Annotated in this window: 44 protein-coding genes; 10 read left to right on the top strand and 34 right to left on the bottom strand. The window is 43.5% G+C overall.

The features are described 5' to 3' along the window. The first annotated feature begins 63 nt into the window (after window positions 1-63). The gene (locus AY633_RS16300; protein WP_186008793.1) at window positions 64-1,254 is read left to right on the top strand and encodes a hypothetical protein; all 1,191 of its coding nucleotides are present in this window, start codon (window positions 64-66) and stop codon (window positions 1,252-1,254) included. A gap of 774 nt (window positions 1,255-2,028) precedes the next feature. Here AY633_RS16300 and AY633_RS16295 read toward each other — a convergent pair. Both AY633_RS16295 and AY633_RS16855 read right to left on the bottom strand, forming a co-directional pair. Continuing rightward, complete coding sequence (locus tag AY633_RS16295; protein ID WP_068489259.1) at window positions 2,029-2,331, bottom strand: hypothetical protein; 303 nt, start codon at window positions 2,329-2,331, stop codon at window positions 2,029-2,031. 273 nt (window positions 2,332-2,604) lie between these two features. Then, the gene (locus AY633_RS16855) at window positions 2,605-2,781 is read right to left on the bottom strand and encodes a hypothetical protein (RefSeq protein WP_260804611.1); all 177 of its coding nucleotides are present in this window, start codon (window positions 2,779-2,781) and stop codon (window positions 2,605-2,607) included. 453 nt (window positions 2,782-3,234) lie between these two features. Here AY633_RS16855 and aac(6') point away from each other — a divergent pair, with 453 nt between their 5' ends. The 5 genes from aac(6') (at window position 3,235) to AY633_RS16720 (ending at window position 6,359) form a co-directional block, all read left to right on the top strand. Further along, window positions 3,235-3,669, top strand: coding sequence for an aminoglycoside 6'-N-acetyltransferase (gene aac(6') / locus AY633_RS16285; protein WP_068489257.1), 435 nt, complete (start codon window positions 3,235-3,237; stop codon window positions 3,667-3,669). 12 nt (window positions 3,670-3,681) lie between these two features. Continuing rightward, the gene (locus AY633_RS16280) at window positions 3,682-4,338 is read left to right on the top strand and encodes a Type 1 glutamine amidotransferase-like domain-containing protein (RefSeq protein ID WP_068489255.1); all 657 of its coding nucleotides are present in this window, start codon (window positions 3,682-3,684) and stop codon (window positions 4,336-4,338) included. A gap of 436 nt (window positions 4,339-4,774) precedes the next feature. Beyond that, a complete protein-coding gene (locus tag AY633_RS16275; protein ID WP_068489253.1) occupies window positions 4,775-5,428 on the top strand; it encodes an alpha/beta family hydrolase in 654 nt (217 codons plus the stop codon). 59 nt (window positions 5,429-5,487) lie between these two features. Beyond that, window positions 5,488-6,015, top strand: a complete 528-nt coding sequence (locus AY633_RS16270; protein WP_068489251.1) for a GNAT family N-acetyltransferase — start codon at window positions 5,488-5,490, stop codon at window positions 6,013-6,015. A gap of 173 nt (window positions 6,016-6,188) precedes the next feature. Further along, complete coding sequence (locus AY633_RS16720) at window positions 6,189-6,359, top strand: hypothetical protein (protein ID WP_186008792.1); 171 nt, start codon at window positions 6,189-6,191, stop codon at window positions 6,357-6,359. A 127-nt stretch (window positions 6,360-6,486) separates the two neighbouring features. Here the strand turns inward: AY633_RS16720 and AY633_RS16265 are convergent, their stop codons facing one another. From AY633_RS16265 to AY633_RS16225, 9 genes are all read right to left on the bottom strand, one after another. Further along, window positions 6,487-7,023 (bottom strand): site-2 protease family protein, encoded by a 537-nt coding sequence (locus tag AY633_RS16265; RefSeq protein ID WP_068489249.1) that lies wholly within the window; start codon window positions 7,021-7,023, stop codon window positions 6,487-6,489. Between the two features lie 478 nt (window positions 7,024-7,501). Continuing rightward, window positions 7,502-8,272, bottom strand: coding sequence for an SDR family NAD(P)-dependent oxidoreductase (locus AY633_RS16260; protein ID WP_222101839.1), 771 nt, complete (start codon window positions 8,270-8,272; stop codon window positions 7,502-7,504). Window positions 8,273-8,948: 676 nt separating this feature from the next. After that, on the bottom strand, window positions 8,949-9,524 hold the full coding sequence (locus tag AY633_RS16250) for a GNAT family N-acetyltransferase (RefSeq protein ID WP_068489243.1): 576 nt from the start codon (window positions 9,522-9,524) through the stop codon (window positions 8,949-8,951). Window positions 9,525-9,526: 2 nt separating this feature from the next. Then, a complete protein-coding gene (locus AY633_RS16715; protein ID WP_186008791.1) occupies window positions 9,527-9,736 on the bottom strand; it encodes a hypothetical protein in 210 nt (69 codons plus the stop codon). Between the two features lie 6 nt (window positions 9,737-9,742). After that, window positions 9,743-10,183, bottom strand: coding sequence for a GNAT family N-acetyltransferase (locus AY633_RS16245; RefSeq protein ID WP_068489241.1), 441 nt, complete (start codon window positions 10,181-10,183; stop codon window positions 9,743-9,745). Between the two features lie 110 nt (window positions 10,184-10,293). Continuing rightward, window positions 10,294-10,653: a hypothetical protein gene (locus AY633_RS16240; RefSeq protein ID WP_068489239.1), complete on the bottom strand. Its 360-nt coding sequence runs from the start codon at window positions 10,651-10,653 to the stop codon at window positions 10,294-10,296. Window positions 10,654-10,738: 85 nt separating this feature from the next. Continuing rightward, window positions 10,739-11,539, bottom strand: coding sequence for a phosphotransferase (locus tag AY633_RS16235; protein WP_068489237.1), 801 nt, complete (start codon window positions 11,537-11,539; stop codon window positions 10,739-10,741). 85 nt (window positions 11,540-11,624) lie between these two features. Next, on the bottom strand, window positions 11,625-12,137 hold the full coding sequence (locus tag AY633_RS16230) for an NUDIX hydrolase (RefSeq protein ID WP_068489235.1): 513 nt from the start codon (window positions 12,135-12,137) through the stop codon (window positions 11,625-11,627). An 82-nt stretch (window positions 12,138-12,219) separates the two neighbouring features. Next, the gene (locus AY633_RS16225; protein ID WP_068489233.1) at window positions 12,220-13,473 is read right to left on the bottom strand and encodes an MDR family MFS transporter; all 1,254 of its coding nucleotides are present in this window, start codon (window positions 13,471-13,473) and stop codon (window positions 12,220-12,222) included. 97 nt (window positions 13,474-13,570) lie between these two features. On the opposite strand from AY633_RS16225, the gene AY633_RS16220 reads away from it, so the two are divergent. Beyond that, window positions 13,571-15,226 carry an ABC transporter substrate-binding protein gene (locus AY633_RS16220; protein ID WP_068489231.1) on the top strand — a complete coding sequence of 552 codons (1,656 nt, stop codon included), beginning with the start codon at window positions 13,571-13,573 and terminating at the stop codon, window positions 15,224-15,226. Window positions 15,227-15,436: 210 nt separating this feature from the next. On the opposite strand, the gene AY633_RS16215 is transcribed toward AY633_RS16220, so the two are convergent. From AY633_RS16215 to AY633_RS16145, 16 genes are all read right to left on the bottom strand, one after another. Beyond that, window positions 15,437-16,093, bottom strand: a complete 657-nt coding sequence (locus AY633_RS16215) for a hypothetical protein (protein ID WP_068489229.1) — start codon at window positions 16,091-16,093, stop codon at window positions 15,437-15,439. A gap of 195 nt (window positions 16,094-16,288) precedes the next feature. Then, on the bottom strand, window positions 16,289-16,426 hold the full coding sequence (locus AY633_RS16710; protein ID WP_186008790.1) for a hypothetical protein: 138 nt from the start codon (window positions 16,424-16,426) through the stop codon (window positions 16,289-16,291). 227 nt (window positions 16,427-16,653) lie between these two features. Next, window positions 16,654-17,670 (bottom strand): DUF389 domain-containing protein, encoded by a 1,017-nt coding sequence (locus tag AY633_RS16210; protein WP_082799268.1) that lies wholly within the window; start codon window positions 17,668-17,670, stop codon window positions 16,654-16,656. Between the two features lie 57 nt (window positions 17,671-17,727). Further along, window positions 17,728-18,216, bottom strand: coding sequence for an NUDIX domain-containing protein (locus AY633_RS16205; RefSeq protein ID WP_068489225.1), 489 nt, complete (start codon window positions 18,214-18,216; stop codon window positions 17,728-17,730). 240 nt (window positions 18,217-18,456) lie between these two features. Then, window positions 18,457-19,281, bottom strand: a complete 825-nt coding sequence (locus AY633_RS16200; protein ID WP_068489223.1) for an MBL fold metallo-hydrolase — start codon at window positions 19,279-19,281, stop codon at window positions 18,457-18,459. Between the two features lie 164 nt (window positions 19,282-19,445). Further along, window positions 19,446-20,381 (bottom strand): sugar-binding transcriptional regulator, encoded by a 936-nt coding sequence (locus AY633_RS16195; protein ID WP_068489221.1) that lies wholly within the window; start codon window positions 20,379-20,381, stop codon window positions 19,446-19,448. Window positions 20,382-20,562: 181 nt separating this feature from the next. Further along, window positions 20,563-21,951, bottom strand: a complete 1,389-nt coding sequence (lpdA, locus tag AY633_RS16190; RefSeq protein WP_068489219.1) for a dihydrolipoyl dehydrogenase — start codon at window positions 21,949-21,951, stop codon at window positions 20,563-20,565. A 7-nt stretch (window positions 21,952-21,958) separates the two neighbouring features. Next, entirely contained in the window at window positions 21,959-23,320 is a 1,362-nt protein-coding gene (locus tag AY633_RS16185; RefSeq protein ID WP_068489217.1) for a dihydrolipoamide acetyltransferase family protein, read from the bottom strand. Between the two features lie 18 nt (window positions 23,321-23,338). Beyond that, window positions 23,339-24,322, bottom strand: coding sequence for an alpha-ketoacid dehydrogenase subunit beta (locus AY633_RS16180; protein ID WP_068489215.1), 984 nt, complete (start codon window positions 24,320-24,322; stop codon window positions 23,339-23,341). Window positions 24,323-24,346: 24 nt separating this feature from the next. Continuing rightward, window positions 24,347-25,330, bottom strand: coding sequence for a thiamine pyrophosphate-dependent dehydrogenase E1 component subunit alpha (locus tag AY633_RS16175; protein ID WP_068489213.1), 984 nt, complete (start codon window positions 25,328-25,330; stop codon window positions 24,347-24,349). 137 nt (window positions 25,331-25,467) lie between these two features. Beyond that, entirely contained in the window at window positions 25,468-25,806 is a 339-nt protein-coding gene (locus AY633_RS16170) for a bh protein (RefSeq protein ID WP_068489211.1), read from the bottom strand. Between the two features lie 112 nt (window positions 25,807-25,918). Beyond that, the gene (locus AY633_RS16165) at window positions 25,919-27,220 is read right to left on the bottom strand and encodes an NAD(P)H-dependent oxidoreductase (protein ID WP_068489209.1); all 1,302 of its coding nucleotides are present in this window, start codon (window positions 27,218-27,220) and stop codon (window positions 25,919-25,921) included. 18 nt (window positions 27,221-27,238) lie between these two features. After that, window positions 27,239-27,604: a PTS glucitol/sorbitol transporter subunit IIA gene (locus AY633_RS16160; protein WP_260804592.1), complete on the bottom strand. Its 366-nt coding sequence runs from the start codon at window positions 27,602-27,604 to the stop codon at window positions 27,239-27,241. Between the two features lie 22 nt (window positions 27,605-27,626). Beyond that, window positions 27,627-28,679 carry a PTS glucitol/sorbitol transporter subunit IIB gene (srlE, locus tag AY633_RS16155; RefSeq protein WP_068489206.1) on the bottom strand — a complete coding sequence of 351 codons (1,053 nt, stop codon included), beginning with the start codon at window positions 28,677-28,679 and terminating at the stop codon, window positions 27,627-27,629. Window positions 28,680-28,715: 36 nt separating this feature from the next. After that, the gene (gene srlA, locus AY633_RS16150; protein WP_068489204.1) at window positions 28,716-29,243 is read right to left on the bottom strand and encodes a PTS glucitol/sorbitol transporter subunit IIC; all 528 of its coding nucleotides are present in this window, start codon (window positions 29,241-29,243) and stop codon (window positions 28,716-28,718) included. Window positions 29,244-29,255: 12 nt separating this feature from the next. Further along, complete coding sequence (locus tag AY633_RS16145) at window positions 29,256-29,651, bottom strand: transcriptional regulator GutM (protein WP_260804591.1); 396 nt, start codon at window positions 29,649-29,651, stop codon at window positions 29,256-29,258. Window positions 29,652-29,985: 334 nt separating this feature from the next. Here AY633_RS16145 and AY633_RS16140 point away from each other — a divergent pair, with 334 nt between their 5' ends. Genes AY633_RS16140 through AY633_RS16130 form a run of 3 tightly spaced genes read left to right on the top strand, consistent with a single transcriptional unit; the run spans window position 29,986 to window position 33,605 of the window. Beyond that, window positions 29,986-32,049, top strand: a complete 2,064-nt coding sequence (locus AY633_RS16140) for a BglG family transcription antiterminator (protein WP_068489201.1) — start codon at window positions 29,986-29,988, stop codon at window positions 32,047-32,049. Next, window positions 32,046-32,312 (top strand): PTS sugar transporter subunit IIB, encoded by a 267-nt coding sequence (locus AY633_RS16135; RefSeq protein WP_068462129.1) that lies wholly within the window; start codon window positions 32,046-32,048, stop codon window positions 32,310-32,312. The genes AY633_RS16140 and AY633_RS16135 overlap by 4 nt, the downstream gene beginning before the upstream one ends. 24 nt (window positions 32,313-32,336) lie before the next feature. Continuing rightward, window positions 32,337-33,605: a PTS ascorbate transporter subunit IIC gene (locus AY633_RS16130; RefSeq protein ID WP_068489200.1), complete on the top strand. Its 1,269-nt coding sequence runs from the start codon at window positions 32,337-32,339 to the stop codon at window positions 33,603-33,605. Between the two features lie 77 nt (window positions 33,606-33,682). On the opposite strand, the gene AY633_RS16125 is transcribed toward AY633_RS16130, so the two are convergent. From AY633_RS16125 to AY633_RS16095, 7 genes are all read right to left on the bottom strand, one after another. Continuing rightward, window positions 33,683-35,308 (bottom strand): M4 family metallopeptidase, encoded by a 1,626-nt coding sequence (locus AY633_RS16125; RefSeq protein ID WP_068489198.1) that lies wholly within the window; start codon window positions 35,306-35,308, stop codon window positions 33,683-33,685. A 314-nt stretch (window positions 35,309-35,622) separates the two neighbouring features. Further along, window positions 35,623-36,795 carry a M1 family aminopeptidase gene (locus AY633_RS16120; RefSeq protein WP_186008789.1) on the bottom strand — a complete coding sequence of 391 codons (1,173 nt, stop codon included), beginning with the start codon at window positions 36,793-36,795 and terminating at the stop codon, window positions 35,623-35,625. Between the two features lie 268 nt (window positions 36,796-37,063). Continuing rightward, entirely contained in the window at window positions 37,064-37,717 is a 654-nt protein-coding gene (locus AY633_RS16115) for an NAD(P)H-binding protein (protein WP_068489194.1), read from the bottom strand. Between the two features lie 96 nt (window positions 37,718-37,813). Next, complete coding sequence (locus AY633_RS16110) at window positions 37,814-38,278, bottom strand: DUF2691 family protein (RefSeq protein ID WP_068489192.1); 465 nt, start codon at window positions 38,276-38,278, stop codon at window positions 37,814-37,816. Window positions 38,279-38,371: 93 nt separating this feature from the next. Next, entirely contained in the window at window positions 38,372-39,079 is a 708-nt protein-coding gene (locus AY633_RS16105) for a DNA alkylation repair protein (RefSeq protein WP_068489190.1), read from the bottom strand. A gap of 90 nt (window positions 39,080-39,169) precedes the next feature. Then, the gene (rnz, locus tag AY633_RS16100) at window positions 39,170-40,123 is read right to left on the bottom strand and encodes a ribonuclease Z (RefSeq protein ID WP_068489188.1); all 954 of its coding nucleotides are present in this window, start codon (window positions 40,121-40,123) and stop codon (window positions 39,170-39,172) included. After that, window positions 40,123-41,370, bottom strand: coding sequence for a DNA polymerase IV (locus tag AY633_RS16095; RefSeq protein ID WP_260804590.1), 1,248 nt, complete (start codon window positions 41,368-41,370; stop codon window positions 40,123-40,125). Before AY633_RS16095 ends, rnz begins: the two co-directional genes overlap by 1 nt. Window positions 41,371-42,299: the final 929 nt, after the last annotated feature.

Here is a 42,299-nt window from a genome sequence, read left to right as displayed (position 1 = left end):
CGTTAGGCTACCTCAGTCCGGTTGCTTACCGGCTGTCTTCCCTTAAAAAAGTTGTTTGATTTTGTGTTGACTTACCATAGAGAAGAGGTAAATAAAAACAAGCAGTTCATTTATCTATGCGAAAACATTGATAATTCGAATCAAATGAATGCTATATACTCAGCAATGGATTGGATATGTGTAGGCGTAGAAGGTACAAGTAATATGGATATTAAGTTGAAGGGGTTTGGGTATAATCATAAAAACTCCATAGCTTTATTACAGTACATTATTGTAATTGATCAAATCGTTGATTCTGTTAAGTTATTACATAAAGTTTTAGAAGCTATCAACGTAGGCTCTACTCAAATTAGTTATCCATATAAAAAAAGCGATGAGATTTTTTCAAAGCCTGTAAGCGATGATGTTTTTTTCAAACATATAAGAGCTGTATTTGGAATGCATTCAATTGATTTGAATGCGGGTATAGATGGTGAAAGGCAAAAAGGAGGTAAATTCTATGCAAGTTGGCCAGCCTTTGGTATGCCAGATGAAGATGACTTTGTAGTACAGATTTATAATAATTCCCCTGGATATGAGCCTAGTGAAGTATTAGGAATTAGTTTAGAGAATTTAAATATTTTTGTTCGTGAGAGATACGACACCTTGGTAACATTAACCCAAAAAGTGTCAGAAGTAACATATACATTAGAAGCTTCGTATAAGGGAGTTTCTATAACATTAAAAAATGATGATTTAGTAGAAGATGTACAAGTACTACTACAGGAAAATAATAAAAGGTTTGGCGTTCTCAATGGTGGCTATGAGTTTTTACTTCTATACTTTAAAGAAATGTTTAGGGTAGCCGCTAATGCTAAAAAATATGATTTTGGTGGTAATATTCTAGAGGCTTATAATGAGCATTTAAAAAAAATCTTCAATGAAATTAAAAATAATTTAGAAAATATGAATCGAGAGATTACTAGAATAGGAATTCGAGCTAGAGGCTACGAATTTGAAAAAATAACACAATACCTAGATGGAAGTGATAACTATATTATAGGAGAGGAATATTTCGAAGGATTGGTAAAACACTCAATACTACCGGGTGAGTTAATAATGGAAAAAGACTTATCAATTAAGAGGTACGTTTTGGATGCATTTTTGTTTAGTAAGATGGAAAATAAAAATGAAATTTTGTTTGTTGATTTATTGAATGATCCTAGCGTTTATCGATCAAATGGGATATCAGATTTCACAGGCTATTTTATTTAATATAAACGGATACCTGTTAGTTTTTGTGGTGTTTATTTGGTCAAATTATTTTGATCTTCAATTAACGGTTGTGATTTATGAGTAACGTTTTAGAAAAGAGTGGCTCTGGCTACTCTTTTTTTGCTTTTGCTTTTGTTTTAAGAACGAAATGAAGGAGATTTTAATAGCGAAAATTTCTGCGGAGTAAGTAAGAACAAGCAAGTTATTTGTTTGGAAATGAGAATAGTGTCGACAATCCTCTAATACGATTATCCACATACCATTAAACCTATAATGAATAACCACTTTATTGCCCGGTCATTCATAGATGATCCAACTTTTGACTAACGTGTCTTTCGTGCGTCTTCCCCCTTCTCCTACATAAATTGTATTTGATAGGAGAAAGGAGAGACCCTTTAATTAGAAAAGAGCGCCCGCATGGACACTCTTTAAAATCTATTGAATCAAATTCTTTTGTGCTGTTCTCTTTTTCGAAAGCCTGACAGGACTGCGTAACTCTGCGTTGCGGTGGCCGAAGAAATCCTGCTAAAAATATTTCATCAGTCCACCTTTTCAAGTAATCCGGAAAAATTTGCAGTGTTAAATGATAATCTTTCAAGCTTTTAGAGCTCATGCTTTCCGGCTGAACTTGCCGATTTGCCATTACAATAACAATCAAAGACTTAATTTTATGAAACAAGGGAAGAATCCTTTACTTTCTTCACGAAGCATAATGATCTAAATATGGCGTAATTAAAATAAAGAGTCGCTATTTTATAAACAGCTGAAATTTGTTCAATCAGTTGGATAATGCAAATTTTCATTATTTTCTTCTTTACGCTCTTTGGCCAGTTCAATCAATCTTTCGCTTTCAGGAATAGACAATTTTTCGATTTTTTCTATAAGAGGATCTTGATCGTCAACCGCTATTAAAGTATTCAACAAACGATCTTTATATTCATTTTTATCTTTTCCATACATTTCAACATCAAATTCGGTTACTTCATTTCTTATAGTTAGGTAATTAGCAATATTCAATAGTTCCGTATCAGTAAATATTTCATCAAGCTCTTCTTTGGTTTTACTTTTTCTCCCCATTACAACGCCACCCTTCAGTTGGTTATGTAATTATAACCAATTGAAGGGTGGCATCCAATGATAAATGTTTGATACATATTGAGCAAACTCGATTTCAAGTTTAAAGCGTAGGCACCCCACCATCCGCCAAATACGAAATAAAAGAAGGCAATATCAAGAACGATATTTTCCTTTTTCGTAATGATTCAATCTTGGAAACTCTTCTCCGTTAGCGAATAGATAATATTTTCGAACCGAATTTTGATAGACCCCGTTCACTTCATTCATATTCCTTCAAATTTTTAACAGCAACTCGTATGTTTTCTCATCATCATCAACTATGTTATCCAGATTGACCTTCAATTCACGTTCGACCTTTAATGCTTTTACTATGCGAGAAACCACAGCTTTTTTCTTGCTTTGTATCGCTTCACTGTCCACTAGAAAACGTTCAAATTCGGCCTGTCTCATTTATAGTTCCCCCTATATAATATGACTATTTAAAGGGTAGCACAAAATGCTGCAGCCACGTCTTAGCAAATAAAATGTCAAACATGGCTGTAAGTGACTTTCAATTACTATTGAAGATTTGTTTAAAGAGATTTCCTATCGATAATCCTCTATTTTCTATACTTAGATGGTATATTTATAGAAAGACAAGGAGGAAGTTAATTGGATCATAAACATTTTATTATTGTTCGAATCGCAACAACAATATTGATACTTTTATCAATGATCTTGCCATACTTCGGATTAATAAAGCATAGCTCAACTCCAACCATTATCCTCATAACATTTTTCATTTTCCACCTCCTTGAAACTAAGTATGAACACAATCTAAGTAGAGATTTAAAAAAAGAATAGCTAGTGTCTCTCAAAAACTAGAGTTCAAATTGAATTAAATCCTAAATAGGAGGTTTCTGTATGCTGAAATCTGCAACACTACAGGAAGCAGCGGAGGCTGCAAAACTCGCTTTATTACTTTGGCCAGATCACACACTAGAGGAATTTGTTCGAGAAATGAGACAACTTATTCTTCAGGACGACTCCAATGTTTTCATAGCCTATCAAAATGACGAAGTAATTGGATTTGCTCAATGTCAGCTACGATATGATTATGTTGAAGGGACCAGTTCGAGCCCTGTTGGTTATTTAGAGGGGCTTTTCGTAAAAAAGGAATTTCGCAAGCAGGGCTTTGCAAAAAAACTCGTGGATGATTGTGAGAAATGGTCTAAGGAAAAAGGATGTCGTGAATTTGCCAGTGACTGTGAATTGGAAAATAAGCAAAGCCTGGCGATGCATTTGAAATTGGGATTTGTTGAAGCTAATCGTATTATTTGTTTCAAAAAAGATTTATGAAGAGAGGTATTCATGAATACTCAGTATTATTTAGGCTGGTTTACCGACATGTTCCCCGAGCATCTAAGCGAAGTGTTGCGGCAGGATATCACGAATAGAAAATCACTTGTGATGATTAGCTCGACTCCCTCAGACAATGAGGCAGATGGTGCTACTGAGCGCTCCTGGCTTGACCATGCCGGTATTGCGTTCCCTGATTACCATTTGATCGATTATCGCGTAGAGAAAGACGCTGCCCACGCACTCATCCAACATGCTTCGGTTATTTTCTTACTGGGTGGCGATACACTCCAACAGAATGATTTTTTGATGGCTTACGAATTGCCGGAGTGTATCCGAAAAAGCAATGCCGTTGTTATTGGGGCAAGCGCTGGTGCGATCAATATGGCAGCTAAGTGGCTAGGTTCAAAAAACTTTGGCTATTCAGTTGAAAAAGACACTATCTACAACGGAATTGGTCTTGGCAATTTTTCTATTCTGTCTCACTTTGATCTTGAAAATAAAATGGCACTATTTCAAAACGAACTCTCCTCCCTATCAGAAGAAATGAAAGTGTATGCATCGAATAAGGATTGTGCACTGCGCATAAAGGCAGATAAAATTGATGTTTTTGGGGATATATATATACTTTCCCACTCAAAAATGCAGAAGTTAGAGAAAACGCTCTAGGGTCTCGTATGTGAAATAAGTTACGGAAAATAAAAAAGATGACGCCGGTGATATCGGGGTCATCTGATCGCATTCTATTCATAGTGATGACTTAATTTCATGAAAAAAATCTTACTCAGTTCATTCATCCATTACATAAGATGTTTTACGTTCTCCATCAAAAGGCTACCATCCTGGTCTTCTCTATTACTTCAATTTAAGTTAGATTAAATGTTACGTTACACTAAAAGTAATCGACATTAAAAAAATTAGAAAGGGAGCTATTTATAATTTTTGTTTAGTGGATCGATTCTTTCTGCTTGTATCAAATTTAAATAGTTTAGTCATACTGATGAAAAAATTCCTAACTAAAAAAACATTGTTCACGTTCAGTATTGCTCTAGGGATAGTCGTAATTCTGAGCTTTAGTATTTTTTTCATATGGAGTCAAAATACATTGGAAGCGATTGATGCCAGTCAAATTGAAATAGAAGATGCCGTCCAGGCTAAAGATGGATGGTATATCTATCGAGCTGCCAATGCTGATAAAGGTTTAATCCTCTACCCTGGCGCAAAAGTGGAGCCTGAAGCATATGCCTATTTAGCGCAGGAGCTGTCCAAACAAAACATCACCGTCGCTATCCCTTCTGTCAGATTAAATCTAGCCATTCTGGATGTTTCAAAAGCTGATGAAATCATCGAGAAAGAGGACAGTCTCGAATGGTATATCTCGGGCCATTCTATGGGCGGCGCCGCAGCCGCGATGTATGCCGATCAACATTTAGATAGTATCAACGGGCTCATATTGCTTGGAGCATATGCAGCCAGCAATGATCACCTAAAAGAATCCAACTTGCCCGTTCTGTCCATCAGCGGTTCAGAAGATGGCTTAAGCACGCCAGAAAAAATTGATGAAAACAGCTCAAACTTGCCCGAGAAAACGGAATTCATTGAAATACCGGGTGGAAACCACGCATATTTTGGCGTATATGGCAGTCAGTCTGGTGACAATGAGGCACAGTTAACCGTCAGTGAACAACAAGAGATCATCATCGAGTTGATGGTTCACTGGTTGCAAAATACCGTTCCCTCTGGTCAAAGTCCATCATGAAGAATGTTTGCTGAGCCCCTAAGCTTTCTATTGCCATAGAAAAAAACGGAGGTGGCCTTTTGTATTTTGAAACTGAACGATTAGCCGTAAGAAATTTTGAGCGAAAAGACTTTGATGAATTTAATAAAATGCAAACCAGCTCTAAGGTAATGAAATACACAACTGGTAAAGCGAATACACGAGAAGAGAATAAAGTCGAGTTCGAAAATATTATCCACTCGTATTCTAAAACTATGCCGACGAGAACGATCATGGCTATAGCTAAAAAATTTGATGGAACCGATATATTTATCGGCTCTTGTGCTACAGAGCTAACAGAGCCAAGATGCGTTGAGATTGGATACAGATTTTTAGAACAGCATTGGGGAAATGGATTCGGTCTTGAAATTATACAGGGGCTGCTAACTTATGCTTTTGAGAATTTAGGTGCGCAAGAAGTGATCGCCGAAGCCTATGTGGAAAACGAGCATTCCATTAAATTGCTGGAAAAATCGCCCATGCGCTTCGTACAAGAATATAGTGATGAGCACAAACTGGTGTACGTATATTCACTCAATAAAAATGAAGCCGGACTAGCAGCGAACTGATTTTCACACGATTATTGAATTTATTTCTTAAATTTAAGGTGATATGGATTGAACAGTGAGCCTCTCCCTTCAAATCAGAAACTCCTATACGCTCCCTTTTAAATTGGAAATATTGGGTATTATGGTACCATTAAGTAAATGCCATTCTGAGAATGAAGGGAGAGATCTTACATATGAATACTAGATGGTACGGAGTGTATGCCGTGATATTGGGGATTGTATCTATTATCACTGGAGAAATCATCACGTTTATCATGCTTGGCTTTATATTGATGGCTTTGATCAATATCAATACCACCTTGAAAGAGAATTACCGGAAAAACGAAGAACAACATGACAGGTAAAGATTCTGTCCAAGAAATGTTGAGGTTTACTGGCAAAAAAACTTAGATGACAAAATTGAGAGGGGAAAGCTCGAATATGAGCATTCCCCTCTCATCGTTTATGTAATTATATATCTGGCCCACTGGATTACTCTTTATTAGCGTAAAAGGCATCCTTTACTTCAGTACGTACCGTTCGGTCTTTCCGATTTGTTTTCATCAAATTTAACACCTGTAAGCCATCACTTGGAAGTCCTCCTAGAAACGCCGGATACGTCCATGGAATCATTGAAGTGATAAAGAGAAAAAAGTTGGCTGCTGCGCTGTTGATGAGAATATTGCCGGCTACTCCAGAAACAGAAAAAGAGACAATGAACAACGCTGTTGAGATCAGCAGTGATGCGATGGGCCCTCCCATAAAGAAAAAAATCTTTTGCTTGTATGTAAAGGATGGGAATTCGTTCGCTATGCGATAATTGCAAAAACCCGATAAGGCAATCGTCAAATAACAAGTGATCCTCCCGATTCGCAGCCTTAATTTATTCGTTTTGCTGGATGTACCAAGAAACACTTCAACCTTGGAATTTTTACTCGCTGTAACGGCCGCAACTGCATGCCCCATTTCATGTATGAACAGCGAACATGAAATGATCAGCAGAACCGTTATGATTTCCAGTAACCACATCAAATTCTATTCCCCCCCTTCTATAAATTTGTTGAACACCCTCTGTACAAGATCTTACGCAAATGATTCATTTCCCCCTACCCATTTGAGTTTCTCGAGCAGCTAGACCAGGTCAAAGTATCCTCGCACGAATTTGCCCATTCCCCTCAATGCCATCCATAGCACCCTTATTGGGAAAAAGAGCAGTTCCGGAAACCAAAAGATTATGACATCCCAAAAATCACTTTTGTTCGTATCCTTCTTTTTTCGCCTGTTCACTCAGGCACTCCCCTTTCGTATTTCAAGCTCTAATTGCAATTCAAGTCCAAGCAATTCATTTTTCATAACATTTCACTTCCACATATACTTATTTTACCATTTATCGAATTCAAGTACAGTATAATGTGATGAATTTTCCCACAATTAAAGACGCTTATTAGAAATTAACTGCTTTTTTCGAACAAAACTAAAAAAACCCACCAGATGGCGAGTTTAATCTCTACTCGAAGAGTGAATCCATACGTTTCATAAGCTCAGTGGCTTTTTGTGCATTTTTTGCATCTGGATGGGGTTCGCCAAAAGCTTCCTGATCGTTGTCGTAATATTTCCCATCAGCATCGGCGAATTCTTCTGTTAACGCAGCCCGGCACAAAATATCAGCACCGATAGTCAGGTCGTGCCCTTCCGTGCCAAACGCTTTTTTAACCATTTTCGTACCGAGAAGCGATTTGGGGTTAATCGCCACAACTACTGGTGTTATGTGCTTAGCAAGCTCTATGGACCACATCGTCAAACCCAGTTTGCTTTGTGCATAGGCTTGGCCATCGCTTATCTTTTTTTCTCCCATGAGTGCTTCCATGTCCAACGGCTGTTGTGCGGCAGAAGACAAGTTAATAATACGGCCCGACTCATCCATTAATGACAGCAAGGACTTAGTTAATAGATAAGGCGCTACTGTATTGACCGCAAACCGGATATCCAGTCCATCATCCGTCACAGTATCGGTTGCATTAAAAACTCCTGCATTATTAATTAAGACATCCAAGTGTTTGTGCTTGTCCGCGATTTTTTCCGCGAGCTCTTTTACTTCCGCAAGCTTCGAAAAATCAGCTACCCATTGTTCGGTCTTGTCTTCCCCAAGCTCTTTAGCTACAGCTTTCAATTTGGCTGGATTTCGGCCATGAAGCAGAACATGATGGCCTTGCTGCGTTAACTTTTTAGCTGTCGCTAAACCAATGCCGTCGGTTGCACCTGTGATCAATATTTTCATTTGGATTCCTCCTGCTTTCTTTTTTACTGATATTAACAGATGGTTATCGAAGCGGTTGGCTCTTCAAAAGTGACATGGTTTTCTATCAATAAATTCCCCTTGTCCCATTCCACAAACATGGCGACCAATAACTCTTTTGAACCTGTCTTTATTAGCCAAAGTACTTTATTTAGCTAAGTGAACCATTTTTCATGAGTACCGATTTTCTCTTTTTCATAAAATAAAGAACATGAAAGTAGCTCATAACAGGTACGATCACCATTATGACCGGCCCTAATGTAAATATGTCTTCTTTACGAATCAGTAGATACATTAAAATGATACAGACCAATAGATACATAATTAGTTTATCCGAATAACTGTAGCCATACCTATTACTGGAAAGAGCATCGACTAGATACGAAACTGGAATACCTAAAACCAGATAGATTGGAAAGGAATACACTCCAGTAACAAACAGCCCTAGCCAAAGCGGTCAGCTATAATCCACGCCCTCTCCTTTATAAGGCGCAAGGCCCCCGCTCAAATATGTAATGGCTAGATTAACCAACAGCATGATGGGAATCGCAAAAAGCACGCTAATCAATCTCGTTGTTAAATCCTTCATCTTGACACACCTTGCTCTCTTATTTTGCGGCAATCTGATCTTTTGGAACATCAGCCGGCCTACTTATAACTATGCAGGCACCGAATCAAATTCACTTTTCAAGATCGAGAAAATTTTGGTATCCCGAAATTCTCCTTTGATGCGCTCATTTTTTCTTAATACTCCTTCAAAGCTCATGCCGGCTTTCAGCATGACTTTTTCAGAACCGATATTGTCCACATCGCAGCCGCCTTCAATCCGGTTCAACTGAAGCGTGCCAAAAGCGTATGTCAATACTTCCTGGAGTGCTTCTGTCGCGATCCCGGTTCCCCAGAAGTTCCGGTTTAACACGTATCCAATTTCAGCTTTTTCGTGTTCGTTCGACCAAGCGACTAGTGAACAGGTGCCGCTGACTTTCTTGTTCTTTTTACAAACAATAGCCCACACGCCGCTTTGCCCTTGATTATATCCATCTACCGTCGGCTGTAGGAAATTGGCTAAGGTCTCTTCTTTAGAGTCGTTTTTCTCCCACGTCATGCGCTTTGCCACTTCGGGGTCCGATGAGAATTCGAACACATCCTCTAAATCAGATACGGTCACTTTCCGTAAGATAAGACGATCGGTTTCGAATGTTGGCATGTTCTTTAAGTGTGTTTCGATATACATAGTTACCCTCTTTTCAATAATGGTTTAGAAAACTCTGGAGCTTTTTTCATAAAAGATGAAACTTGCTCATGGTTATTTTGGGATTTTTGTACCCGATCTACACCGTAACGTACAAAACCAAAATAACTTAGATCACTAATAGCGCTGCCCAGATAATCAATGGTTATGACAACATTGCCAATTTCTCCTTTAACTTTTGCTGAGCAACTCATTTCGCTTTATTCGAGATTCAAGCTCATGCTGACATTTTTCGTCGTAAATCCTAAGTCCTCGTACAGACTTATAGCTTGGTTGTCCACTCTTGCACTTAATCGAACTTCTGTATATCCTTGTTGCTGGAAATACTCAATAGCTGCCTTCATCAATGGCTTTGAGTGCCCTTGGCCGCGGTATGGTTTGCGGATGTACAGCTCGTAGATAAAGCCAAGCGCTTGCTCCGTAAATGAATCCTTCGTAGCACCTACTAGCACCCATCCCAGAATTTCATCCTGCTCAACGGCAAGTAGATAAAAGCCACCTTTTTCTAGCAAAGCTTTAGACATGCTCCTGGCTTTCTCTTCAGAAGGCATTACTTCGCCTAAGGTTCCATCATAAATAGCTTGTGGGGCCAGGGAAAGGATCGTATTCAAATCACTTGGAACGGCTTTTCTAATGATCATATTTTGTAATCTCCTCTAAAGGATTTGACGTTATGTACTAGGGTTTGGTTGTTACTAGTTATTTTAGGACCCCAAGTTTTAGAGATCTGAACGCTAAAATTCCTGCGTCCCTATAAAATTTGAATTGATTTGCATTTTATTTGGCAATCCATCATTGGAATAATCATTTTACATTGGTAGAGTAACACGCCATTAATTTCAATATCTTCAATAGTAATGTTGTGAAAAAAGTAAGCTAGTTCATCGGGAGATTGTGGAATGCTTCCTTTCATATCTTCCAACCAGATATTAAAGTTGGCTGAAAAACAAGATTTGAACTCAATAGCGTGCTCTTTCTCGTTCTGGCCGTTTGCTTGGTATTTAATTGTGACTAACTGTTGTTTCATATCATAAATTAAATCAACCAATTGCGTATCGATATAATTGGTTTCCATAATTTTCACTTCCATTTCTTTTCCACTTAGTCTCATATTGAAACCTCCTTATAGAAAATGAATCTATATACGTGATTTTTAGGCTAAAGCAGATAGGAAAGATGCCTTTCAATCGCCCTTTTTATAGTTCTACCGAAATCCATTTATATCCATTTTTCCGGATAAAGTTAATATCTTTTTGGTAATGTTCCAAATGCCCCTCTTTTATCATGCTTACAAATGCCAAATCCCCTTCATCCGCTTTTCTGAGAATGGTCTTACACAAAGCTTCTAACCTCTGGACCGCCATTTCCAATAAATTTTCTGCCACTTCCTGTCCGTAGGCTTCAAAGAATAAAGCTATCCGCTGTTTTATCCGTTCGTCTTGAGTGGCATCATAATAGACTTTTTGTCCGTTTAAAGGTGACAGGTAGTACCTAGATAATGGGACGCAAGTATAAAGCGCATAAACAATATCCCAAAGTCTAGGACCGGGCGCAGCATTGTCGAAATCAATTATGCCTATCGGTTTCTCGTTTTTAAAAATGATGTTATATACGGCGAAATCGTTGTGGCATATAAGCTCATATGGAGGGGGTGTATGATCCAGCGGCTTCCAGTTTGCATCAAACGAAAAATCACTTACTGAATCATGGTAAAGCCTCAATATTTTGGCTATCTCTGCCAGAGCTTCATCTGACCACATATATTCTTTAAGCGGATAATTGCCGGCTTCCCCATCCAAATATGTTAATATTTCTTTGCCATTATCCGTACCCAATATTTGCGGCGCATGCTTAAACTCTTTTTTCTCTAAATGATGCAAGAGTAGTTGAATTTGAAGACTTTCGGGTTTTAGGTCTCGGTGGACTGTGTTTCCTAGTCGATGCACATCTGAAACATTGCCGCCCGTTAGTTTTTCCTTATCCCATTTGGCGGGCATTTGCTTACCTCCCTGAATTTCGATTGAGCACCCCAGCTGCTATGTAGCCTTACAATCCTTCTCCAAACGTATAGATCCATCGCCATTACCGGAAACCAACAGCCTTTAATTCTTCCCAAACTACTTGATATCTCTCCCATACCGGCGGAACAATTTGGCCAGTGCGATTCATTTCCGCGAGCTCTTCACAGGAGACCCATTTGGCATCACAAACCTCGCCTGGCTGCAGGGTCAATTCATTAATCTCAATAGGTTTAGTGCTTTTGAACAAATAGCTGTCCAAAAATGATTTGCCTTTCGATCTCTCACCTAAGTATCGAAGCTCAGAGGCAGCGACAACTATCCCGGTTTCTTCGGCAAGCTCTCTGACTGCCCCTTCTACGCTGCTTTCTCCTGCATGCACCGAACCTCCTGTGCTTTCCCACAGCAAGGGGTACGTCTTGTTGGCGTCACGTCTGGTCACTAACATCCGGCCGTCGGCATTGATCGTATATATTTCCACCACGACATGAAACTCATCCGGTGATAGTTCTTCTCCGCGAGTATGTAATTTATTCAATGGCTGTCTCGTTGCATCTACTAGATCCCATACTTCCATTTTTTAGCCTCCTCTCACTTATACTTTATCGAATTGCCTTCTTACTTCTCTTCCATTTAGTACTAAACCTTTTAACGACTGCTCATAAGCTCGTCTTAGTCGCTGCGAATGTTTCACTTTCAGCTTGTCTACCAAATAACCCTGTATACACAAGCATGGTACCAAACATCAAAATGAGCCCCATGTATACGGACATCATCGTCGGAATCAAGAATGCGCCGAGAATAATGGTGGAGCGGGCAATCATATCCGCTCCGCTAAAAGAGATTCCGGAAAATGCGGAGTAAGAGCCTCTTTTATCGGCCGGCATCATATTCGCTTGTTCCGCGTTTCGAACAGGTGAGTACATCAATTCCCCTAGAGTGGCGACAACACTGAACAGCAGCAGCAAATACCAGGAATTGGCTGAAGTCATGACAATATAGCCGACACTATAAATGATTAGTCCATACAGAAGGACTTTCTTTTTGTCAAAGCGATCTGTGAGCTTACTGATGAGAAATGTAAAGCACACGACCAGCAGCATGTTTTGGATATTGAGCAGGCTCAGCATCCGGACGCCGCCAATTTTGAATCCTTCAATCGAAATCGTCTGAAAGCTTTCTGCTAAGCGTACGCCGATATAGCTGTTTAACGAAAACTCAGCGGCAAAGATGAACATCGATCCCATGACGACTTTTACAAAAGGCTTATCTCGAAATGCCACTTGGTAATTTTGAATCACATCGAGAAAGACATTGTCGTGTTGTTTTTCCAAACGGCTCGCTTGTGAGTTTTCTAGCCAAATCGCATAAGCGACGGGCAAGCAAGACGAGGTAATGGACAATAACAGAAACAATTCGATTTGATGATTCATGTACAACAGCCCGCCCAATGCCGCACCTACAGCCAGTGATAAATTGACTAACCAATAATCAATCGCATAGACGGCTTTGCGGTTTTCCGGTGTAGTGGAATCGATAATAATGGCATGAATAGCGGGTCTTCCTAGGCTGCTGGTGATGATAAAAGCGATATATGCAAAAGCAAACAGCCAAATCCAATTCGATTCCGGTACTAAACTGACGGTCATCACGCCAAAAAACAAGGCGCTTAGCGAAGACGTGGCGATCAACACTTTCTTTCTCGGCAAGCGATCGGAAAGATAGCCGCCCACCAAATTAATCACGAAACCGATGATGACCGTTAAAATCAAGAACAGGCCCGCTGCAACTCTCCCAATCTCTTGTGCGAAGAACAAGGCCATAAACGGCATGACTGCGGAGGCCACCGCCCGATTGAAAAATGATGTAATCAAGCGTACTTTGATGTTTCGTGGATATTCTTTCCATTTCATCTTGAATTCCCCCTCCATATTCTGTATATTAAACCAAGCGAAATAACAGAAAAATGGACAAGTTTTGTAAATGTGTCTACTTTTAAAGGAGTTTGGAATGGATAAGCATTTATTAGCATTGTGGAAAGCAGTGCCTTCAGGAAATGTTAAACATGAAGAAATCGCCAAGACCTTGGGCTTCAGTACGAAACAGACCTCTCGATACATCAAGAAATGGATGAGCGAGGGCTGGTTTGACTATACCGCAGGACGCGGCAGAGGCAATTTATCCGCATTGGTTTGGCTGAAAGATGTGGAAGCAATCTACGAAGAACAGTTTATGGAAATCATTGATCAACAAGCGGTAGAGGAAAGCAGTAAATACTTGTTGTATGATTGGTCGCGTGAAAGCAAATTGAGACTGCTCAATCAATTTCGCTTGAAGTTTGGCTATTTCCAGGATACAGATGAAGTCGATAGGTTGATCGTTCCAAGGCGGCACAAATTGCTGACCTTACATCCTTTGGAAGCCATCGACATGCAAAGTGCCAATATGGTCGCCAATGTTTTCAACCGCCTCGTATCCGTCGACGAAAACGGTGTGGTGTCCCCTGAAATCGCCCATACTTGGGACCTTCAAGCGACACGGCTTCGAATTTATTTGCATAAAGGAGTCAAATTTCACGATGGCACCACTTTATCTGCCGGGGACGTCGTCGCGTGCCTTGACCGGTTACGGGCCCATCCTTATTTCAAATCATTGTGGGAGCCTGTCACTAGCGTAAAAGCGGCCGCTACATTCGTTGTGGATTTCTATTTTCCAAAAGGCTGCAGCTATTGCCTTCAGATGCTCGGCATGATGAACGCCAGCATTTACAAAGAAAGCGGCGACAAGGTATGGGGCACGGGTCCCTTTTATGAAGCAGAAAACAGCGAAGACAAAACCTCATTAAAAGCCTTTAGCGATTATTTTCTTAAAAGGCCTTTGTTAGATGTTGTGGACTTCGTACAAGTTCCAAGAGACTTTGAAATCACCTATCACTCCGCAAACCACCCAAAAGATGAAGCCACATTTCAAGTGGAGAGTGATGCAGGGTTTGGTATCGTCGTCATGAATGCGTTTCGCCCGACAGACATCCAACGGCAAGAAGTACGGGATTACGTTCACTATGTTATCGCGAAACATCGGCATTCAATCAGCGATTATCATCCCAGGGCTTTGCCGAACGCTAAGAGTTGCTTAGCCGGCTATGATCAGCAATACACCATGCAAAAAATAGAACGCCCTCATATTACGCAAGCCCTAGTCTTAAAGGCGGTCAAGCATTACGAAAAATCCGCAATCTGGTTAAAAGATGCACTTGAAAAAGAAGGCATCCCTGTGCAAATCCAGTGGATGTCATTTGCCGAAAAGTTGTTGGATCACGGGCTCGACCAGCAAGGGGATCTCTTCTTACACGGAGAAGTACTCGAAATGAATCAGAACTTTTCATTTTTCTATTTTCTTAAAAACAGCTACTCGCCGCTGGCAGCGAATATATCGAAAAATCAACAAGTGCTCGCATTACTTGAACGGTATGCCCAAACCCCTTTTGGCGAATGGACTGCTTTGAACTTGCAGGTGGAAAAAGCCTTGATTGAATCCTCAATCATGATTCCGCTCTACTATGAAAAGCGGCAAGTTCCCTTCTCTGCGGATTTAATGAATATTACCATCACCCATTTCGGGTATGTTGATTATTCTAATTTATGGGTGCGGCCAAGAATTGAATAAGCTGTTTTTTTAACTTTTGAAATAGAAACATCCGACTATCATTGATTGCTGCTTAGATTTGGCATATTTATTACGACTTTTTTCTTTATAGTTGCTGGTTACTGCGTACGAAAACCTTGGCTTTGCTGTATATGAAAGGGAGAATGGCTGCTGCTTTTATAGCATCCATTCTCCCTTTTGTTTATAAAATTAAGTATAATTTTGACTGGCTTATAAAATCCTCGATTTCTCGCCATCAACCACTTTAATATGTATTCCAAAAGCCTCACCTGAATAGATGTGATTGGAAACGTCCGATATGTCGAGTAGTTCTTCTAAATGAATGGATTGTTGGCTATTGGCGTCTATCGTCATTAGATGTGGACCCGCCAAGTTCATCAGCGAGGCCATCCGCATATCGTCCTCCCTGAAAACCGAATCCATAAATTCCAATTCAATGGTCACAGCTTCATTGCTGCGATTGTGCAAGACTAAATCACACTCGCCGCCCATCACCTCATTTTCAGTTATGGCTTCAAAGCTGCAATGCCCGTTTCCATCATACGAAATGGCTGAAACACCAGTTGCTAAGGTTTCCTGATACGCAATAATCAATAGACTTGGTAAAACCATATAAACTATGACTACTGCAAACACAGTTCGAAATCGGTATTTCTCTAGGCTGTTAAACAATAAAATAATTGCGACAATAAATAAAATAGATCCAAACACGCCTAAAAAATTATAGCCATTGTAATCTTGTATCGGAAACGACATAAAGATGAAATTGGCATTATTCAATACACCATTCGGGAACGGGAAAAACAGGGTCATACATATAGCGAATACAATAAACGAAACAATAAACCCCGCTTTGTTTTTTATCATTGGCTCCGTCCTTTCATAATCTTTAATAGGATTTTTATCCCTCTCCGTTACCGAGACGATGAAAATTCATCTTTCATGCCTTCTTCTGAAGTCTTAAGATAGCTTAATTGAACTTGATGGCTTGGCTTTTCAGTCGATAAAAACCCATTTCATCAGTAAAAAGCATCTAATGGAATGAGTTTTCAGCTGATTGCTCTATTTTTCGAGAAACGGCTCTAGAAGTCCTGGGATGCCATAAACCGGGGCATTACTGTTTTGCAAATACATGCCAAGACCCACAACTAATAGAATAATTGCGATCGATAAAATCAATTTTATACTTTCTCGAGACACCGGGACTTCGCTCCTTAACTAGACTGTAACTAAAAACTAAATTCGGTGAAAGCATTGATTGATTGTTTTAGTTATTAATAGATTACCACTAGAATTTGGAAAGTAAATATTTATTAGTAAATATTTCATTCTTACTCGTCATGGTATTCATTCGCCCTAAACATGAAGACAAATGCCTGTGAACCTTGAATGTTTGGAGCTGGGTACGTAATTGAAAATCCCCTAAATCACCATTGCCATAAAGTTCGACTTTGGAATAGCTCTTCCAAACCTTGTTTATCTAATTGATTTAAGTCTGGTATTTGTATTAATGTCAGTTCTAATTCGTCAAACCCGTAATTCGATAAACTATCATTCAATTCCTCTCTTTCAATCTCATCGAATCGATTGCCCAAAGTTGTTACAATTAAGAGCTGGCGATCGTCATCATAGACATAATTGAGGACGACTGTTTCCTTGAATTCTTCATCAATAAAACGTTCCATATTGAGAGTTTCCAAGTCTTGGCGTATTAACACATAAGCACTGAATAGGCTTGGTATCGCAACTAAAAACGTTAAGACGGCGATATACGTATTGATGCGTTTTTTCTTCGTCAGCTGCAAGCTTTTATCGCTGCGAAGCAATACTTTCACGCCGATAAAGGTCGCAATTAAAATGAAACTGCAGTTTATTAGGAAGAGGTAGCCTGCCCCTATAAAATACGACAGGTCCTGAGCCGATAAAGCATAACCTATCGTACAAACTGGCGGCATCAGTGCTGTTGCAATAGCGACCCCTGGCACGATATTATTCGCAACCTTCTTGCGCAAGCCAATCCAGCCTGCTGTTCCTCCAGCAAAAGCGATCAACACATCCCAAATGGTCGGGAAAGTTCTGGCAATAATTTCATCACTGGCTTGCGTAATCGGGGAAAATGAAAAATAAAGGAAGGAAGTCAATATACTGATTCCCAACTGGACTCCTAGTAGACGCAATGCCTTGTAAAACAAGCTCATGTCGGATATCCCTAACGATAGACCAAGCCCAAGTATTGGGTTCATTAACGGTGAAATAAGCATCGCGCCGATCACCACCGGAATAGAGTTCAAGTTTAAACCGATGGACGCGATGAAAATGGCACACATCAAAATCACTGCGTTGCTTGACTTAATTGACAATTCATCATCGACATTGCTCCTGATCTCTTTCAGATTGTATTGCATAGACATTCCGCCTTTCAATAAAATCACTATAAAGTCCATTAAGATCAAACAACACTTTCCCGATTCCAAGTTTTCCTTATTATGCTTTATATACTTCTACCTTGTCTTCTCCATCTCCTCTTTAAGCCAAAATCGCTTATTTAAGCTATGGATAAATGCTGCTTCGTTCATAGCTAGTGCATCGTTCAACCACTCAGGATGCATCTTCAGTAAGTCAACTGGAAGCTCTTTTGCTTTAAAGAACTTAACATCTACCGACTCACTCGAATTGCATTGCAAAGTTCCCCCTGTAATTTCAGCAAGAAAGCAAGTCGTGATAAAATGCACTGTTTGGCCTTTTGGATATGCAAAAACCTGTGAATCAGGATCCGAGTACACTCCTATTAACTTGGTAATTTTCACCTCCAAATTAGTCTCCTCTTTTACTTCGCGAATAGCTGCCTCAGCAACTGTTTCGCCTATCTCCACATGTCCTGAAGGAATGCCCCATAATTGTACATCCGCTCTTTTCTGCAACAAGACTTGCTTCTGTTCATTTAGGATTACCACCGCGACCCCCGCTTTTAACTCATCGATCTTTTTCATCCCATAAACCTCCTTCTCATAATAAAAAGGCCCGAGAAGAAAGAATTCAACGCATGCCAAATACGTTGAACCTTTCCCCTCGGACCTTTTATGTCAATAGGTGCCTTTTACGTAGAGTAAAAGATGCAGCCCTCGGTCGCAGGCCTATCTAGATAGCGGAACCCTAGCTGCAATTTTCCAGTTCGCTTTCATTCTACAGATTTGTTCTCGATAATGGAATATAAAATAGCTTTTCCATCATTATGTATCAAAAAGCACCCCATTCAACGCATCCACATACCTTTTTGCCGATTTTTGTACCACTTTACCCGCGTCATTTAGCACAGTTCGATGAAACGCATCGTATATGCGGTCGAAGCGGATGTCGTTTAGCTGATCCGCCATTCTTTCGACAGTTGCTGCCGGCAAGGGGATAAAGTTTGGATAGCTATACATGAAACTGACCCAATTGCGGTCTGCCACGACGCGGACGATATCGCCTGTCAGTAATACGCCTTTGCTGGTATTTCCTTTTTTCCATTCCAGGATGGCTGCGCCTTTGAAGTGGCCACCGATCCGGTGCAGCGTAAACCCTTCTGCAACTTCCAATGATTCGCCTGACCAAAAAATCATTCGATCACTCGGTCTCGTCACCCATTGTCTATCATCTTCATGAATATAAATCTTCGCATCGAAGGTTTCAGCCCATTCCACCTGAGTTGAATAGTAATGCGGGTGGGACAAGGCAATGGCATCGATTCCTCCGAGAGCTTTGATTGTTTCGATAGTTAGAGCGTCGAGATAGCTTATGCAATCCCATAGGATATTGAAGTTCTTTCCTTGAACCAAGTACGCAGTTTGGCCAATCGCAAAACTTGGTTCAGTCCTTATACTTGAGAGCCCTTGCTCTTCTAACAAAATATTATTTTCATAAGTATTAAATCGAACCATCTCCTCCAGTGTCGTCCACGTTTGCCCTTTAGGACTAACATATTGTCGGTGTTCGGTACAGATCAAACACTGCGATGGCACCGTTTCTGTGCTTTCTATTTGTACGCCGCATGTGGTGCAAACAAGTTCTTTCATTTTCTATTCTCCTCATTTACAAGTATTTACTGAAAATTAGTATATCCTAAAATTTTCAATTTCGGTTCAATCAAAGGTCTGATTTGTTCAAATTATTGCGGATGTTGGATAGACGTAAAAAAGCTGCCGAAACGGAAATTCCCTCCGCTTCGGCAGCTTCTTGCTTATAAGAGCAAAGCCGCCAACGTATCATCAATTACCAATACATCCAAAAAGCCGCCTTTCAAAGCCGCTTTGATGCTTTCTGCCTTGTGGACACCTTCAACGATTCCAATGACTTCAGGTATGCGTTTGTATTCTTCAATATCAAGACCGATGACCAAGTCATTTAAAGGATGTGCAATTTGCTTGCCTTCATGGTCGTAGAACCGCGAACCAATGTCGCCTACTGCTCCGGCATCTTTCAAAGACTTCAAATTTTCATCTTTTAAATATTCCATTGTCGTCATCGTGGATTCTTCAAATGGAGTCCCAAGCCCGACCACCGCCATGTCGACATTTCGCCCTTCTTCGAGAACCAAGGCGATATCTTCCGATTGAATCAGGCGCTTTTTCAACTCCTCGCTTTCTACCATAGCGGGAGCGTATAAATAGGAGCAAGTCGCATTCATTTTCTGCGCTAACTGATAGGCAAGCAGATTGGAGTGAATTTCCACCAATTTACTGCCCATTCCGCCAACCAATGGGATGATTTTCAGCTGCTGGTGCTGTTCGTAAGGATACTCCTGAACGAATTTTTCCAAGGTGCTGCCCCAGGAGATGCCGAGTTTTTTAGCTCCCTCTATGTTTTTGGAGACATAGAAAGAAGCCGCTTTTCCTAAAGAGTGTTTGATCATATCCGAATTTCTGCCCGCTGTTGGAATGACGATTGCTTCTTTTAGACCGTACTTTCTTTCAAGCTGATGTTCCAATTCCACGGTGTGCGCATTTTCATCTCTGATATAAATCTCGACGATTCCATGCTCTTTTGCTTTGTTCAGTAATTTGGAAATCAACGGACGGGACACACCGATTTTTTTGGCAATCTCTGCTTGTGTCAGTCCTTCAAAATAATACAATGTTGCCACTTTCACTATTTGCCTGCGTTCATCCCAATTCATCCGCACTGCACCTACTTTTTCATAAACTAGAACCTTTATGAATGCGGAGAGTTAACCGCTTTCATTTGTTTGCACTTACTGCTTTCAGGCCGGTTCTTCTTATGAATAACTATACTACATGTGTTCGCCCGTTGTCGTTCGATTATTGGACAATCTCCAATTTTTTCTATCTGTCATGGCGTTAATGGTGGATACCTTTTCCAGACCACGCGGCGGCGGCTTCATACAAGCTCTCAGTGATCGTGGGGTGGGCATGTATCATCGAAGCCAGTTCATCGACAGTCCCCTCTAAATGAATATAGGCGGAAGGTTCCGCAATCATTTCCGTTACATGTGGCCCGACCATCAACACCCCTAGGATTTCTCCATACTCGGTGCCCGCAATTAATTTAGTGAATCCTTCTTTCTCATCCTGCGCCAAAGCCCGGCCGTTTCCTGCGTGGTCGACTTTGACGACTTTGTAGTCGATCCCTTGTTCGCTTGCTTCTTTTTCCGTCAAGCCAACACTGGCAATTTCCGGACTGGTGTATACACAGCGCGGGACCATTCGGTAGTCTATGGTCTCACTTCCTCCCGTTGCATTGGCCGCTGCAACGACCCCTTCTGCACTAGCGACATGGGCAAGCTGCCATCCACCTGTGACATCTCCTACTGCATAAACAGCAGGATTGCTCGTCCGCATTTCCTTATTCACTTTTACAAAAGGGCCCTCCATTTCTAGGTCTAATTTTGAAAATGCAGAGGTGTTGGGTGCTCTACCAACAGCCATCAATAGCACATCGGTCTCGAGCGTCGTAGTTTTGCCATTCTCGGCTGTCACATGGACGAGCTGATGGTCACCTTGCTGTTCAATGTTCATCACTTTTGTACTCGTCGAGATGGAAATCCGCTTCTTTTTCAAGGCTCTTGCAAGGGCTTTGGACGCTTCCGGTTCTTCACTCGGAACGATTCGGTCGCTCATTTCGATAATGCTTACCTGAACATTTAAGCTGGCGAAAATACACGCGAGTTCCACGCCGATGATGCCCCCTCCAACAATCACCATCGATTGCGGAATTTTTTCAATATCGAAAATAGTATCGCTGGTGTAATAGCTTGCGTCTTCGATGCCTTCAATCGGTGGGAAGAGCGGACGCGAACCAGTAGCTAAGATCAGGTTATTCCCGCGAATAACTTCTTCTTTGCCCGCAGATTGAATCGTGATTTTGCCAGCTTCCTGGACTTCCCCAAAGCCGTTGAAGACATCAATTTTGCCTTGCTTCAATAAATGAGAAATCCCATTTCTTAATTGTTGAATGATTGCATCTTTACGGGCCATCATTTTGGAAAGCGATAATGTCATTTCCCCAGTTTCAATGCCCCAGTTTTTAGCTTTTTCAATTGTTTCAATCACTTCCGCATGCCGCAGCAATGTTTTAGAGGGAATACAGCCTCTATTCAAACATGTGCCTCCGAGGTCTTGCGCTTCGATTAAGGCAACGGTTTTCCCAAGTTTCGCTGCGCGGATTGCAGCCACATAGCCTCCAGGGCCGCCGCCAAGCACCACCACATCGTAACTATTCACTAGCATCTACTCCTTACACCAATAATTTAATAGGCTGTTCCAGTACTTCTTTCAGTTCCGTCAAGAAGGCAGCGGCCGGCGCCCCGTCAATCACCCGGTGGTCAAATGACAAACTTAAGACCATCATCGGCCGAAGCTCGATGGCACCATTAACGCCGACTGGTTTTTCGTTGATGCGCCCTACTCCAAGAATCGCGGACTCTGGCTGATTGATGACCGGCGTGAAGGCATCGATGGCATACATGCCTAAATTGCTGACGGTAAAAGTGCCTCCCGACATTTCTTGCGGTTTGACTTTATTGTCGCGCGCGGCTATCCCTAGGCGCTTGCAGTCTGCAGTTAACGCTGACAAGCCTTTTTGGTCTACATGCTGAATCACGGGTACGATTAGGCCGTTATCGACAGCCACTGCCAGACCGAGATTGATCTCGTCTTTATAGACAATTTCGTTCCCTTCCAACGAAACGTTGATGTGAGGGTGTTGCTTCAAGGAAAATGCGACCGCTTTCATAATGATTTCGGTATAAGAAACACGGTAACCGGTTTGTTGCTCAATCGGCTCAAGCAATTGTTTGCGCAGGCTGATGGCTTGTGACATGTCCACTTCTGTCGTTAAGGTTACATGAGGCGCAGTTGTTTTGCTTTGCAGCATACGTTGCGCCACGACTTTTCGGATGCCTTCCATTTTTACGCGTTTTGCCGTAGTTGTAGCAGGAGAAGCATCTGGTGGTATCGCATTTTCTACATCAGTTCGCTTAATCTTTCCGTTCGCGCCAGAGCCTTTTATTCCCTGTAAGTCAACACCTTCAGCGGCAGCTACTTTTTGTGCAAGCGGTGTCGCCTTCACCGGCTGTTCAGTTGAAGCGAAACTCATCACATCTGCTTGATGAATCCGTCCGTTCGGTCCAGAACCTGATACTTCTGACAAGGTGATGTTTTCTTCTCTCGCTATCCTTCTAGCTGCGGGAGTTGCGCGAAGTTTTTTGCCATTTGCGTCAGCAGTTTCTTGTTGAGCGGACGTTTCACTGATTCCTTGCTCGGTTAAATCCTCTACTTGAGCTTGGCGGGAATCACTTATATCATCTGCCTTTTGGCTACCGCCAGATTCACCCGGTGGCGCATCTGGTACTGGCTCACCTGCTTCACCGATATATCCCACGACATGATTGATCGGCACTTCTTCATCTTCTTCAAAGTATTTTTTCAATAAGATGCCTTCTTCGTAAGATTCAACTTCGATATTGATTTTATCTGTCATGATTTCAAATAACGGTTCCCCTACATCAACGGAATCGCCTTCGTTTTTATACCATTGCAAAAGCGTTCCCACTTGCATCGTGCTGCTCAGTTTTGGCATGAATATTTCTTTGGCCATTGACCCTGTTCCTCCTTTCTAGTGTCGGTTTAAGGTTTCTTTTACAGCTGCCACAATATCGTCGACGCCGGGAATGGCTGATTTTTCAAGCTCAGGGTTGTAAGGAATCGGCACTGCCTTTCCGCCCAAGCGCATAATTGGCGCATCCAAGTAATCGAAGGCTTCGCTTTCAGCGATGGTGCTGGCAATTTCCCCGCCGAATCCGCCGCGTTTGACCGCTTCGTGCACGACGACCAAACGGCCCGTTTTTTTCACGGACTCTATAATGGTTTCGGTATCTAACGGTACGAGTGTACGAGGGTCGATCACCTCGACGCTGATTTCTTGTTCTTCGAGTTTTGCTGCTGCTTCCAAAGCTTTATGCACCATGATGGCGGTCGCTACGATGGTCACATCGCTCCCTTCCCGCTTTATATCCGCTTTGCCGAGTGGAATGGAGTATAATTCTTCGGGCACATCCGATGTGGTTTTATAGCATAATTTATGTTCATAAAAAATAACCGGATTGTCTTCATCGATCGCGGCTTTTAAGAGCCCTTTCGCATCGTAGGCAGTGGAAGGCTGGACGACTTTCAATCCAGGCACGTGGGCCATCCACGCTTCTAGGCTTTGAGAATGCTGGGCAGCTGCTCCGGTCCCAGATCCAGCTGGCGTGCGAAGAACCATCGGCACTTTCCCTTTACCTCCATACATATAACGGATTTTCGCTGCTTGGTTGACCATATTATCCATCGCAATGGTCATGAAATCCGAAAACTGAAGTTCCAGGATGGGGCGCATACCGGTTAACGCGGCTCCAACCGCTGTCCCGGAAATAGCGGCCTCCGATATTGGCGTGTTGCGGATGCGTTCGGGGCCAAATTCTTCAATCATGCCGCGTGTTACTCCAAATGCCCCACCGTAGACTCCGATATCTTCGCCCAAAATAAAGACGTCCTCATTCTGTCGCATTTCTTGGCTCATCGCTTCCCTGACTGCTTCTAAATAGGTTAACTCTCTCATCAACTTCCGCTCCTTTGCTTCACGTTATGCGTAAATGTCTTCCATCAAATCCTCGATTGTCGGCATTGGGCTGGCTTTCGAAAATTCAACGGAATCCTCGATTTCTTTTTTGGCGGCTGCTTTGATTTCAGCTGCTGATTCTTCTGTCAGTAAGCCTTCCCCGATCAGCGCATCCCGAAGCCGTGCGATCGGGTCTTTCGCCCGCCACTCTTGCTCTTCTTCACGCGTGCGGTACTTTTTGGCATCGCTCTTCGAATGTCCTTTCCAGCGGTAGGTTTTGGCTTCAATGATAGAAGGCCCTTCTCCGTTTCGCGCCCGCTCGACTGCTTCACCCACACCATTCATAACATCGAATACATCGTTGCCATCGACCACTTTCCCTGGGACTCCGTAGGCCGCAGCGCGTTTTGCCACATCTTCTACGTTCATCATTTCTTTCGCCGGTCCAGACATGCCGTATTGATTGTTTTCACAAACGAAAACCACCGGCAACTTCCAGATGGAAGCCAAATTCAACGCTTCGTGAAAACTGCCTTCGTTGGATGCCCCGTCGCCAAAGAAACAAAGAACCACATATCCTTCGTTCTTCATCTGCGAAGTCAGAGCGGCACCCGTCGCAATCGCAAATCCGCCCCCGACAATGCCGTTTGCCCCCAAGTTGCCTTTATCAACATCTGCAATATGCATCGAGCCTCCTTTGCCTTTGCAATAGCCTGTGGTACGCCCGAATAACTCAGCCATCATCCGATTCACTTCCGCGCCTTTAGCAATGCAATGTCCGTGACCTCGATGCGTGCTCGTGATCTTGTCGCGTTCTTGTAAAACAGCAATTGAACCCACTGCCGAAGCTTCCTGCCCGACTGCTAGATGCGTAGTTCCATGGATCATGCCCTTGGCAAAGAATTCGTCCACCTTTTCTTCAAAAAATCGAATTTGCCACATTTGCTTTAATAAATGCGTTAAATCCGTTTTCTTGAGATGTGCCGGAATATTGGTGAGTTGTGTCATTGATAATCCCCCTTTTTTTACATTTGTTCTAACTCGTAACATATGTAAAATTATAAGTCTTTTCTGATTATTCGTCAAGAACAAAAGGGCCAAACTTCTTGATGTTCCAGAAGTTCGACCCTTTCTTTAATAACTCGCTATTTCTTCTTCAGCTTATATGTGTTGATTACTCTTCGGGATGAATGGACTTCCTTTAACACTCGGTAAGGTTTTTTCATTGCCCTGAAAGGAAACGACAACAACAAATGGCTGAGATCTTCCTTATATTCTTTCGTTACCCGTGTCGGCTTCGTCGATATGCGTTCGTATAATTCTTTGTAGAACTCTTTTCTAAGATCCATATTCATTTCAATTGTCCGGCCACATTCCATGCAGCGGATCCGCTTGATGTCCTCGTTAATATACGTAATCTCGTGATTGACTTCTTCTCTGCAATGAACACAGTATAAACCAGCTTCCATCTTTTTCACTTTCATATAAAAACACCTTCTCATTTTGGTAGTGAACATGCCTCTACAGTGATTTAGAGCCTTTGTTTAGTACCATTCAAGCGATTTTGATTACTGGATGCTCGTTTCAAACTTTCTTTTACAGCTTTTCCGCAAAGGTTTCGTCCTGTATGCGACGCAATCGCCAAATGGTCGACTCCTTCGTCTGGACTACATCGTCGTATGTGACGATATCTCCTTTTTTGACGGAACGCTTTAACTGAACATGGCGGTCGACCAAACCTAACGGCAAGGCATTTTGTTGTTTCGCATCCTGTGCTGACAAAATGTGGCCATAAACCGTAAATCCACCGATGCTATCGAGGAATTGGCCTTCTTGGAGGTCCGTTTTGGCTACTGTCACGGTTTCCGCTTGAAGCCCTTTCCATGGGGCAATCGTAGCTTCATTGTAAATAAAGGCTCGCGCGATCGAAATAGGCGTCTCCAAACTGGTCAAATGATACGGGCGGTATAGCACATAATTGGGCCCAGCCCCCATGCTCAAGTATTGCATCTCGTGATTGACTTCTTCTTTTTCCGAGGCAATGATCGCAAATACGCCAGGGGCGACACCGTTAATGTATTCGACGATTTTCTTCTTGCTGACTTGTCCGCCGTCTTCTTTCAATCGAAAGATTTCCGGAAGCCCTTTGACATCACTTACGAACCCATGCATTCCCGGCGTGTCTGGAAGAAATCCAGTGGCATTAGCGACAGCGGTCATTTCGACCATCGTCTTTGTCCCGTCCTGGAATGAAGCGAGCATTTTCGCACTGGCGCCTTTTCGCGCCGCTTCTTCTGCTGCGGTATCTGGATTCGCCGCTAAGTTGAGCGGGTTATTTTTTCCTTTGCCCAGTGCCACCACTTCAAAGCCGAGACCATCCGCAAAATCGTATAACTCCATAATGGCGCCAGGTTCATCTCCTGCTGTGCCTGTATACACGACGCCGCTCGCATCGGCCATCTTCTTCAATAATGGCCCGATTGTTACATCCGCTTCCACGTTCAACATCACGATATGTTTTCTATTTAAAATAGCGTCCCAGGCAATCTTGGCGCCGATGTCCGGTACGCCGGTTGCATCGACCACAACATCTACTGCTGTAGAAGAAGTGACCAAGCGCGCGTCTGTCGTTGCTACTACTTGACCGGATTGAATCGCTGCTGCCGCTTCCTCTGCGTCAGTTGTTTTGACGATATCAGTATCCGCGACACCCGCTTTTGCATAGGCATTTACTACATTCTCAAGTTGGATATCTGCTGTCAGGACCACACGCATGCCCGACATGTTTTCAATTTGCGACACCATGCCCCGTCCCATTTGGCCTGCGCCAACGAGCCCGACTTTGATGATGTCTCCGTTTGTTTCCAATTCTTCAAGCTTTCGATTAATACCTAGCATGCTTCAGTCTCCTCTTTGTCAGGCTTTTAGTATACAAATCTCAGCTCCCAATGCCAGTTCAGGTAAAGGGGTTTTTTCTACACACATCGTTCCCGGGAGATCCGCAGAGGCTTCGCCTGAAAACGAAATAGTGCAATGGCCGAGATCTCGCAACGTGTCATTTACTTTATTGCCAACGTACAAAATTTCAAATCGTTCGCCGTTGATTTCCAGAACATCTCCTGCCTCTACACCTTCAAGAAGTTCCGCTTTTTCGTGAATCACCGCAAATGAACGCAATTCTTCTGGGACGGTATTGTTAAATATGACCATCATCTGCTCATCTGCGAACAATTCTACCTCTTCTCCTATTTCTGTAATTTTAGCTTCGTATTTTTTTATCATCTGTATAATCCCCCAACCTTTTTTAATACATTCCAAAGCTCAATAAGTAAGCGATAACGACCGCCAAAGGCCCTGTGATCAAACGGGAAATCAAGACAGCCGGGACGCCGACCTCGATGGTTTCCGGTTCTGCTTCTCCAAGAGTCAACCCGACTGGAACAAAGTCAGCCCCAACTTGAGGGTTGATGGCAAATAGTGCTGGCAGTGCCAGTTCCGGCGGGATATTGCCGCGCCCGATTTCAACACCGACCAAAACCCCGACGACTTGGGCAATGACAGCACCCGGCCCGAGTAAAGGAGACAGAATCGGCAAAGAACAAATGACCGAGAGAATAAGCAAGCCGACAAAATTACCGGCCAGCGGCGTGACGAAGTTTGCGATGATGTCACCGATTCCAGTGAAAGTTATGATTCCGATTAACATACTGACAAATGCCATGAACGGCAAAATATTCTTGATGACTTGATCGATTGTTTCGCGTCCCGCTTGGTAGAGTACGCCGACGACTTTCCCTGCACCTCGGCCGACCCGTTCCACGATGTTCATCTTTTTAGGTTCGCCTGTACTGTTCGCGGCCACTTTTCTTCTGGCTTCTTCTTTCAATTCCTGGGGTGTTTTACGCGCTGCTGGTGCAACCGTTTCATCTGCTGCCTCTTTCACTTCGTTTTGGTCTTCATAAGGTGCGGCTTCCGAACTGATATCTGAAACCGTCACACCGGACACAAAATTTTCTTCATTGATAAATTTCATCAATGGCCCGGATGGCGAAGTCGCATTTACATTGATCGTTAAAATATTCATTTTCGGGTAAACCCCACAGCGTGCTGTCCCACCGCAGTCAATGATGACGCAGGCCATCGTTTCTTTCGGATATGAAGTTTTGAATCCATCTACCGCTTCAGCCCCCGTTAAACGGGCAATTTCCTCTGCGACGGGATGAATTCCACCTCCCGTTACAGAGACGATATACCGTTGGGTCTCGTTCGGTCGTATGGTGAGTGGACCGCCCCAGCCTCCTCGGCCTTTCGTCACGGAAATCGCTTTAAAGTTTAATGGTGTTTGATTGTCTGCCATTTTGCTTCCCCCTTTTCAATTAACCACTTTCAGTAATTACACTTCCATCCCTTTTGCTTTCATCATGCGAACCGTAATGATTTCCGTAACGATTCCACGCATCAGAATCACGATAACTCCAACCAAAAAGAAACGGATTGCTAGTGGCCCAAGGGACAAGCCCAATTCAGTGATTCCCGCTGCGATGCCGAGATAGACGAACAACTCAGCTGGGTTGGCGTGGGGGAATAATCCGGTAATTGGATGAACAAACGATACAGCAGAATCGTAAAAAGCCGGCTTTTGTTTTTCCGGCAAGAATTTACCGAATGTGTAAGCCATTGGATTGGTCAAAAAGAACACGGCCAATACCGGGAAGATCGTATACCGCAGAATAATATTCTTCGTACTTTTTGCAGCCAAGCGGTTGATCCGTTCTTCCCCAATCAACCGGATCAGTGCATTGATCGCTGTGATCAACACGATTAATAACGGAATGATTCCTGTAACAAGCCCTGTAAATGTATCTGCACCGGCTTGAAACATGCCAATAAAGCCTTCAGCGAGCGAAACTAAAAAATCCATCCTTTTTCCTCCTTAGATTGCCAGATTTGTTTTCTTGCCCATTTGCGTTTCGATTTTTTCAATCGCCATCTTGAACGCTTTGCCATCGGATTCTTCATCCAATTTCTCTTTTAGGGATTCGATATGCATCCCATTGAATTTGGGAAAATCCTCAAAACGGCTAAATACCGTCACACCTTTCATGAGCTGGCTCTCGATCAGGGATCCCGCCTCATCTGTTACCAATATGGCAATCACACCGATACCTAATTTTTGTTTTTGTATGCCGACCCCGAGATATCCCGAAGGCCTGTTGCTCATTTTCTTTAATGTTGCCTGGTAATTTCTCAATTGCATTTTGGTCATCAAAATCTGAAGGATCCATATCCCCGCGAACACAACGATAAACCACCCCCACAAACTCAACACCCCCTAGCTTTTTACATTTGTTCTAACTAAGCACAAATGTTATATGAGTAATTATAAAAGCGCTTTCAAAATAAATCAATAGCATTGAAAGAATATTTTAATTATTTAACCAATTATACAGGTCGTCAACAAATACTTCATTTCATAATTTCCGCTTCACATCCTTATACATAGACTTTCTATATCGCTATTTAGTCAATAAATCCATAAGTGCTGGCTCCCGCGCCCAAACTACAGTACAGTATTGTGCAGCACGAAGAACAAGATTGGGACTGAGAAAAGATAGATTTCATCAAATAATTCAAATAATGTAGAGACAAGGGAGGAACATTACATGTTTTTAGATGAGAGAAGTGCTGGTTTGCTAAAGCTCTTGCAGCATTCATCGATTCCTTCAATGAATGAAATAGAACAACAGACAGGGCTGACACGCAGGCAGATTCAGTACAGTTTAAATAAGGTTAACGACTGGCTCGAATCGAATGACTACGCTCCTGTGCAGTACAAACGGGATCTCGGTTATTTCTTATCAGATCAAATTGCGGACGCTTCGATTGAGATCAAGCTGACCAAACGAAGCTATATTTTTTCTGAAAAGGACCGGGAGCAAGTCATTTACTTGATGATCCTGTTAAGCCAAGAAACCTTGTCCGTATTTCATTTTCAGTCCGCGACGGGAGTTTCACGAAATACCGTATTGAATGATCTTCAGCGTTTAAAAGAACAGGCACAAGAGATGGGATTGACCATCCGTTACTCCAAGCAATCCGGTTACATCATTACTGGCAACAGCCGGATCAAACGGTTCGTCATCGAGCAATTGCTTCATGAAGTGTTGAATGGCTCCAACAGCCAAATGATTACGCAATGCATCTGGAGTGAGTTTGACGAACGCATCACAGCCATTCATGACCAGTTAGAAAACATGGAACAGCAATTGGGCATCATCTTTACCGATGAACGCCTGTACGAACTGGCCTACCTTTTCTTTTCCACCGACCAGTTGATCGGCAAAGGAGAAGAACTTGATCAAGATCCGAGCTGGCTCCCCTTCGCAGAAACGAAAGAATATGTGTTGATCGATGCGATGATCGGGACAGCCGCTTTTCAATCCACTTGGAGCCAGACCGAAAAACTTTATGCGACATTGCATTTGGTCAGCATGAACCGGACAAAAGATCGGTCACCTTTAAAAGATGACCAAGTGTTCCGCGAGCTTTTGCAGCGCGTCACTGAAGAGTTCGAGCGGCTGACATTCGTCCATCTTCAAGACAAGGACCAGCTTTTCGAGCAATTGTACGTCCATTTCAAACCCGCTTTTTACCGCATCAAGTACAGGTTTCCTCACGTCAATCCGATGATGGAGCGGGTTTCCAAAATTTATCCGGAACTCCATCATTTGACGCGCAAGTCTTTGAGGATCCTGGAAAACGAATTGGGCTTCCAACTGCCGGAAGACGAAGCAGCCTATTTCACGATTTATTTCGGCGGCTGGCTGCAAAGGCAGGGAACCCGTCTAGACGACCGGAAAAAAGCCATTGTCGTGTGCCCGCACGGCATCGGCGTCAGCAATATCCTGAACTATACGCTAAGGGAATTATTTCCGACCATCCTGTTTTTAGACGTGCTGTCTGTCAGGGATACGGCTGAATATCCACTGGACTACGATCTCGTATTTTCTTCGGTCTTTCTGAACACGGACGCTACCTTATTTGTAGTCCCACCCATTTTGGAAGAGCGGGACAAGCAGCGCTTGAACAAGCAAGTCATGCAGGAACTCTATGGCTACACCGTTCCAGACTCGGATGTTGCCGGATTGATGGAACTGATTTCCAAACACGCAACGATCCACGACCCGAAGCAATTGGAAAAGGAGTTGCACGCCACCTTGTATGCACAAGCTGGCACCCCCACACACGCCGTAAAGGAGGCAGAAAAACCCGTGTTAGCAGAACTATTGACTACCCAAACCCTTCAATTGAAACAGCAAGCTGCGACTTGGCAAGAAGCGATTCAACTCGCTGCGAGTCCACTTGTGGAATTGGGGACCGTTAAAGAAGATTATGTCACCGCGATGGTGGAGTCGATTGAGAAGAACGGTCCTTATGTTGTCATCACTCCGCTTGTGGCTATCCCCCATGCACGCCCTGAAGAAGGAGTGCTTTCCTTGTCGATGAGCTTATTGAAGCTCGACCAGGCGGTGGATTTTGCTCCAGACAAACCGGTTCAATTGATCATCGTGCTAGCTGCGGCTGATAGCGATTCGCATTTGCGTGCGTTGATCCAATTGACCAGCTTATTGAACGAGCCTGCCAATATTCAAAAGATGCTCGAAGCCACGGACAAAGAACAATTATTGGAAATCATCCAAACATATTCTAAGGAGGAAACAGAATGAAAATCATGGTAGTGTGCGGAAACGGATTAGGAAGCAGTTTTATTATGGAATTGAATGTCAAGAAAGCGTTAAAAGAATTAGGGAAAACAGCGGAAGTTGACCATACCGATCTGACTTCAGCTAAATCGGTGCAAGCTGATCTCTTTATCGGGGCTGCAGATATTATGAGCCAATTAGAAGACGGCAATCGTACCATCATTAATCTAGAGAACATGATGAGCATTCCTGAAATTAAAACAAAACTAGAGCCTCATTTCGCATAAGGTGGGCATTAAGGGGGAACCACTATGTTACAAGTAATCATGAATGACATTTTAGGAACGCCAGCCATTCTGATCGGGTTGTTTGCGCTGGCGGGATTGCTGCTGCAACGCAAGAGCAGTGCTGATGTCGTATCGGGCACATTGAAAACAGTAATGGGCTTCGTCATCATCGGAGCTGGGGCGACCGTATTGATCGGTTCGCTGGATATATTCGGGGATATGTTCGATCATGCATTTAACGTACAAGGCGTCATCCCGAATAATGAAGCGATTGTCGCTGCTGCCCAAAGCCAATTTGGGACCTCTACCGCATTGATCATGGTATTCGGGATGGTCACCAATATTGTGCTGGCGCGCATCACACCGTTTAAATTTATCTTCCTAACCGGACACCATACATTATTCATGGCCTGCCTATTAGCGGTAACCTTGTCCGTAGGCGGACTTGAAGGCGCTCCTTTAATCATTACAGGATCGATTATTTTGGGCTTGTGTATGGTATTGTTTCCAGCATTGTTGCAGCCGTATGTGCGTCAAATTACGGGCAGCGACGATTTCGCTGTCGGACATTTCGGCTCGATTGGCTATTTTGTTTCTGCGAATGTTGGGAAATGGGTTGGCGATAAAGAAAAAACAACGGAAGAAATCAAAGTCCCTAAATCACTAGGCTTTTTGAGAGACACTTCTGTAGCCGTTTCGTTGACAATGGTGTTGTTCTTCTTCGTTGTCGCTTTGTTTGCTGGGCAGGACTATATTGAAACGACGCTATCAGGCGGTTCGAATTTCTTAGTCTTTTCTTTCATTCAAGCAATCACGTTTGCGGCAGGCGTCTTTATCATCCTTGCAGGTGTGAGAATGCTAATAGCTGAAATCGTTCCTGCTTTCCAAGGGATTGCGGATAAATTGGTTCCCAACACCAAACCGGCATTGGATGTTCCAACGGTCTTCCCTTTTGCGCCAAACGCAGTCATCATCGGTTTCTTGTTTAGCTTTTTTGCTGGGTTGTTGGCGATGTTCTTCCTGCCGGTTCTCGGACTAAGCGTCATCGTCCCTGGCCTGGTCCCGCATTTCTTCACAGGAGCTGCGGCCGGCGTCTTCGGCAACATCACAGGCGGACGGCGCGGTGCGATGGCGGGCGCATTTGCCAACGGGTTGATCATCAGCTTTATCCCGGCCATCCTCTTAGTAATGTTGGGCGATATCGGATTTACCGGAACAACCTTTGGCGACTCTGACTTCGGCGTTGTCGGCATCTTGATCTTGAGCATCATGAAACTTTTAGGATTTGCTTAAAGAGCCTCTATTAAATAAGAGCCCTTCCAAAATCAATAGACTTTGGAAGGGCTCTTATTGTGCTGTCTGTGTATATTTTATTCGTAAATTCCGACTTGATCGAACCCTTTAGCCGTAGCTTTCTCTTCCGCACTTCCTTCTCCGTAGATATCAGCCGCCGATTGGACGATAAGCTTGCGCGCTTCGCTGAAATTGGAAGTTGGCGTCAAATAGACCGTTAACGCACGGTAGAAAATCTGGCCGAGTTTTTCCTTACCGATTTCTTCACCGATCAAATAAGCGGCATGGTTGGTAATCGATGAATTGATATGGACACCGCCGTTATCCAAATTGATCGGCAAATCATAGAATTCGTCCATATGAGAAGGGTAATTGCCTTCCCCGTCGCCATATGGAATATAATCCGCTTTGACAGGATATTTGCTCGGGTCACTTAAGCTGCGCAATGAGACTCTCCCGTCTTCTTTGGCATCAGGACCCATGATGTCCTCACCAAGTTCCCAATCGTCTGAATCGACCAATACGCCGAAAATGTCTGCAAAGGATTCGTTCAACGCGCCTGACTCAAAACGGTACCGGAGATTCGCTGAATTGGAGATCACGCCATGCGTCATTTCATGTGCAGCTACGTCTAGTCCCGCAGACAATGGCACCATAAACGATCCATCGCCGTCGCCGTATGTCATATAGCGGCCATTCCAGAACGCATTATTATAGCTTTCTCCATAATGCACATAGGAAATAATCGCCATTCCATTGTCGTCAAGTGAGTTGCGGTCGTGTTCGTCATGGAAATATTCATATACTTGCTCGGAGTTGAAATGTGCATCTACAGCCGGGCGTAAGTATTCATCTTTCCACGAGGCGCTGTGATTCGTGAAAATCTCCCCGTCATTTGCATCCAATGTATAGATGCCTTCTAGGCCTTCATGTGACTCATCGGACAAGCTGAAGGTCGTGCCTCCCTTAGCTTCTTTTATCTTGGTCGTGTGGATTTTGCGCTGTTCGCCAAGTACGCCGGTGCCGACCGATTGATGGATGTCTTGAGCGTGCATGATGGCATTATACTGATCGATCACTTCCCCGCTTTTCGCATCCACAAAGACAAACCAGTTGCCGGGTTGATCCCCCATGAAGTTCACATTAACCTTATAAGCTAAATGGTTTTTTTCTTCAAACGGATAAACGACGACTTCCGATTCAGGTGCATACTCAAGCTCTTCTGGTGCTTCAACTGCGTTTTTCGCTGTTTGAACGGCTTTGACAAGGCTCACAGTCGGCGCCGTGTCGATGCTGCTCGTGGACGCTTCAGGGAAATGGGCTCCGTTAACGGACACCAATTCGTCTTGTTCGTTGTAATGAACGACCACTTCCGCCCCTTCAACCGGGATACCGTTGACTGCCTGGTTAAAACGGACATGCGTCATGCCGAGATCGTCTTTTTCCACCGCTTTTTGCTGCAAGTTTTTCTTCGGGTTTTTCAAGCCAGTCTTTTTCTCGTTTTCCGCAAGATAATCAAGCGCATTCGACGCATTGCTTGAAGACCGTTTCTCTGCGATTTTTTCTTTCACGAATACAGGGACATGGGCGTTTTCGTTCCACGTTTTTTCAGATTGCCCATTTGCTAACGCAGTGCTCACTGTAAACGAACTGGCGACGAGTGCAGATGATAATATAACAGGCATAATGTATTTTTTCTTCAAATTTTTTCCTCCTCAACCTTAATGAAATTTAGTATACCGAAGTAAATTTGGACATTCAACGAGATTACAGATTATTTGCTATATTTGAAAAGTTATACCTACAAGATTTCGAACAGTCTCTATCTATCTGCTTAAAGGAAAATATTGGATTCCCTAAAACCCATTTCTGTCAGGAGAAAAGGCATACACCGAAACACAGAAAAGAGGAAACGCTGAATGTTTAGCGCTTCCTCTTTTTTATATAATATCTAAAATTCTCGTGGCAGTTCCTGGTCAACCTATGCCAGCTGTTTCATTTCGACGTGCCTTTAAATTCAGGTTTGTAGCCAGCTGTTTAAAAATTCCTGCTGATCGCCTTCGAAATAGCCTTCAAAAAAGTCGCGGAACTGTTGTTTTGTCACTCGACGGAATTGGAACTCTTCGTAATAAGCCGCTAAAAACTCCAAAGCAGCCTCATTTCCGCCCTGTTGATCGAAAAAGCCCTTCATCAATAAAGGCACTTCCCCGTAGATAGTGGCATAATAAGCAGCTGTATCGAATTCGTCGAGTGCCAAATCCGCATACGGTTTCGGCGTGGTGGAGGCTTTATATGCTTGTGCGGTTTGGAAACCGCTGTCTTCATCGCCGTAATAATCGCTGAGGAACAGGCCGGTGCTGAATTCAGTTAGACTTTCATCTAACCAAGCATTTTCGTAAGGATCATTGCTGACCAAATAATAAAACCATTGATGCGCGATTTCGTGCACAAGAATCGAATCGAGCAAAGCTTCATCCATCGGGACTTCGACGATATTTGGATATTCCATATAGCCGTCATTTGCGATCAAATCCAGTTCAGCAAACGGATAATCGCCAATGTTTTGTTCAAAAAAAGCAAATGCTTCAACAGACAGTTCAGCCGTTTCTTCCAAGATGGCGGACTCCGCCGGCACAAACACTCGAAGCTCTGTCTCCCCCGACTTGCGCTCTGTGACTTGCCAATCGGCCGGATTCAAAAACGCCGCGTAGAAATCTTTGATGGTTTTGCCAATCAAAGTACCGGATGAACTAGCTTGCGCCGGCCCGTCCGGAGCAGAAGTGGTTATCAAGTACTCGTCAGGCAGCCGGTAAGTGATTGCATAATCACCATACCCCGTTTCATAAGATTCTCCTTTGGGATCATAAGCATTGACTTGCCAACCAGTGTCGTATTCAGCAAGCATCGGATACCAATGGGCCAAATAAATATTGTTTTCGGAGCGAGTCAAACGCAAGCCGTCTTCCGGTACAGTAAGACTGTATTCAACCAAGATCGTCTGTTGCTTACCTGGAAGCAACTCCGAATCGAGCTCAATGAATAATACGCCGTTATTCAATTCATAGTCCATCTGATGCCCAGCCGAACTAATTGAATTTACTTCAGCGACATTTGACTTGCTATTCATTTCATTCGGCACAAAGAAAAACGCCATGTCCGACCAACTTTCCTGCGAGTCATTTTTAACCATTACCTCTGCAGATATTCGGAAAGTTCCCGCTTCTGTCATTTCAAGATCAATGGCATGATTCGTACTTTTGCTTAGGGCGTCATCATTCAACATTTCATCCGTTGGTTCATTTGAATGAATTTGAATATATGAATGAATTAATATTATAATAATTGCGGTCAATAAGACTATACCTAAAGTTCTTTTCAAAGGCGAACTTCCCTTATTCAAAAGCCTATCAAACCTTTCTTTATCGAGGGTTGTCTAAAGTGTCTATTATGAATAATTTTTACTCGTAAGATTGGGCGCGTTCTCTGATGACTTCACCTATCAAAACTTCGCCATTACTTGTAGTTTGTTTGGCTGAATTGATCATAGCCTGCGCGAGCACTTCAGTCGGAAGTGGCTGTTGCGAACGAAGCAACCCTACCTTATTCACTAATTGAATAACCTTTAATCCTAACACTTCCAATGTGCGGTCACTGCCTTTCCGCTTTAAGATGGGCGGCTTGAGGATGCTTAATTTGGGAAACCCTAGTTCTTTGACCGCTTCCTCTAATTGACCTTTCATCTTCGAATAAAAGCTGCGCGCTTTTGGAGAAGCGAACTCAGCTGACACCAATACAAAACGTTCAACCCCGTTTTCTTTTGCCGCTTTAGCAAACTCATATTGGTAGCCGTAATCGACTTTCCACTGCGCCTCTTTGCTTCCTGCTGCTTTGATCGTGGTGCCTAAAGAGGAAAAAAGAACATCGCCTGTCACCAAGTCTCGCCATTCTTCCGGCTGGTCAAAATCGATGACTCGAACCGTTAATTTGTCGTGTTGTATATCCAAAGGACGCCTTGCGAAGACGTCGACTTTTTCAAATGAATCGTCTTTCATCAATTGCTCGACGAGGTCTTTTCCCGTTGCTCCTGTTGCGCCAATTACTAATGCGTGCATAATCGTTCTCCTTTTAGAATGATGGATTTTTTATAGTTCGTTCCTTACCTGCTATTCATGTTCTTTAATTCGCTCAGCCAAGGGCACCCTTCTTGTTTACCACACCGAAAGCCTAGTACGCGAATCGTTTTGTTCATTTATATATGCCAAATTGCGAAAACCAAAGCTGCGTCCGTTCTCATAGAGCGCAAGGAGCATCGTTTGATCTTTGCAATAGATTGTCGTATAAATTGTATCAGCAATTAGCAGGACCAACTGGCAGTCGCTTGCGGCGAACTCTTCGTAGGTCTGAGGATGTGAAGTGACAGCTCCTTGAAAAGCGCGAAGTTCCGCAAAAATCACATAAACCTTTTCTGTTTCGATTGCTTCCTTTAACTTGAAACCTTCCAGGATCGTTCCATTTTGGGGGAACAACTCCCCATTCGCTCTATCATTTCTGGCTGTGTAGGTTTCTATGTTATCTATGTGCCAATTAAAGGATTGAACGTTTACTGGCTGAAGAATGTCTTTCAAAAAACTTCCATAATCGTTTGGCAATTCAAAACTGATTCCTCTAAACATATTCTCATCTCCTTAAGCGGCTTCGGAACAACTAGTACTTATTCTATAAAAAAAGCGCCAACCCTTTAATGGTGGCACTTTTTCTTCCTCCTATTAACATCTGACAAATTTGCGTTTGAATCCAAGGCGCCCTTTTTCCAAGCCTTGCTGGATGCTGTCGTAGGCATAGAGTTGAGTGGGTTTCTTGTTTTCCCGTTTGAGCTCAACTTTGCCGACAGCTTTGGCGGTTTCGGCCGCTTTTTCGCTCAAGGGTTTGTAAGAAATACCAACGGTGTAGAGAAAATTATTCATCGATGCTTTCGTCCGTTCAGGTGCTTGATGAATCTCATGCTTTACTTTGTCCAGCATAGCCGATATTTTGTCTTTCTGGAATTCACTGTCCTTCCGGTTTCCAAGCAACCAGCAATAACAGCTCCAGCCAGCGGACATGCGCAGCTCTTCACCGCTTTCGATCCATTTATCAGCGACTTGCTGGGCGATATCGGATTCTGACAAAGTGACCGCCACAACATAATCCGACAGCATATAAAAATAAGCTCCGTCCATCCAGCGGTCGAAATCGGATTCCGTCATCACTTTCGGGTCGGCGATAATGCCGGCAAAGTACATAGCGTCGTAATTGCCCGTTGCATACAATTCTTCTGCCAGCGGCTGATCGATTTTAATTTGCTTGGCCATTGGTTTCATCGCACCTGTTGCAACGCCAAATACCGGTTCTTTTGCTCCACTCGATACATACATTTTTTTGGTGCGTTCTTTGCCCAAAGCTTGCAGTTCCTCCATGACTGTTTGAAAATCCATGTTCCGCACATCCTTTCGGCTATTGTGGCACAATTCACAAACGCTTCCTTAAATGCTTCATTCGAAACCAATTGGAAAGCGCTTATTGGCTCAATGTCCTGCTATTTTCACCATTTTGCGTTCTTTTTTCACCCAATCGAACTCATCAAAATCATGGGCAATTTCACTGTCTTCGTGGACTTTCCGCATGTTTTTCAGTAACTCTTTTTCATGCTCGGGCATAAAACGGGCACTCACGTGATTGACGATAAGCTTTTGCGCCTGCGCGCGACTTGCGACGGTCGCTGCATCCAAAATCGTCGAATGGCCGTAATCCTTGGCCAATTTCTCCGTTTCCCCGTCGAACGTTGCTTCGTGGACGACCAGGTCGGCATCCTGCGCTAAGTGCTCCGATTTTGAGCAATACTGGGTATCACCAAGGATCGTGACTGTAAACCCGGGCTCTGCTGGTTCAGTTACGGCGCTGGACTCTATCTTTCGGCCATCCTCTAGTTCGACAGTTTCCCCGGACTTTAACTTGGCCAGCAGTGGGCCTTTCGGGACGCCGAGTTGTTTCGCCTTGTTCATATCAAGCTTCGGCAATAGCGGTTTTTGTTCAATCCGGTAGCCGTAAGTCGGAATGACGTGTTCCAACAGACCGGCTTCGACCGTCATTGTTTTGTCTTCAAAAATAACGCCTTCAGTTACTTCATGAAAGCGGATGGGATAAGTCAAATGCGTCCGGCTCAAGCGCAAGGTCATTTCGATGTATTCCTTCAGCTCTTTCGGTCCATATAAGTCGAGGGGCTCATCGCCACCTTGAAACGAACGCGAGCCCAATAGCCCAGGCAAGCCGAATATATGGTCGCCATGCATATGTGTAATAAAGATTTTCTCAATTTTTCGTGGTTTAATGGTCGTCTCAAGAATCTGGTGCTGGACCGCTTCTCCGCAGTCAAACAACCAAATAGCCCCGCGCTCTTCGTGTAATTTCAAAGCGAGTGCCGATGTGTTGCGTTGTTTCGACGGCATGCCCGCCCCTGTTCCTAAAAATAATACTTGCATTAGCGTTTCTTCCTCTCATGGTCACTCAGAAAATCTTTGCTTAAGCTGGTTTGTGCATCATGCTTCGATTGATGATACGGCATTCCCCTAGAGACAGAGCCTTTGCCGAAACGGTTTTCAAGTTTGGCGACCAAGTCCAGAATTGGTTCATCTTTCGCGTGTTCTTCAAAATTGAAGAGTGATAATTGCTCAGTCATGTCGCCCTTGTCGACGACGTTTGAGACAGTGACACCGACAAGCCGCAGCGGTTCACCGTTCCAATGCGTTTCGAACAATTGCCACGCCTGCAGCATGATGTCTGGCTCTTTCCATACGGTATTGTTCAAAGTAACGCTGCGGGTGCGGTTTTTCCAGTCCGAACTGCGCGTCTGGATGCTGACGGTCGGCCCCGCCAAGTTTTTCGCATGGAGCCTTGCTGCGACTTTCGCGCTGAGCGTCCGAAATATTTTCTGCAAGCTTTCGAGATCGGTCTCATCAAACGGCAAAGTCGTCGAGGTGCCGACACTTTTTCGGTCATAAATCGAATCCGGATCAACTTCGCGGCTGTCTTCTCCTCTGGCACGCGCCTGCAGCCGCACGCCGTTTTTTCCCATTTTCTCTTTGATCAAGCCTTCCGGCGCATTTGCCAAATCGCCAATGGTGAATAGTTTTAAGCTATTGAGTTTTTTCGCAGTGCTTTCCCCGATGCCATGCATTTCAATGACGTCTCTCGGCCACAGGATCTGCTGGATATCGCGTTTCCGGAGGATGGTGATGCCGAGTGGTTTTTTCATATCGGACGCTGTTTTGGCGAGGAATTTATTCGGCGCGATGCCAATGGAGCATGGCAAGTCGAGTTCCTTTAGAATACGCTGCTGCAGCTCTTCGGCAATTTTCACGGGATGTTTATCCGTCGATAATTCAGTCACATCGACATACGCCTCATCGATCGATACGGGTTCGACCGCATCGGTATATGTCCGCAGGATCTCGAACATTTGACGTGATGCTTCCCGGTAGCGGTCGAAATTCGGCGGCATCAGCAAGAGTTCTGGGTATTTCTTTTTCGCCTCGTGTACTTGCATGGTCGTGTAAATACCGTGCGCCCGCGCCTCGTAGGAGCAGGTGACGATGATGCCTTTGCGCTCTTTTGGGTTTCCGGCAATCGCCAGTGCTTTCCCCTTCAGCGTTGGATCGTGCGCCTGCTCGACGGATGCATAAAAGCTATTCATATCAATGTGGAAGATCACGCGCCCCGCCATAACCATCGCTTCGCTTTCCTTTTTCTTTCAGTGTATCAAAAAATAGGCGAACAGGCATCCTGTTCAGCTTTTTCGGTTTCGCTGGATTTGCGTCCTTAGTGGGACTTAGGAGTGTGATGTGGCGGTTATTGTATATTTCATCTTTAAGTAGCCGCTTCCCGCTTTGGGCTGGCCTTTGGCAATAAGCCAAGAAGAGCATTTGTCTTATTGCTTCGGCTCGCCCTTGGGCGCGGTTCGGCTGTTAGATTTCATTGGGACACTGTTGCGAAGAGGTGTCTGCTTTGATTGCATGCATCCGCTGGTGGGTGTCGCTTAGTGAGACTTCTAAGGGTGATGTATCGGCTACTGATAGTTTTATCATCAAGTAGCCGCCTTCCGCTTTGGGCTGGCCTCTCCCAATGAGCCGAGAAGAACGCTCGTCTCATGGCTTCGGCTCGCCCTTGGGCGCGGTTCGGCTGTTAAATTCATTGGATCATGGTTGCGAAGAGGTATCTGCTTTGATTGCATGCATCCACTGATAGATGACGCTTAGTTGAGCGTGTGAGTGGGATATACCGGTCGTTGTTTGTTGCATCTTTAAGTAGCCGCCTTCCGCTTTGGGCTGGCCTCCCGCCATGAGTCGATAAGAACGTTCGTCTCATGGCTTCGGCTCGCCCTTGTGCGCGGTTCGGCTTTTAGATTTCATTAGATGTTATATGCGATGAAGCGTCTCTATTGAATGGGATCGTCCACTGGTAGATGTCGCTTAGTGAGACTTGTGAGGGTGAGGTGTCGGCTATTGTTTGTTTCATCTTTAAGTAGCCGCTTCCCGCTTTGGGCTGGCCTTTGGCAATAAGCCAAGAAGAGCATTTGTCTTATTGGTAAGTCAACACAAAATCAAACAACTTTTTTAAGGGAAGACAGCCGGTAAGCAACCGGACTGAGGTAGCCTAACG

This window comes from Planococcus maritimus (assembly GCF_001592825.1).
In the GTDB taxonomy this organism is placed as follows: Bacteria; Bacillota; Bacilli; order Bacillales_A; family Planococcaceae; genus Planococcus; species Planococcus maritimus_C.
This window is presented reverse-complemented; position numbering and strand designations above follow the sequence as displayed.

Excerpts from the sequence above, each read along its gene's own strand:
- AY633_RS16295 (WP_068489259.1), bottom strand. The coding sequence starts at position 2,331 with ATGGGGAGAAAAAGTAAAACCAAAGAAGAGCTTGATGAAATATTTACT.
- AY633_RS16855 (WP_260804611.1), bottom strand. The coding sequence starts at position 2,781 with ATGAGACAGGCCGAATTTGAACGTTTTCTAGTGGACAGTGAAGCGATA.
- AY633_RS16280 (WP_068489255.1), top strand. The coding sequence starts at position 3,682 with ATGAATACTCAGTATTATTTAGGCTGGTTTACCGACATGTTCCCCGAG.
- AY633_RS16720 (WP_186008792.1), top strand. The coding sequence starts at position 6,189 with ATGAATACTAGATGGTACGGAGTGTATGCCGTGATATTGGGGATTGTA.
- AY633_RS16265 (WP_068489249.1), bottom strand. The coding sequence starts at position 7,023 with ATGTGGTTACTGGAAATCATAACGGTTCTGCTGATCATTTCATGTTCG.
- AY633_RS16260 (WP_222101839.1), bottom strand. The coding sequence starts at position 8,272 with ATGAAAATATTGATCACAGGTGCAACCGACGGCATTGGTTTAGCGACA.
- AY633_RS16250 (WP_068489243.1), bottom strand. The coding sequence starts at position 9,524 with ATGTATATCGAAACACACTTAAAGAACATGCCAACATTCGAAACCGAT.
- AY633_RS16715 (WP_186008791.1), bottom strand. The coding sequence starts at position 9,736 with ATGAGTTGCTCAGCAAAAGTTAAAGGAGAAATTGGCAATGTTGTCATA.
- AY633_RS16245 (WP_068489241.1), bottom strand. The coding sequence starts at position 10,183 with ATGATCATTAGAAAAGCCGTTCCAAGTGATTTGAATACGATCCTTTCC.
- AY633_RS16240 (WP_068489239.1), bottom strand. The coding sequence starts at position 10,653 with ATGAGACTAAGTGGAAAAGAAATGGAAGTGAAAATTATGGAAACCAAT.
- AY633_RS16235 (WP_068489237.1), bottom strand. The coding sequence starts at position 11,539 with ATGCCCGCCAAATGGGATAAGGAAAAACTAACGGGCGGCAATGTTTCA.
- AY633_RS16230 (WP_068489235.1), bottom strand. The coding sequence starts at position 12,137 with ATGGAAGTATGGGATCTAGTAGATGCAACGAGACAGCCATTGAATAAA.
- AY633_RS16225 (WP_068489233.1), bottom strand. The coding sequence starts at position 13,473 with ATGAAATGGAAAGAATATCCACGAAACATCAAAGTACGCTTGATTACA.
- AY633_RS16220 (WP_068489231.1), top strand. The coding sequence starts at position 13,571 with ATGGATAAGCATTTATTAGCATTGTGGAAAGCAGTGCCTTCAGGAAAT.
- AY633_RS16215 (WP_068489229.1), bottom strand. The coding sequence starts at position 16,093 with ATGATAAAAAACAAAGCGGGGTTTATTGTTTCGTTTATTGTATTCGCT.
- AY633_RS16210 (WP_082799268.1), bottom strand. The coding sequence starts at position 17,670 with ATGGACTTTATAGTGATTTTATTGAAAGGCGGAATGTCTATGCAATAC.
- AY633_RS16205 (WP_068489225.1), bottom strand. The coding sequence starts at position 18,216 with ATGAAAAAGATCGATGAGTTAAAAGCGGGGGTCGCGGTGGTAATCCTA.
- AY633_RS16200 (WP_068489223.1), bottom strand. The coding sequence starts at position 19,281 with ATGAAAGAACTTGTTTGCACCACATGCGGCGTACAAATAGAAAGCACA.
- AY633_RS16195 (WP_068489221.1), bottom strand. The coding sequence starts at position 20,381 with ATGAATTGGGATGAACGCAGGCAAATAGTGAAAGTGGCAACATTGTAT.
- lpdA (WP_068489219.1), bottom strand. The coding sequence starts at position 21,951 with ATGCTAGTGAATAGTTACGATGTGGTGGTGCTTGGCGGCGGCCCTGGA.
- AY633_RS16185 (WP_068489217.1), bottom strand. The coding sequence starts at position 23,320 with ATGGCCAAAGAAATATTCATGCCAAAACTGAGCAGCACGATGCAAGTG.
- AY633_RS16180 (WP_068489215.1), bottom strand. The coding sequence starts at position 24,322 with ATGAGAGAGTTAACCTATTTAGAAGCAGTCAGGGAAGCGATGAGCCAA.
- AY633_RS16175 (WP_068489213.1), bottom strand. The coding sequence starts at position 25,330 with ATGACACAACTCACCAATATTCCGGCACATCTCAAGAAAACGGATTTA.
- AY633_RS16170 (WP_068489211.1), bottom strand. The coding sequence starts at position 25,806 with ATGAAAGTGAAAAAGATGGAAGCTGGTTTATACTGTGTTCATTGCAGA.
- AY633_RS16165 (WP_068489209.1), bottom strand. The coding sequence starts at position 27,220 with ATGCTAGGTATTAATCGAAAGCTTGAAGAATTGGAAACAAACGGAGAC.
- AY633_RS16160 (WP_260804592.1), bottom strand. The coding sequence starts at position 27,604 with ATGATAAAAAAATACGAAGCTAAAATTACAGAAATAGGAGAAGAGGTA.
- srlE (WP_068489206.1), bottom strand. The coding sequence starts at position 28,679 with ATGGCAGACAATCAAACACCATTAAACTTTAAAGCGATTTCCGTGACG.
- srlA (WP_068489204.1), bottom strand. The coding sequence starts at position 29,243 with ATGGATTTTTTAGTTTCGCTCGCTGAAGGCTTTATTGGCATGTTTCAA.
- AY633_RS16140 (WP_068489201.1), top strand. The coding sequence starts at position 29,986 with ATGTTTTTAGATGAGAGAAGTGCTGGTTTGCTAAAGCTCTTGCAGCAT.
- AY633_RS16135 (WP_068462129.1), top strand. The coding sequence starts at position 32,046 with ATGAAAATCATGGTAGTGTGCGGAAACGGATTAGGAAGCAGTTTTATT.
- AY633_RS16130 (WP_068489200.1), top strand. The coding sequence starts at position 32,337 with ATGTTACAAGTAATCATGAATGACATTTTAGGAACGCCAGCCATTCTG.
- AY633_RS16120 (WP_186008789.1), bottom strand. The coding sequence starts at position 36,795 with ATGGTTAAAAATGACTCGCAGGAAAGTTGGTCGGACATGGCGTTTTTC.
- AY633_RS16115 (WP_068489194.1), bottom strand. The coding sequence starts at position 37,717 with ATGCACGCATTAGTAATTGGCGCAACAGGAGCAACGGGAAAAGACCTC.
- AY633_RS16110 (WP_068489192.1), bottom strand. The coding sequence starts at position 38,278 with ATGTTTAGAGGAATCAGTTTTGAATTGCCAAACGATTATGGAAGTTTT.
- AY633_RS16105 (WP_068489190.1), bottom strand. The coding sequence starts at position 39,079 with ATGGATTTTCAAACAGTCATGGAGGAACTGCAAGCTTTGGGCAAAGAA.
- rnz (WP_068489188.1), bottom strand. The coding sequence starts at position 40,123 with ATGCAAGTATTATTTTTAGGAACAGGGGCGGGCATGCCGTCGAAACAA.
- AY633_RS16095 (WP_260804590.1), bottom strand. The coding sequence starts at position 41,370 with ATGGTTATGGCGGGGCGCGTGATCTTCCACATTGATATGAATAGCTTT.